The sequence below is a fragment of the Mixta mediterraneensis genome (assembly GCF_030283135.1).
GTDB lineage: Bacteria > Pseudomonadota > Gammaproteobacteria > Enterobacterales > Enterobacteriaceae > Pantoea > Pantoea mediterraneensis.
In genome coordinates, this window is record NZ_JASUAZ010000028.1 from 1 (window position 1) to 44412 (window position 44412).

Consider the following 44412-nt stretch of genomic DNA (forward strand, 5'->3'; position numbering starts at 1 on the left):
GCTATCGACTGAAACAGAAACGAAAGGCAGGGATTATCGCGGAAGCTAATCCTGAGTAAAACGGTGGATCAATATTAAACCGTTGGTGGTGATGGTAAGCGGATCACTTTTTACCCGTTGTTGACAGCAATGCCCGAGCAGTGCATCCTGGTGGACGAATCGCTGACGACTGGACGCGAGTCAATCGGATTGACTGTCGGGGCACGACCGCATGACCTTATAAACAATCTGGGAGGGTCCATTGGCTACGCTACGCCCCTGGCGACAGGGGCCGCATTAGCCTGCCCGGATCGCCGCGTATTCTGCATGGTGGGTGATGGCAGTGCGATGTACACCATTCAGTCGTTGTGGACACAAGCTCGGGAGAGCCTGAACGTCACCACGATTATTTTCGCAAACAATAGCTACGCCATTCTTAAAGCTGAGTACGCCAATATGGGAGCCGGCACGCCTGGTGAGCGCGCGCTGTCGATGATCAATATTGGCGACCCCAAAATTGACTGGCTGGCCATGGCTAAAAGCATGGGTGTGCCTGGTGTCGCGGTAGATACTGCGGAAGGTTTCTACCAGGCCATGGTCAACTCGACCCGCGAGCCTGGACCTTGCCTGATTGAAGTCAGACTCTAAACGATTCACATACGAAAGGAGACGCTTATGGCGCTGACCCTGCGTACAAATCTGGCCGATTATCCGGTCACAAAAGCCATGAAAGACGGGCGAGTCACATCCGATCTGGTCGCACTCGACTATTGCGGCCCCAGGCCGGCACATAATGGCTTCAAAGCGATGGTACGAGAGAACCAGTTCGATGCGGGCGAGCTTGCCATTGTGACCTTCTTGCAGGCCAAAGCTTATGGCAAGCCCTACGTGCTGCTACCTGCACCGATTTCAGGTCGCTTCCAGCACCATTGTGCCGGATTCAATAGTGAATTCGGGCACCTCGACCCTAAGGATATTGAAGGCAAAAAGGTGGGCGTACGCACCTATTCCCAGACTACCGCGCTGTGGATTCGCGGCGTGTTGCGCCACGAGTACGGTGTCGATCTTGATAAAGTAACATGGATGACGCTCGGTGATGGTCATCTCGCTGAGTACCATGATCCGGTTAACTGTGTTCGTCTGCCTGCCGGGTCGAATATTCCGCAGATGATGCTTGATGGTCAGTTGGATGCGGCCCTGTTGGGTGAGGACATGCCTAAAGATCCACGCGTACGCACGCTTGTGCCCGATGCGCATAACGCCGCCAAATCCTGGTATAAACGTGAAGGGTTCGTCCCCATCAATCATATGTTTGTCGTGCATCAGAATATTTCGAAGCAACATCCTGAGGCTGTGCGGGAGATCTACCGCATGATTGCTGAAAGTCGTGCGCTTACTGAAGGCGGAGCACCTGAAGTCTTTCCGCCAATGGGCCTGGAGGCCAACCGTCAGTGTCTGCAGACGGCGATTGACTGGGCACTGGATCAGAAAATCATTCCCCGCGCGCTGTCGATTGACGAACTGTTCGACGATGTAACGGGCAGCCTGGGATGAATGCCGCCATCTGGCATATTTTCATCACTATCCAGGCCCCGGACGGAGACTTCCTGCGGAGGTCCCGTCCGGGTTAATGTCATGTCCCAGCACTTAAAAACACTTAACCTTCGTCATTTGCGAATGGTGCAGGCTGTGGGCAGAATGGGCGGAGTGAGCAGCGCTTCACGCGAACTTTTTGCCTCACAGCCCTCTGTCACCCAGGCGCTGGCTAAATTTGAGGCACAGCTTGGTATCCGGATTTTTCAGCGCTGCGCCACGGGATGCTACCCAACGAAAAAAGGTCAGCATTACCTGCTGCGAATTGACTGTTTTCTTAAGATACTGGACGACGCGATAACACATATCCTGCAACCAACCGGGAGGAAAGATCGTAATGTGCAGCAGATTAGTCGACTGCTGACAGGTACACAACTGCGCGCACTCATTGCCATTAGTGACCAGGCTCAGGTGCATGAAAATGCCCGCCTGGGCTTGTCGCTGGCGACGCTCCTGCGTTCCGTTCGCACGCTCGAACGTACTCTTGCTACGCCATTGCTTACACGTTGTGAGGAGGGATTAGTCACAACCCGCTCCGGCAGTTACCTCGCGGATGAATTCAGGCGCGCGGTACGGCAAATTGAGCTCGCGCATGAAGCTATGATCGTCACGCAAGATGCCAGCCCTGAAATCACAGTGGGAATCTTGCCCATGGCAGGATCACAGATACTGGCTGAGACGCTGCAAAAATTCAGGGCTTCTCACCCTTCCGTCAGGGTAAGGCTTATATCAGGCGAATATCACAAACTATTCTCAGACTTATTCAGCAACCGAATCGATATGATATTCGGAACGTTGCGTATGGATGATGAGACGGGGTATGTCAGCCGGGAAATTCTGTTTCGCGACAGCTACTGTTTAGTGACGAGGCCAGACCATCCCTTAACCCGCTATAAGAAAATTGTGCCTGCTGAACTGGCCCATTTTCCATGGGTGGGATCGCCTTCGGGTACGCCAGAGCGCACCCGAATCGATGCGCTCTTCAATGGCTCACAGACGCGCCCGGACTTTTACCTCGAAACCACATCGCAGACGTTAAGTCGGGAATTACTGCTGAGTTCTGACATGATGACTTTAATGTCACGATCCGCAGCCCAGGATGATATTAACCACGGTATTCTGAGTGCCCTTCACTGTTCTTTCCTGGACGATGTTCAGCTCAAAGGCGTGCTGACCCGCTGTGACTGGCTGCCGCCGCCTGTACATCGTGCTTTCCTTCAGGAATTGCGCACAGTGACTGCACGGCGACATCCCGTGCAGCCTATGGGAATAAGGGTGCGGCCCAAAGATCCTCTCCTCACGTAACCAGTCGTTTTGCTGCCGCTCTGGCCACCGACATGTCTGCCACTGCTGAAAAAGGTAGCTTTTGCCTGATGCTGCCTAAGTCAATGTAGATTTGCTGCTGATAATCAATATCGCTCTCAGTCAGCGACAGGTCACTGGAATAGGGGCGTTGCTCCTGGATGAAGTTCCAGACTGCCTGAGCCGACGCTTCGTTGAACTTTTTCGCGGCGCGCCGGCGTGCTTCAAAGAAGGCGTCATGCGCGGCTGGCGACATCAGATAGTTGTAGAGCGCGCCATACGCAGCCATCACGGCAACCATTCCCTCGTGTTTGTCTCTCAGAGCTGCATCGGAGGCATAGGCAGTCTGAAACGTGTATTTTGGCAGCGACTGCCACATATTACCTTCGCTGATTACTGTGAGGCCGTCCCTGTTATTCAGATGAGAAATACTTGCACAGCAGGCATCGGCCTCGCCTTTTACTACCGCCTGATAACATGCATTATTGCTCCCCTTATTGACGAAGTTCACCTGTGAGGCGTCAATACCCTTTTCTTTCAAGAGCTCCAGCATCAGCACATGTAACAGCCCCATCGGCGGGCCGACCGCGACTGTTTTGCCGTTAAGGTGGTGAAGCGTAGTGATGTTGTTATTTTTCGTATAAACCGTCAGCGCACTTTTTTTCATACCTGCACCAACAATGCTGACCCTGGCTCCCTGCGCGATCTGCGTCAGCAGCCCGTTATAACCCGATGTCATGCAGAGATCCGCAGCGCCTTGGGTAATGGCTTCGAAGGGACCGGCTGTGCCATGTGCTTCAACGATCTGCACATCAGCATCGAATTGCTTAAAATATTCCTGCTGATTCATCAAGGCGGTTAGCGTGGCATTCTCCAGCCCTGGATTTACTGCAATCCTGATCCGGGTAGCCGCAGCGCGTGCGATGAAAGGTGGTACAGTTCCAGCTAAAGTAAAACCGAGCCCGAGAAGCGCAGAGTTACGCAGAAACTGGCGGCGCTGGCGGTTAATCGTTTGAGCCATCGGCAATCTTCCCCTTTAGTTATCGCTGCGTTATTAACTTGCTGAGATATAACGTCAATTTTTAAGGCTATTACCCAGCGACCAAAGAAGCCAATTCAAAAACGCCCCATAGAGATTGAATTTCTTACCAGCGGATGATTGCCAAACCAGTACCCGGATGCAAAACGAAAAAAGGACTCCGTTTGAGTAACGGAGTCCGGCAATATCACATTTGCGGCTTGCGTTAAAAATTTCGCTACACTAAACCCGTCGCGTAATAAAGACCGATAATGAAAAATGCGCCGAGGATTTTAAACAATGTAATGCCGAGGATGGGCTTATAGGCCTGACGGTGCGTCAGTCCGGTTACGGCGAGCAGGGTGATTATCGCCCCGTTGTGCGGCAGCGTATCCATTCCCCCCGCCGCCATAGACGCGACGCGGTGCATCACTTCCAGCGGGATCCCCGCCGCATGGGCAGACTCAATAAAACGATCGGCCATTGCCGCCAGCGCAATACTCATTCCGCCCGAAGAAGAACCCGTGATCCCGGAGAGAATATTGATAGTGAGGGCCTGATTAATGAGCGGATTCGGAATAGCTTTTAGCGCATCAGCGACCTGTACGAACTCCGGCAGCGCGGCGATAACGCCACCAAAACAATATTCAGATGCGGTATTTAACGAGGCAAGCATTGCCCCACCGACCGCCACCTTGCTGCCATCCGCCAGCTTGCCTTTCAAACTGCGCCAGGCGAACAAAAAGATCGTGACAATGCCGCACAACAGCGCCGCCATCACGGCCCAGATAGCGACCATCTTTTTCACATCGCTCTCCAGCGGTGCTTTCAGTCCCGGAAGGTCAATCAGGAAATGTCCACCGTAGCTTTGCGGAATCAGCCAGGTAAAAATCAGGTTGGCAACGCCCACCACAATCAGCGGTAGCAGCGCGATAAAGGGATGCGGCAAATTCAGGTCTGTCGGGGTTTCCGGCTCATTCACCAGGTTAGCACCGTAGCCCTCCCCGTTACGCTGCGCTTTACGCCGCATAATTTCGAGGTAGAGCCAGCCACCTATCGCCACAAAGGCAGAACCGAGAACGCCCAGCCAGGGCGCTGCCCAAGACGTCGTACCGTAAAACGTCGTTGGAATGATGTTCTGGATCTGCGGCGATCCCGGCAGTGCATCCATAGTAAAGGTAAACGCCCCCAGCGCGATGGTCGCGGGCATCAGACGCTTTGGTATCTGACTCTGGCGGAACATTTCAGCGGCAAAAGGATAGACCGCAAAGACCACCACAAACAGCGACACACCGCCGTAGGTCAACAAGGCGCAAACCAGGATAATTACCGGCATCGCTTTATTCTGACCCATTAAACGGGTCACGGCGCTGACAATTGAGCGCGAGAAGCCGGAGAATTCAATCAGCTTACCGAAAACAGCGCCGAGTAAGAACACTGGAAAATAGAGCTTCACAAACCCTACCAGTTTATCCATAAAAATATCGCTGAAAACGGGTGCGACCGCCGCAGGCTGCGTCAACAGAACGGCGCCGAGCGCGACCAGGGGGGCAAAGAGGATGACGCTGTAGCCACGATAAGCGGCTAACATCAGCAATCCTAACGCCAGTAAGGCAATCAGTACATCCATAGGACTATCCATCAGCATGGCTGTCATCTTTCTCCCTGTTATATGACAGCCAGTGTTATATAGAGGTGCTTCTCCTGCCCCCCGATTCAGTCTTTAGTGATTACTCAGGAATACCGGCATAAGGCACATCTTTATGGCCATAGCGGCGCACGCGAATGTTGGCCTGTTCGCCGTGTCCGGAAAAACCTTCCAGTGCGCACAGGCGCGAGCAATACTCGCCAACCTGCGCCGAGGCGGCGTCAGTAAGGACCTTCTGGTAAGTACAGGTTTTGATAAACTTACCGACCCACAAACCACCGGTATAGCGGGCGGCTTTGCGCGTCGGCAGGGTGTGGTTTGTGCCAATAACTTTGTCGCCATACGCCACGTTGGTACGCGGGCCAAGAAATAGCGCGCCGAAGTTCTGCATATGCGTCAGGAACCAGTCCGGATCTTCAGTCATCACCTGCACATGCTCAAACGCCAACTCATTGGCAATTTTCAGCATCTCTTCTTTATCTTGCGCGACAATCACTTCGCCGAAATTTGCCCATGACTTGCGGGCAATCTCTGCGGTGGGCAGCTTCTCCAGCAAACGCTCAATTTCTGCCAGGGTTTCCCGCGCCAGCGTCTCAGAAGTGGTCAGCAGGATAGCGGGAGAATCCGGGCCGTGTTCCGCCTGACCCAGCAGGTCGGTCGCACAGATTTCGCCATCTATGCTCTCATCAGCGATCACCAGGGTTTCGGTAGGACCAGCAAACAGGTCGATACCGACGCGACCAAATAGCTGGCGCTTAGCCTCAGCGACAAAGGCATTCCCCGGCCCCACCAGCATATCGACCGGAGCGATACTTTCCGTTCCTACCGCCATCGCAGCAACGGCCTGGATGCCGCCCAGACAATAAATTTCATCCGCACCGGCCATATGCTGCGCCACTACAATAGCTGGAGCGGGTTTACCGTTAAACGGCGGCGCGCAGGTGACAACACGCGGTACTCCGGCGACCTTCGCCGTAATGATCGACATATGCGCCGAGGCTAAGAGCGGATATTTCCCACCAGGGACGTAGCAACCCGCTGCGCTCACCGGAATATTTTTATGACCCAGGATAACGCCCGGTAAGGTCTCAACTTCAATATCTTTCAGGCTGTCACGCTGATGCTGAGCGAAATTACGCACCTGTTCCTGTGCAAAGCGAATATCAGCAATATCGCGCTCTGAAAGTTGCGCATAGCAGTCATCAATCTCTTGCTGCGACAGACGAAAATCCTCTCTGTCGAGCTTGTCGAACTTAATCGATAGCTCGCGTACCGCCGCATCACCACGCGCTTCAATATCCGCCAGAATTTTTTCCACCGTTTCACGAACAGAACGATCGTGGGATTTAACCGCTTCAGATTCCGCACCGTGTTTGAGCCAGATAGCCATAACTTGCCTCACTATGGTTTTAATAAAATGTTAATGCATTCGAATTCACTTCTATCCTGACGTGAATAAAATGTGATGAAAAGTGATAATGCATTCGAATGCAACAGAGATCGCAAAATTAGTGACACCCGGTCAGATACACGCATAATGACGGGATATTTGTCAGGGGGAGACAAGCATGGCAGGTTTACACAAACGGGCGATTACCAGTTACGACGTGGCTAAAGCGGCGGGCGTTTCACAGTCTGCGGTTTCCAGAGCGTTTACCGAGGGGGCGAAAATATCACCGGTCACGAAAGAGAAAGTGCGTAAGATCGCTGCAGAATTGGGCTATCGTCCCAGTTTTATTGCCCGGTCGCTGATTACCCGCCACTCAAATCTGATTGGTTTGGTGGTGCCGGGGCTGGTAAATCCTTTTTATTCCGCCGTCCTTGATGAGCTATCGCATAAGCTCAACCTGATGGGATATCGGGTACTGCTGTTTTCGATGTATCGCGACGACGATACCACGCCAATCATGGAAGAAATCCTGCGTCATCGCGTTGAAGCTCTTATATTGGTTTCCAGCAGCCTCTCTTCACACTTCGCGCAGGAGTGCCAGCAGCTTGGGCTACCGGTATTGCTGCTCAACCGCAAAAATGACAGTCAGTCCGTCTCCAGCGTTACCAGCGACAACTTTGCCGGAGGGGCGGCCATTGCCGATTTCCTGCTGGATGCAGGCCACCAGCAGCTGGCGTTTATCGCCGGAAGAGACACCTCATCAACCAGCCGCGACCGGGAAACCGGCTTTCGTCAACGACTGGAGGAGCGAGGCGCCAGAACGCCGTTGCGCGATAGCGGAATATGGTCAATAGAGGAGGCGATGAATGCAACCCGTCGATTGATGGCACTGCCGAATCCGCCAGATGCGCTGTTTTGCGCCAACGATATGATGGCCATCGCGGCGTTAAACGTGGTGGCGGGCGAACTGGGCATGCAGCCGGGCCGTGATATTTCCGTTGTCGGTTTTGACAATATCGCAATGGCTGGCTGGCCGCTCATTAATCTTACAACCTGGGTGCAACCGCTGTCGGAAATGGTTGAAACTGCGATTGTGGTGTTAAAAAACCAGCTGGAGGCTGCAGAAGCCCTGCCCGTGCAGCACGTGTTGAAAGGTGAACTCATTATCCGAGGGAGCACCTGTTCACCATGACAACACAAGCAAAAAAGCTGGCGGATCTGGTAAGCGCATTGATAAATTCATTTCAGGAAGAATATTCAAATATATGTCAGACGATTTACATTGATGAATCTGGAAATGCAAAACAGGATGTTAAGCAACGCGTTACTGACAGTAAGCAGACAATCAATATGCAGTGATTAAACACAATCTCTCCATTGACTGGATTACAACACTGAATAGTGACAGCGTTACGATAAAGGATATGAAACTACCCTTTGTCTATTTTATCGATGCAATGACAAGAGAATTAACGCTAAATACATTTTGGAATGTGGCTGAAGATTTTCAGTTTTTTTAATGGAGGAAAGTGTCTAAATCGGATGGTTATGGTGATTATTTTTTAATCAGTATCGATAAAAAACTTAAAATTCATTAAATTAAGTTGATTTTCTTAAGGAGGGGTAATTTAAAGAATATTTTTAATTAATATTACGTTGCTTATTTACTATTGAGGATTAGTGGGAAGTTGCCAGTCTACTTTGGTATTTTTATAAGAAGGTTGTTAAATGAAAAACTGTCATATAAATAAAAACCCCTGATGTATTAAATATAATTTCCTGAAGATAAAAGTTAACCTAATGATTAACTTTATCCCGCCCTTGCATTACAAATTAAATAACTGTCACCTTGAATTAATTTACCCTCCAGCTGTTTCCAGCCAGGCACTTGATTATTCCCTTAAGTTAAACAAGATCCCTCCGGTTCGTTACCAAAATTAACTTAGCGAGGTTACCGTTTAAGATGTTTTAACATTATCAATAGGGATTAAAGAGCTAATATTTACGTAATAAGGATTATACGATGCTCTCTATTGATCCCAGCAACAGCCACTCCCCTCCCTCTTCTTAACATCTCTCGACCATAATAACTTTATATAATTGCACTTATATAAAGTCATAATCACTCACTAAAGCCGCTATCGCAGGGATTTGCATACGCTCCTACCCCTCAACAGGGTCAAATTAGTGAACAAGCCATAAGAAAGTTATTCGCCGCAACGAAATGCGGTTATTTCTTCAACATTATAAATGGCGCTGCTACGTGAATTCTGACGGGTTTCACCCTGCTCTTTTCTCAGAATTCACGTAGCGTTGCCTAAACCAACTGGGCACGTTCTGGATGCGCTGCGCCGCCGCGTAACCTGTCAGAATCAGACTATCTTATTGACCAACAAAGAATTTATGTTGTTACAGCTCTTGATGCGCCGCGAAGGCGAAGTGCTGTCGCGCATAATGATTGCGTCGCAGATCTGGGACATGAACTTTGACAGTGATACTAACGTTGTGGATGTCGCTATTAAGCGACTGCGAGCCAAAGTGGATCGCGCCTTTGAGGTGAAACTGATTCATACCGTACGTGGCATTGGCTACGTTTGTGAAGTACGCAATGATTAATGTGAAAAAGCGCCAGCCCGTAGCAAAAGGGACGATCTCCCTGACGTTGCGGGCGACATTACTGTTTGCGTTTATTGCCTCCCTGGTGATCAGCAGCGTCGGGTTTTATCTCTATTATTCGATGGGTAAAAAGCTGATGCGTCGTGCTGATTACCAGGTCAGCGGACGCGTTCAGTATTTCCGCCATCTGCTGGCGAATGAATTCCCTTTATCTCAACTGAGTCACAACCCCGGTCTGTTTGAAAATATGCTCGGCAATGAGCGAGATATTCTGACCTTCCGTCTGGCAGGCCAGCCGCCATTGATTAACGTAAAGCCTGCACAGTTGATATTACCGTCAGTGGCGCCTGTGCCTGACGGTCAGCCGCTGACCCTGGAAACGGTACATCATCTGATAGCACCTAATGGTACGCCAGTGCGTTTTGCTCGCACAGAAGTGCAGATTAAGGATGGGAGAAAGGACGAAATTACCGGCGAGCATTTCATGACCGAAGAGTCTCGCCTGCTGGAAACGTTCCGCTGGAAAATTACTGGCGCCGTGCTTTTTGCTTATTTACTGATCGCCACGCTCGGCTATCTGGTGCTCCGCCGGGGATTAAGACCGCTGCGCAAGATGGCGCAGGAGGCGACAAAAATCCATCCATCCAGCCTTTCCACCCGACTCAGCACGGAAAATGCGCCCAGAGAACTCAAGCAACTTATTATCTCTTTCAACGATATGCTGGAAAGGCTGGCGGAAGGCTATCAGCGTCTGACGCAATTTTCAGCTGACCTGGCGCATGAAATCCGTACCCCGATGGGGGCGCTGATGGGGGCGCTGTATCAGCCACGTTCGGTAGAAGAGTATAAAACCTTACTGGCAAATAATAGGGAAGTGCTGGAACGTATTTCGCGCCTGGTGGAAAACATCCTGTTCCTGGCCAGAGCGTCCGATGCCCGCTCAGTTTTAACCATCGCCAGAATTGATGTCTCCTCTGAAATTACCCGCGTTCAGGAATATTTCGAAGGCCTGGCCGAAGAGCGGCAAATGATTCTGGACTGTGAAGTTAAAGGAATTGTGTATGCTGATGCCATGCTGTTCCAGCGTGCTATCAGCAATTTAGTCGCCAATGCGGTGCGCTACGGGCGCGAAGGCAGCACTATTACGATTAGCGCGCAGCCGCAGGCGAAAGGCATAGATATTCATGTGACCAGCCAGGGCAACCCCGTGCCGCCAGAAATGCTGGATAAACTGTTCGATCGCTTCTACCGAGCCGACCTATCGCGCAGTGAAGGGAACAGTTCCAGCGGCCTCGGATTATCCATCGTTCAGGCTATTATGGTGTTACACCAAGGCAGTGTTCAGGTAACGAGTTCGGACCAGGGAGAGACCCGGTTCACGTTGTCATTTCCCCGAACGAGATCTGATCCTGATTACCGGTTTTCTTAATGAATGCGGAATATCCATAAAAAATCATAAATATCAAGTGGATAATATGTTGATGGTGTTCAGAGTCTCACAGACACCAGCCAGGCTGGCCTGGACCCAGAGGGGTCTGATCGATGGCATATCCCGGTGCCATGAAGAAAACTAATCGAGTGGCGGTAATGACAGGTTCACGGACTGGACAGACGGTTCCCTTCCGCCTCACCGATTTATTTTGTCTGAATGCTAAATGCTTAAATTACAACGAAGTGTGATATTGCGCTTCGATAAGTAACTTATGCCGTGCTGGTGAATGTGCTCACGTGCACGGCGAAATACACGCTGTATTTACGTACCGGATATCACATGAACCGGTGTACACACAGAATGGATTTAAGTTCCTGATGTCAACAACGGGTAAAAAGTGATCCGCTTACCATCACCACCAACGGTTTAATATTGATCCACCGTTTTACTCAGGATTAGCTTCCGCGATAATCCCTGCCTTTCGTTTCTGTTTCAGTCGATAGCTCTCTCCTTTTATTTGAACAACGTGTGAGTGGTGTAAGATCCGGTCCAGCATCGCGGATGTCAGCGCTGCATCCCCGGCGAACGTCTGATCCCACTGCCCGAACGGCAGGTTGGATGTCAGGATCATCGCGCTCTTTTCGTAACGTTTGGCGATGACCTGGAAGAACAGCTTTGCCTCTTCCTGACTGAACGGCAGATAGCCTATTTCATCAATGATGAGTAGCTTCGGCGCCATTACGCCACGGTGAAGCGTTGTTTTATAGCGGCCCTGACGTTGCGCTGTTGACAACTGAAGCAACAGATCCGCCGCCGTTGTGAAGCGAACCTTGATACCTGCCCGTACCGCTTCATAGCCCATTGCTATTGCCAGATGCGTTTTTCCCACACCGGATGGCCCCAGCAACACGATGTTTTCGTTGCGCTCTATGAAGCTCAGCGAACGCAGCGACTGGATTTGCTTCTGCGGGGCGCCGGTGGCGAAGGTGAAGTCATACTCCTCGAACGTTTTCACCGCCGGGAAGGCCGCCATCCGGGTATACATCGCCTGTTTACGCTGATGGCGGGCCAGTTTTTCCTCATGAAGCAGATGCTCCAGGAAGTCCATATAGCTCCATTCCTGAGCCACAGCCTGTTGCGACAGCGCCGGCGCAGCGCTGATAAGACTGTCCAGTTGCAGTTGTTCGGCGAGGACCATCAGCCGTTGATGTTGAAGCTCGACCATTATGCGGCTCCTCTGCAGAACGTGTCATAGATGGACAGCGGGTGATGCAGTGGCTGCCTGTCGAAGGTCACCAGGCTTTCGTCTACCTGTACGTCATATTGTTTTTTCTCCGGTGGCAGGGCCAGCATGGACTGCTGTTCCTCGATCCAGCGATCGCAGGGGCGGGTCTGGATAGTTTCATGTTTCCGCTGGTTAGCGACATCATGCAGCCAGCGCAGGCCGTAGCGGTTGGCTGTTTCAACATCGACGGTGATCCCCAACGGACGCAGGCGCGTCATTAGCGGGATGTAGAAGCTGTTGCGGGTGTACTGCACCATCCGCTCCACTTTGCCTTTAGTCTGTGCCCTGAAGGGGCGGCACAGCCGCGGAGAGAAGCCCATCTCTTTGCCGAACTGCCACAAGGATGGATGGAACCGGTGCTGACCGGTCTGGTAAGCATCACGCTGCAGCACGACTGTTTTCATATTGTCGTACAGCACTTCCTGCGGCACACCGCCGAAGAAGCTGAACGCATTACGGTGACAGGTTTCCAGCGTGTCATAGCGCATGTTATCAGTGAACTCGATGTACAACATTCTGCTGTACCCCAGAACGGCAACGAACACGTGAAGCGGTGATTTGCCGTTACGCATGGTGCCCCAGTCAACCTGCATCTGCCGTCCGGGCTCAGTTTCGAAGCGAACAACGGGCTCTTGCTCCTGAGGGATGAAGAGTGAACGTATGAACTCTCTCAGGATGGTCATGCCACCACGGTAGCCTTGCTCTGTGATCTCACGGGCGATAACTGTCGCCGGGATTTTATAAGGGTGGGCATTGGTGATGCGCTGACGAATATAGTCCCGGTATTCATCCAGAAGTGAAGACGATGTGGTACGCGGTGAATACCGGGGCTTATCTGATTTGGCGTTCAGGTGCCGCCGGACAGTGTTGCGTGAAAGGCCGAGTTCCTTTGCAATGGCCCGGATGCTCATTCCCCGCTTGTGCAGGACTTTAATTTCCATACGAATCTCAAAAGTGATCATAAGCTCCCCTGTATTCAGAGGAACAGATTAACCCCTGGATCAGTTTTCAACCGTTGGGGTGGATCAGTTTTGCACCGTTGGTAACAATTGCCGCAGCCAGCGCATGGGCGATGCTTGTGGGATTGAGTGTGCCAGACGGGGTAGGTGTCTCGATACGCGTCTGGGTCTTCGCGGTAATGCCACTAGCCCCGAGTTCCTGTAACAGCATGTCAAAGGCCAGCTCGCTGTCCTCGTCAGCTTCGACGAGCTCATGCACCTGCGTTCCTTCGGCCTTTAGCAGACTCGGTTTGTCTGGATAAGCAAAGAACGCCACCGGCTCCCGGGTTTCAACCGTGATGATGTGCCTGAATTCCTTCAGAAAATCTATCGCCTGCGGAACGGCGTAGGGAATGCGCGCAATGGGAACGAAGCCAGCGCCGCGTTCGATACGAGCGGTAAAGAACTGCGAACCTAACTGAGCGCCAGTGGCTGCGGCAATACGCCCAGCCTTTTCCAGCGCCGCACCGCGTGTCGCCTTGTTGGCGAGAATAATAAGAGTGGGTTCCCCTGAGCGAAGCACCCGTGCGACATGCTCAATACGTTCGCTACGCGGCGCTTTGCGGCTGACGGGGGAAGAGGGCGGTAGCACCAGAGACGTTCTCGCTTGCTGCCACGACGTATCCCCCGGCAAAATCAGTGTGGCGATTTGTCCCGGCTGCCCCCCTGCTTTTGATACGGCCTGCGCCGTATCCCAGGCAATAGAATCTGCCGATTCAGCGCGTCGCACCCAGTGACTCAGAGGACGTGCCAGACCCTCAATGTCAGACGTCAGCGGCGGATCATATTTAAGGTGTGATGCTGAATGCTCACCGATGATGTTGACCATGCCCGATGAGGCGCGCCTGGCATTATGAATATTGGCAAGACCATTAGCCAGACCCGGCCCCAGATGCAGAAGTGTCGAGGCGGGTTTGTCCTTCATGCGATACCAGCCGTCAGCCGCACCGGTAGCAACGCCTTCAAACAGACACAGCACGCTGCGCATCTTCGGATTGTTACCCAGTGCCGCAAGAAAATGCATCTCTGACGTTCCGGGGTTGGCGAAGCAAATATCCACTTCGCGATCAACCAGCGTTGCAACAAGACTTTCTGCTCCGTTCATCGCCTCAGTACCCCGCCATTTCACGAGACTGACCCACCACACCATAAGAGCGTTTTGGTGCTGAGAGCAGTAAGCGGTAGCCTTCGTCCAGCAGACGGCGATGGTTATTCGTCGTCACATGCGGATTGCCGACGACAACGTTGTGCTTCTGGCAGGTTTCGACGATGCGGCGCATCGCGTCCTGGACTTCCGGGTGCTCATACTGACGCGGGAAGCCCAGTTCCTGGCTCAGATCACCTTCGCCGATAAGGATGAAGCCGATACCGGGAACATTGGCAAGTATATCGTCCAGGTTCTCGATAGCCTGAGTGTTCTCACACATCAGGCCAACCAGAATCTCGCCTTGTGGCGCCAGCGGCCAGACATCTGCCTTCTGGTAATATTCGGCCATCGACAGCCCCCAGTAACGCGCGGCATTGGCAGGGCCGTCGCCGCGTACGCCTTTCGGCTCGTAAAGCGGTGCATTTTTCGGACGAGCATAGCGGCAGGCGGCGACTGCGTTGTAAGCCTGTTCCACCGTGGCTACATGGGGCCAGACCACGCCATAGCAGCCGCGATCCAGAACCTGCTTGGCAAAACTTTGATTCAGCTCAACGCCATTGGCCGGGATGCGGGCGATCGGTGTCACCTGTGGCGCAACCGAGCCAGACTCAACGATTTGCTTACGGCTCAGCATGTATTGCAGCGCATCGCCGAGCGCACTGACATCGTATGGGTTGTGCTCCATCTCATAGACGATGCCGTCATACGGGGAGTCGCTCATCTCGATGGCAGTCTGCTTGTCCAGTTTGGCAAAGGCCATATAGGCAGGCTTACCTGATTCAAAGGCACGAATAATGCTGTTGAGACGTGTAGCGGTCATATTTACTTCCTCATAAAATGGGTTCTGCCTCAGCGCAATGCCGGGTACAAATTTTGCGCGGTCTTGCCGAAAACCCAGACGCGCTCCTCTTCACTCAGGCAGGCCAGGCCTTGTTGCGCTGTCGTCAGAATGTCCTTAAGCGTGCCTGGCGAAGTAGGGAAATTTGACCCCCATGCCATGCGCTGCGCGCCAAACGCCTCGGCTACGCGGGGAAAGAAAGTATCAGCGCTTGCTCTGTTCTTCTCTACGTCGCCAAAGATGCGCGGCGTTAGCTTCAGGTAGATGTTCGGCAGGTCAGCCAGCGCGAACAAGCTGGCGGCATTTTTATACGGGGGACCATCAAGAACGTCTGGGCGTCCGAGGTGGTCAAGGATGATTTTCACATCGGGAAAGGTTTCAGCCAGCATGCGCACCTGCGGCAGGCCGATTGGGCCTGTCTGAATACATATGGGCAGCCCTAATTCAGCCAGCACCTCCCAGGCTTTAAAGGCCCTGGGGTTCTCAAGTTCGCTGGGGTCAAAATCCTTTGTCGATCCCCCGGTGAAGATGCGCAGACCGGCCAGCCCTTTACCGACCCAGCTTTTGATTACTGCGGGCACATCGTCGGCCAGCATATCCACTGAACCCACAGCCACCAGTCGATCCTTGTACTGGTTACAGCCGTCGGTAACATAGCTGTTGTCGAACCCGTATGTCGTTGAAGAGTGCACCACGGCGGCTTTGGCGACGCCAGCCTCGTTCATGGCGGCGATCAGAGCCTCGACGGTGTTTGGCCGTTCCTGTGACCAGTCCGAACGCTTACCGAACAGCGGCGCTGGCGGGTAGCGTTTCTCGTCGTCCGCGATGATATGCGGATGAATATCGATGATGTCCATGTTTTGCTCCTGCCTTATTTGCCCTGGGCTTTCAGATAGTTATCGAGACGCGGATAAACGCGCCGTACGTTGCCTTCGAAAATGGCGTGGCGATCTTCATCAGACAGTGCCGTACATGCATCGAGATAGCGTTTGGTGTCGTCAAAGTAGTGGCCGGTGTCTGGATCTTTACCGCGTACTGCACCGATCATTTCCGAGCCAAATAACACGTTGCTGGTTGGCACGACTTTGGTCAGCAGCTCTACCCCTGGGTGGTGGTAAACACAGGTATCAAAGAAGATATTGTCCAGTAGTCCTTCCAGCGGACGTTTAGCCATCTCTAACGACATGCCGCGATAACGCCCCCAGTGATAGGGAACCGCACCGCCACCATGCGGGATCACGAGGCGTAACGTCGGGAAGTCTTTGAACAGATCACCCTGCAACAGCTGCATAAAAACGGAGGTATCGGCGTTCAGGTAATGGGCTCCCGTACCGTGATGGCAGGGGTTGCATGACGCGGCAACATGAATCATGGCGGGTACATCGAGATCGCACAGCGCCTCGAACAGTGGATACCACTCGCGGTCAGTCATCGGCTTACCGGTCCAGTAACCGCCACTTGGGTCAGGGTTCAGGTTACAGCCAACGAAGCCCATCTCCTCGATGCAGCGTCGTAGTTCCGGCACGGCATTTTTGGGCGGTGCCAGCGGCGACTGCGGAAGCTGACAGACTGGAACGAAATTGTCGGGATAAAGATCGCAGACACGACGCACAAGATTATTGGACACTTCAGCCCATTCCAGGCTGGTGCGTTCATTACCTAAGTGATGGCTCATCAAACCAGCAATCGGTGAAAACAGGGTAAGGTCGCCGCCGCGTTCTTGCTGTAGCCGCAGCTGGCCATTACCGATCCCCTCGCGAATCTGGTCGTCAGTCACGTGAGCACCAGCAAGTGGTGGTGCGTTAACCGGATCATCCGCGAATTCAATCTGTTTCGCGCGCCAGTCCCGGAAGGAAGCAGGGACGGTGGTAAAATGACCATGGCAATCAATAATCATAATCTGCTCCAGTAAATTCAGGCCTGGGGATCCACGAACAGTTCGCTCATAGACATACGGCGCGGTGTCAGCCCCTGCTTGTATGCAGTGGTTTCCAGCGCTTCGATAGTTTTACGGTTCGCTTCGATGCCATAGGGCAGCGGGTCGTGGCCGACGATTTTGCGCAGTTCAAGGTATTTTTGGTCGGTTTTGCTGTTGGCTTCGCCAGCGTCAAGTTGGGCGAGATACGCTTTTTTAGCCTTGTCGAAGGCGTCATAGATAGATTTGGCAACCCAGGGATGTTCGGCAAGTACGGAGTCTTTGACGACGATGGTGCCGTGCATCGGGTAAACACCCGTACGTGCGTAATACTCAGCCTCCACTTCGGCCGCATTCGGAAAGAGGTCTGGATAGCTGGCTTCCACTTCCTTCCAGCCATCTGTTGGATTACCTGTACGGCCAATGCCTGCGTTTGCACCGAAACCCGCAGCCAGTTCGCCGTCAGCCATCATCTCGGCTAAGGGACGGGAGGCATGAATGACGTTTGGCGGCAGTTTGAGCTGCGTAACATGTTCCTCGTCGTCAACAACCCAGGTCACCTTACTGGAATCAAGCCCATATTCGTCAATCAGTACCTGGCGGGTCCATACGCCGGTGGTCACAGAGTAAGCGCGTACACCGACTTTTTTGCCTTCCAGATCTTTCGGATGCTGGATATTGGCGTCTGGCCGAACCAGCAGACCAGCGTGATGGAAGCGGCGTACGACAAAGATGGGCAGGGCGACGAAGGGCGCGCCATAGGCTCGGGCGATAATGTAAGTGGTTGGGGCGATTTCGCAGACGTCGAATTCAACATCACGCACCATACGTCTAAACGCAGCGATTTGTGGCTTAACGGTAATGAATTCGGCATCCACGCCTTCAATGGGAATGGCACCGCTACGAATCGCGGCAGTATGCGGATGATCGGCGATAGCAATCTTAAGATGAACTGACATGTATCTTTCCTTAGTGGGGATGTTGTCAAACTACGCATTGCAGATTTGCGAAACGGCCCTCTTACTTTATTTGGCCGCCACTTATTGATTCTGGATCGCATTTTTATGCTGCCCGCTGGATAGCCAACAGTCGATTGAGTAAAAAAGAGTTAGGCTTAACGAAATGGTAAAAATGCTGAGGACATAACATGGCAGAATTTGACTGGTATCTGCAGGTCAATCTGAAGGCGCGGCACTTGCGCCTGCTTGTGGCAATCGACACGTACCGCAATCTGACCCAGGTAGCCGAGATCACGCATGTGACCGTACCTGCCGTGTCAAAATCACTGGCCGAACTTGAGCGCGGGCTTGGCCTCACACTGTTTTCACGCACCATGCAGGGCGTAATGCCGACCCCCTACGGCGAGTGCCTGATTCGTCACGCACGAGCTATGCTGGCTATCCTGCATCAAGCCCGTGACGAGCTAAAAACCCTGAGTTCGGGGGCCGAGGGGAAGGTTCGTATTGGTATGTTGCCTGCTTCAGCCTCAGCATTGCTGCCACAGGCACTGAGTATTCTGAAACAGAAGTCGCCGGGTACCAACGTAACAGTGCTTGAAGGCACAACGGAGTCGCTGCTGCCTCAACTCTGGCAGGGACAGCTTGATTTGATCGTAGGCCGCCTGCCCGCCCCAGACACGCTCAGCAGTTTTGATGAGCAGGAACTTCTCGAAGAACCGGTAGTGTTAATGACGGGCCGCCACCATCCGCTGGCCCGCAGTAAAAGCCTGAAATGGTCAGACCTTGCGGCTTATCCCTGGATATTACCGCCGCCCGGCTCTATTTTGCGCGATCCTCTGGAGCGGGTACTTGAAGCGAATAACGTGCCTCTGTCCAATAATTATATCGAAACCCTCTCAATTCATGTTGTGCGCGCTCATTTGCAGATTTCTGATTTTATTGCAGTAATGGCAGGTTCCATCGCCAAAGATTTCGCTCAGCCGCTTCATACACTTCCCCTTAGTTTGCCAAGACTGGTTCGTCCGGCCGGTATGCTATGGAATCGCAACCGTGGCCTGACGCCAAGTGCAAAGCTCATGGTGTCGTGTCTGGAAGACGCTGCCCGACAACTGACGGCAGAACTCAGCACCGCATCGCACCAGACGTTCGCTGCGACCGAGTCTGTTCTCGCCTCTACGGACATGCGTTAAAGCGCGACGCTGCCCGTTCTCACGTCAACAAACTGCTTTCTTGCTGGGGTGTGATTAACCCCGGCCGCCTCCCTTTACACAGCGATATTCCTCCTCCCGCCATGCTATCACTTCAGGGTTAACCATTTACTCAAAGCAACAGTCGCTTTTCTCAATGGACACTTGGTTAACGCAAAGACAACATCTGGACAACGGAGAAAAAACATTTCAGTGACCTGTTCAACCGGAAAGTTTGCTGGGTTACGCAGGAAATTGCGGCTTAGCAACGCGGACAGATCGGCCAGACTTCAGGAAGTTGGTGGCCTATTCCTGACCAATAAAATGATGATTAGGAGACAGAGGCTATGGGTATTTCACGCCAGGGAGCATTGCTCAGTTTTGCGCTCACAGCGGCGACATGTGCTACCGCACCCGCTTTTGGCCAGTCAGTTGAAGAGTTCTACCACGGTAAAGTGCTCACTCTGCTCGTCAGTGCCGACGCCGGGACGCCGACGGATACGTTTGCGCGCCAGTTTGCGCGTTTTTATTCAACACATATTCCCGGTCATCCTATACCGGTGGTGCAGAACGTTGTCGGCGCAGGAGGGATGGTCGCAGCCGCCTCGCTTCAGTCTTCGCAACCTAAAGACGGCACCGTGGTCGGCTTCCTGCAACGCAATAACCTCTACACGCCATTGCTGGAACCGCATCAGAGCAACTTTGATCCCAGGCAGCTTACATGGCTGGGTAGCCTCGACAAAGTCAGTTATTCCCTGGTCGCGATGTCCCGTACCGGGGTAACCACGGCAGATGATCTCTTCAGGAAGACGCTGTTCATTGGTGCGACCGGTTTCTCAAGCGAGAATCGGGTGCTGCCAGCGGTGCTCAATGAGTATGCCAACACCAAACTGAAGATCGTTTCGGGCTATACGGGGCGTAGCGAGGTCTATCTGGCGATGCAGCGCGGTGAGGTTGATGGCTGGACCTCGACGCTTGATGGGCTTGAAGCGGGGGAACCGGCGCGAATGCTCGCGGATGGCCGGATGAAAGTCATTTTACAGCTGGGCTGGAAAAGCGATCCTGCTTTCCCTGATGTGCCAAATCTAAGCGCCTATATCACTAATCCGGATGCCAAAGCGTTGCTCAATTTTTTCCTTGCTCCGTTTGAAGCGGGTCGGCCCATTGCGGTACCGAAAGGGGTACCACAGGATCGCCTGGATGCCTTGCGCAAGGCTTTTGCTGAGACGATGAAGGATCCCGAATTCACCCGCGCGATGACAGCGGCAGGCTTTCCGATTGAAGCCATTGACGGTAAGGAGGTGGAGAACATTATCAGTACGCTTTATGCCACACCTGATGCTGTGCTTAAGAAAGCACGTCAGTTTCATAGTCGTTAATTCTTACCCTACATAGAGTCTGTAAAGCTCCGCTGATGGCCCTGTCGCCTTCACGCAGGCTTTTATGCGGTCAGCTCTGCTACCCAAACAAAATGTCATGCCCTTAAAAGGATAAATGACAAAAAATTATTAAAAGGTCCGATCAAAATGACACCGGAAATCATTGATATTCATCCTCACATCATTTCGACAGATACTGACCAGTATCCTATTGCACCCCAGCATGGGCATCGTTCGAAATGGTCAGCCACCCGTCCGGCCAGCTTCGAAAAGTTAATCCAGGAGATGGACGAGGCCGGGATCGCGAAGGCGGCAATCGTTCACTCTTCGACGACATATGGTCACAACAATGCTTATGTGGCTGATTCGGTAGCGAAGTATCCACAGCGATTTACCGGTGTTTATTCTTTCGATCTGCTCGCCCCTGATGCATTGCAGACTTTTGACTACTGGCTAGCCCGCGGCATGGGAGGGATTCGACTTTTTACTGGTGGGGCGACACATCAGACCGATGGCAGCTGGTTAGTTAACCCGGCGACTTTTCCTGTCTGGCAGCGCTGCGCCGAAATCGGCATGACGATGGTTATTCAGACGACGCCGGAAGGGCTGAGTATGGTGGCCGAGCTGGCGAGACGCTTCCCTGACGTCAGGATCGCACTCGATCACTGTGGACGTCCCAGTCTTGCAGGCGGCCCGCCCTATACCGCCTGTAGCGAGCTGTTCGCGCTGGCGAAATATCACAACATCTATCTCAAAATCACGCCTAAAACCTTTGAACTGGCCCAGGCGGCACCCGGTGGGAGCGAGGCATTTTTCTCACATCTGGTACAGGTATTCGGCGCTGACCATCTGGCCTTTGGCTCGAACTATCCGGCATCGGAAGGCCCATTGAAGAAGCTGATTGAGCAGGGGCAGGCGTGCTTCGCTTCACTGAGCGAAGAGGAACGTGCCTGGATCTGGGGGCGTACGGCGAAAATCCTTTATCCAGCGCTTGCTTAACAGGATAAAGGGGGTGCCTGAAAAGCACCTGCTGGTGGGGTACAGCGCCGGTCGGGTTATACCGTCTGGTAAGCGATGTTGTGCCTGTTTTCAAACCTCGCCGACTCACAGAGTGAGCTTGCCTACTAATCAGGGTGAATCATGGGTTTTTTTCTCGATTCTTCAATACTGTCGGCAGCCAGTCATGCGCTGTCACTCATTTTATCTGTAGACCGTTTGGTATTCGTCGTCGCGGGTGTCCTGGTTGGGATCGCCATAGGGCTGGTACCGGGGGTGGGTGGTCTGACCGGCTTTGCATTACTGGTGCCTTTTACTTACACCATGGATCCTATCGCCGCCTTAGGCATGCTGCTGGGAATGCATTCGGTGACAGCAACGTCAGATGTGCTTGGCGCCGTGCTTTTGGGCGTACCTGGCAGTGCGGCCTCACAGGCAACGGTGCTCGACGGTTTGCCTATGACCAAACGTGGCGAAGCCTCGCGCGCGTTGAGCGCCTGCTATACGTCATCGCTGATGGGCGGATTAATCGGCGCGGCCATTCTTGCCATCTCTCTGCCATTGATACGCCCGCTGGTTCTGGCTATCACCACACCCGAGATGCTGGCATTGACCATTTTTGGCATCACAATGGTTTCGGTGCTGTCAGGTAAGGCACCGCTCAGAGGCGTGATCGCGGCCTGTTTCGGGATTCTGATTGGCATGATCGGCCCCAATGTCGAGACCGGGCAATTGCGCTGGACCGGACACTTACTCTATCTGGAGGAAAGTATTCCCATCCTGCCGGTCTTACTGGGCGTTTTTGCGCTACCAGAGCTGTGCGATTTAGCAATTAAGCGCACAAAAATAAGCAACCATACGGCCGTTGGCACATTCAAAGGAATGGGCCAGGGTGTCAGAGATACGTTACGTAGCTGGTTCTTGGTGCTGCGTTGTGCCGTCATCGGGGCGTTTTGCGGTACGGTTCCTGGGATTACCGGGTCGGTGACGGACTGGATTGCCTATGGTCATGCGCTACAAACCGAGAAGGGGGCCAGTAAATCGTTTGGTAAGGGAGACGTGCGTGGCGTCATCGCTCCCGAGGCGGCCAATAACTCGCGGGAAGGTGGAATGCTGGTGCCAATGCTGGCGTTTGGACTGCCCGGCGGGGCGGCGCAGGCCATTCTGCTTGGGGCGCTGATGGTGCACGGGTTTAACCCAGGGCCAGACATGCTGACCAAACATCTGGATTTGACTTATTCCATGGTCTGGTCGATTGCCATTGCCAATATCTTTGGAGCAGGGCTTTGCTTTCTGTTCAGCGGTCAGTTTGCCAAGATTGCGGCGCTGCGCTACTCGCTCATTCTGCCCGTTATCATTCCGGTGGTCATGGTCGGGGCTTTCCAGGGTTCGCGTAGCTGGGGGGATTTATTTGTGGTGCTGATTGCCGGGCTGATTGGCTGGATTATGAAGCGTCAGAAGTGGCCACGTCCACCGTTGATCCTGGGCCTGGTGCTTGGCTTACTTATTGAACGTTATATGTCAATTTCGTTTCTGCGTTATGACACGGATTGGCTGTTGCGACCGGGTGTTCTCGTCTTGCTCACTCTGTCGGCAATCGTCCTGCTCAGCCCGCTGTTCAGGCTGATGAAAAAAGGTGAGCTTGCACAAATGCTGTGGCGACCAGAGGGAGGAAAAATTGCATTCCGGCCTGACGATCTCACCTATGTGTTCTTTATTGGGGTTGCAGTTTACATGCTGGTCACGGCTCAGAAATGGAATTTTCTGGCTTCAATCGGTCCGACGGTTGTCTCCAGCATTCTTATCATTGCTGGCACGATCAGCCTCGCCTACAAAATTTTCTTCACATCGACACGGGTGGGCGCAAGCGGTAATACCCGCAGCGATGCGTCAGGCGAACTCAACTCACTGCCAGACAAAATCATTTTGCTGCGTGCAGCGCGCTTCTTTGGCTGGTTTCTCGCTTTTCTCGCTTCCACAGCGCTGATTGGCATGTTGCCTACGATACCGCTGGTCATCATTGCCTTTATGCGTATTGAGAGCCGCGAACCCTGGCGACTCTGCCTGATGCTCGCGATATGCGTAACGGTATTTCTGTATTTCATTTTTGACCGGATGCTGCATATCGCCTGGCCGAGTCATCTCCTCTTTTACTGAACGTTATGGAGCCTGCGCACACGGATGTGCCTGACAACCTGATTTATTTCTGACATGAGCGGCGCATTAGAGTGTGCTCCCGTCACACATATCATTTTTGTAGCAGGAGAAAAAGATGAACACCCGATTACAGAAAATTGAGCCTGGCAAGGCTTCCGACAAACAGAAGACGGTCATCGCACGGTTAAGTGAAGGCCGAGGACGCATTCCCACCCCGTTCAACATCTGGCTACACAATCCGGCACCGGCTGAAGGAATGGAGATCATTGGCACGCATATCGACAGCTCACCGGTGCTGAACGAGGTGGAAAGCGAAGTAGCGATTCTTTCTACAGCCGTATTCTGGAACGCGCCCTATGTCATTGCCAACCATCACCGCCACGCAATAAAGGCTGGTGTTCCAGAATCTGTGGTCAACGCCATTCTCGCAAAACAGCGCCCCGAGGCCGGAGAAGGGCGACTTGGCGTGGTTTGCGATGCGGTCTGCGACATTCTCGCGGGCGGGAATATCACTGACGAGCGTTTTGCCCATTACGCTGCGGTTCTGGGTCGCGCGGCGATCGCCGAATTACTTATCGTAATAGGGTATTTCACATCGGTGTCGCTCGCCATGACCTTCCATGCACTAAAACCGAAGGCCACAGGCTAAACGTCTTATTGCTGCACGACCACGCAGGCTTTGATTCCACCTTTGTGCCGTGTGGCTCGTGCCTCACTCACCTACATTTCTGACAGGAGGCCCTATGAGCGGCGAATCCACTTTCACTCCCCACGGCCAGCATTTTATTGCAGGTGTCCAGGTTGCGACAGACACGACGTTCGATTCAACGCCCGTCCACGGTCCGACACACGCCTTCTCAATGGGTACGCCCGATCTTATTGACAAGGCTTGTCAGGCTGCCGAAGAGGCCTTTTGGTCGTATGGTTACAGTACGCGAGAGGAACGCGCTTTCTTTCTGGAAGCGATTGCGGATGAAATCGAAGCGCGGGCTGACGCGATAACCGAAATCGGTACCCAGGAAACCGGTTTACCTGTCGCCCGGCTGGTCGGCGAGCGCGGCCGCACGGTAATGCAACTACAGCTTTTCGCGGCGCATATTCGTGCTGGTGACTATCTTGATCGCCGCTACGACACCAGCGTGACGTTTCCCCAGCCAGGAGCGAAGCCCAGGTTACGGTTGATGAATCGACCCATTGGTCCCGTTGCGGTATTCGGAGCATCCAACTTTCCGCTCGCATTTTCTGTGGCAGGCGGAGATACCGCCTCAGCCCTGGCGGCGGGCTGCCCGGTAGTCGTGAAGGGACATCCCGCGCATCCTGGCACCTCAGAGATCGTCGCCCAGGCCGTGCTCGCAGCCATTACCCGCTGTGGCATACATCCGGGCGTATTCTCGCTGGTTCAGGCAGGAGGACGGGCTACAGGCGAAGCGCTCGTCCAGCATCCTTTGATCCGTGCCGTGGGATTCACTGGCTCACTTGCAGGTGGCCGCGCGTTATTCGACCTCTGCGCGACGCGCCCCGAGCCGATACCCTTTTTCGGCGAGCTCGGCTCGGTAAATCCTATGTTCCTTCTGCCTGCTGCGCTGGCAGCCCGCAGCGAGGAAATCGGTATCGGCTGGGCCAACTCGCTTACCATGGGGGCGGGGCAGTTCTGCACCAACCCTGGCATCGCCGTGGTTATGCGTGGCAAGGAGGGAGATAACTTTGCCGCAGCGGCCCGTTCCGCATTGGGGCAGGCTCAAACGCAGGCCATGCTTACCGAAGACATTGCGGCAGCCTATCGCGAAAGGCGCGACCGTATGGCCGCTGAAGCCGGGGTAAGCTCGCTGCTGGTCTCATCCTGCAATTTGCGATCTGCCACATCCGATCTCTTCAGCGTTACCGCCGCAGAGTGGCTGGGCAATCACGTGCTGGCCGAAGAGGTCTTTGGTCCGCTCGGTCTGATTGTTATCGTGGAAAATTTTGCCGAGATGTGCGAAGTCGCCAGCGCTCTCACCGGTCAGTTAACGGCAACCGTTCACATGGATGAGTCCGATGCCGAGGCCGCGCTCAGCCTGCTAACGATCCTTGAGCGTAAAGCGGGGCGCGTCCTGATCAATGGCTTCCCCACTGGCGTAGAAGTCTGTGACGCGATGGTTCACGGGGGGCCTTATCCCGCTTCCACCAACTTCGGGGCCACTTCAGTAGGCACGCTCTCTATTCGCCGTTGGTTACGTCCCGTCTGCTATCAGGACTTTCCACACAGCTTATTACCGGAGGACTTGCGGTGAGATAAATAAGTTTTCCCTGTCTACATGAACGTCCCACAAAGCGAATTACCGAAGAATTTGTAATGACATCGGTATGGCAGTCCATGTCTATTTCCTGGCGCCTGACGGCGCCACTTCGTGTGCTTTTCGGTCAGTTTACTTAACAAATCTAATAACAAAAAAATAGAGTTAATAATATGACGAAATACAGGAATATTTTTCTGGCCTGCTCTGCATTGACCTCTATAAATGTTTCACCTGCGTGGGCTCAGCAAAATACAGATCAAAGCAAACAACTTCAGGCGCTCACTGCACAGGTTGCAGCACTGAGTAAACGACTCGATCAAATGGGTACGGAACTGCAGGCTCAGAAAGCGCAAAATCAGCAACTTCAGTCAGCCGTGAACCTGCACAAACAGGAAGTGGAGAAGCCGCAAGTTGAGAAAGTCGCGGACCGTCCTCTAAAACACGCGCCCGAAAAAACTGCGGCTAATAAAAATACGCTGAAGGCCCTTGCAAAAGAACATGATATTTCCGTGTACGGCCAAATAGATCTTGGTGTCGAGCATATTAATAATGTAAGCGGGAGTGGCGATATTACGCGTTTAAGTTCAGGGATAGGAACATCCTATTTAGGCATTCACGGTAAGGAATATATTAGTGAGAATCTACGGGCTATATGGAACCTGGAAACGGGCTTTTCACCCGATAATGGTACTTCGCTCCAGGGAGGACGCATTTTTGGACGGCAGGCATATTTAGGTCTTGAGGGGAAATACGGCAGCCTGACACTGGGCCGCCAATATAACGTACGGTTTTTAGCATGGAAGGAACTCAATCCCTTCGGCGCGGGATCGCACGGTATCACCACGCTGGACGAAGGGTATACCGGCACTGCTCGCTCGGATAACTCGATTCGCTATATTCTTCCCATTGGTGGGTTCACCGTCGGCGGAAATTACAGCTTTGGCCGTGATGCAGTAAAAGGCACCAGCGTGGTTGCCAGCAACTGTGCCGGGGAAGCTGACGATGACAATGAATGTCGGGAATGGGCCGTCATGGCCAAATATGACGCAAAAAACTGGGGATTATCCAGTGCCTACGAGCGTATTTATGGCGGGACCGCTGCGACCTATGGCGGGTTGACATCGCCAGACATCACGGACAGCCGGTTCCTGCTAGGCGCTTACTATATGATAGATAAAGCTAAAATTGCGGTAGGCTGGGTGAAACGCGACAATCAGGGTATCGATACGCCGCAAAGTAATCTGGTTTGGGTGTCTGCTAAGGTGCCAGTAACCAAAAACATTTCCGTTGACGGTATGCTGGGACAAATCAGGTACGACAATTCGCCTGACAAGGCGCAAGCCATCGTATTACGCGGCGTTTACTCGCTCTCCAAACGAACTGAACTGTATATGTCAGCAGAACATATGAGCAACAGCGGCGACCTCGATTTCGCTGCGACAAACTCCTCGCCCAAGGTTGCTCCACCAGCAGGCGGGTCACAATTCTCTGTCATCACCGGGATAAAATTCCGCTGGGGAGAGAATTTCGCTTTTGAAGAATAGTGTTCCCACTTCGCCCGGCATCTTATGTATGCCGGGCAAACCTGCCCGAATCAGGAAAAGAGACAGGGGGCAAAGACAAACGATTCGTATCAGCTGCGGTACGGCGTAAGATTGACGCTCGTTAATAATTGAGCAGCGTCTTCTAAGCATGAAACCATAAGCTGGGCACTGGGTGTCAGGCCACGATTGCGATTCCATAGTACCCCAGCCGGACGGAGCAATTTAGGCAGGTTCAATGGAAGTTTATAGAAGTGTTCATCGGCCCCGTTGGCAAGCGATTCCGCCATTACCGCAATGAAATCAGAATACTGCAGGTGGGCGCGGACGACATGGATCGAGAGCGTCTCGATATAGTTATTGGTCAGAGGCACATTATTCACCTCCAGAACCCGCTCCAGGGGATCGCGTAATATTGAGCCTGGCGGCGGCAGTATCCAGGGATAGGCAGCAAGATCTGACCATGTTAGCTCCTTGCTGTGTGCCAGCGGATGGTGGCATCCCGTCATCAGTACTACCGGCTCATCAAGCAGCTCCTTTTCCTCAAAACTGCCATGTGTATCCAAAATTGGTAAGCGGCCAACAACCAAATCAAGATGGCCCTGCCAGAGTTCAGGCAACAAGGATTCCGTTGTGCCTTCAATTACCGTCACATTCGTGCCAGGCGATTTTTGCTTAAGGAAGTTCAGCGCCTGCGGCAGAAGTACCGAAGCAGAGGCGGCCAACATACCGATACGGACCTTGCCTTCGGCTCCAGAACTCAGGGCCTTCAGCTCATCGCGAGCCTGATAGAGAATTGCCAGCATGGCGCGTGCATGTCGAATAAGACACTCGCCACATTGCGTAGGCATCAGCCCATAGGTTGTGCGAGAGAACAGAGTGAGCCCCAGCCCCCGCTCAAGCTCGGCCAGTGATTTCGATACGGCTGGCACAGTCACATGCGTGATCTCAGCCACCTGAGTCAGGTTACGATAAGTATCGATCGCCACGAGCAGGCGCAGGTGACGGGCCTTCAGGTTGATTTGCAAATACCAGTCGAGATTATTCATAGAGTGTACCTTTGGCGCTTTTTATCCACTTGCTCTCTTTAACCGCACCGTTTAGTCCAACGGATGTATATGATGAAACTCATCACAGGTACAGGAAAGTGTTGAGGGTTGGGTGTATCAGAGGCGTTGTTTGACTGGCTTACTTATATTTTATGACTTGTTATTTTCATGATCCCATTTCAGTGGCAAGTCGAAATACGGGGCGGTGACTCGCGCAATTATCCGTGCTCGTATGGTGATGCTACCGCCTGTATAAAAGCGCTGAGAAGACGCTGTAAAATATTGCCCGTCTATTATCGCGGTATCCATTGAGAAAAACTGCATCGTCCTTGAGTAAATAGTTAACGCCTGGCTAAGCAATATGACGAAACCGGCGCTATTCTGTGTGTCATTACAGCCCCCGGCTGAACCTTCCTGCGTCAAATTTTATCAGGCGATAACCGGCAGGAACTTTTACTACAACGAAGCAATATTCAGAGATGCAGCTTTGCTCTGCTGTCAACGACGGGTAAAAAGTGATCCACTTACCTCTCTACCGACAGTCTAATATTGATCCACCGTTTTACTCAGGATTAGCTTCAGCGATAATTCCGGTCTTTCGTTTCTGTTTCAGTCGATAGCTCTCTCCTTTTATCTGCACAACGGTGATGTAAGTTACGATCCAGCATCGCTGATGTCAGGGCTGCATCTCCTGCGAAGATCTGGTCCCACTGCCCGAAAGGCAGGTTAGATGCCAGGAGCATCGCGCTCTTTTCGTAACGTTTGGCGATGACCTGGAAGAACAGCTTTGCCTCTTCCTGACTGAACGGCAGATAGCCTGTTTCATCGATGATGAGCAGCTCCGGCGTCATTACGCCACGGTAAAGCGTTGTTTTATAGCGGCCTTGGCGTTGCGCTGTGGACAGCTGAAGCAATAGATCCGCCGCCGTTGTGAAACTTTCGACAAGGACATCAGAGTGACCTGAACATTACTCATATGGTATCTGGACAATCTCTTTTGCTTCACACTAAATCAGCCAACAGTCACTGTTCGCCCTCTAGTCCAGCGAACCTCGATCTCATGATGCAGCCTTCTATATGAATAAAATTCGTTGTTTCTATGCTCTTAATCAACCGTTCAGCCCTATCTGCTAAAAGTATTCTCCTTTTTAGGGGGCAGATTTTCGTAGCAAAGAAGTCCTTACAGATAAATAAAAACACCGGAACATACGTTAAAAAACTAAAGGAACAAAGAAAGTGCGTATTTATATTTTAAAATAATGCGTGATACGGAATCAGTCATATTCTGTAAGCCGTGGCACGAACGGTTTTTTATTTTTTCTTATAACTTATATCTGAGAGGTTTTCATGTCTGTAAAACGTGCTGAAATCCATACCTGTTAGGGCTGTCAATCACCTATGCAGGTATTCCAGCAGCTAAGCGAGTCTCGTAAGCATAAAATTTTTATTTTTTGATATTTAAGTTTATTTTGGCAAGTTCATTCTCTCGATGGGTTAAAGTCGGCTGTTTTATTTAGAGACAGCAGCAAAGTCACGATATCATGTGCGGTGTCATAATCAAGATTTCCGGTCGGCTCATCTGTCAGTAACAATACCGGTTCACCAATTAGAGCGCGGGCTATAGCCACACGCTGTCGTTGGCCACCTGACAAGTCAGGAGGACGATGGGAGAGATGTTTAACCAGGCCTACTCGTTCAAGCTGTAACCGGGCCTTGATGGGATACAGCAATGTCTACTCGCAGCCATACTGACAACTTTCCCATTATCATTTGTAAAACTGTAGCAGCCAGTCCGCCAGAAGCTGTAAGTATTCATAATCCAGATCAAGCGAATTGCGAAAGGGGAATCAGATCATGCAATTACGCACCGGTTAAATGCACCACCGGGCATCGATACCCTCCGATAAACCCTCGGCGTGTCACACACGCGAAGCATGAAAATATCCCTGGCTGCACGATGAATTACCGAATATTCAAAGTCTGGCACCTGCTTCTTTACAGAATGTGTCAAAACGCCCCTCACTCCCGCACCGTGATGCCCAATGTCACCAACGCAGCGAATGCCTTCTGACGCTTCTGTTTCTACGTTAAGTTCGTACTTTACGTGAAGCGCTTCACAAATTTCTCTAAATCAATGCGTTAACGCTGATAAAAAATAACCTCAGTTATTCAAAAAGTTGTCCTTGATTTCCCGCAGCGCGTCTTTTTTATTCCGTGATCCTGCCCCACAAAACCCAATAAAAACGTTTTTATTAAAAACGTTTTTATGCAAGTCTGATTATAAGTTAATCACCAGTTAACAAACTGTTGTACCCGGCCGGAACAGCAGGCAAAAAATACGCCTTTAAAACATACGGGAGTCATCATGAGCGCTGAACAAAGCGAACAACAGGGTAAAACCGGAGCGCATATCGTCGCTGCTGCCCTGAAACGTCACGGGGTTGAGGTCATTTTCGGGCAGAGCATTCCAGCCGCCCTTTTTCTGGTCACCCCACAATATGATATTCGCCAGGTGGGGTATCGCGCCGAAAATGCGGGCAGCTATATGGCCGACGCTTATGCCCGTCTTTCTCATAAACCCGGAGTGGTTACTGCGCAAAATGGTCCGGCAGCAACGCTGCTGGTCGCAGGACTGGCGGAGTGTTTCAAAGCCTCGGTGCCAGTAGTCGCCATTGTTCAGGATGTACATCGCAAGATGGCCGATAAAAACGCCTTCCAGGAGCTTGACCATCTGGAGCTCTTTAAGGGCGTTGCTAAATGGACTAAACGCGTCAGTGAAATCGACCGGCTTGAAGATTACGTTGATATGGCCTTTACCGCAGCGACTTCAGGGCGACCAGGGCCAGCGGTGTTAATTATTCCTATCGATCTGTTTAATGAACAGGCCACCGAGACTTCACGCAAACATACTACCTCGACTGGTTACTTTCCGTTGGATCGCAGCGTTGCGGCCCCTGACGCTGTCAACGAAGCGGCAAAACTGTTGGCCGCTGCCCGCGCGCCACTGGTGATCGCTGGCGGCGGTATTCATCTCTCTGATGCTTCTGCCGCGCTGGCAGATTTACAGGAGAGCGCCAGTCTGGCGATTGCAACGACGGCAATGGGTAAAGGCAGCGTTGATGAAACGCATCCGCTTTCAGTCGGGGTGGTTGGCTACTTTATGGGTGAACGCGGTCGCACCCGCCATCTGCGTGAGCTGGTAACAGAAGCGGATGTAATTCTGATGATCGGGAATCGAACCAACCAGAATGGCACCGACAGCTGGACGCTCTATCCGGAGAACGCCCGCTACATCCATCTGGATATTGACGGGCAGGAAGTGGGGCGTAATTACGATGCCTTACGTCTGATCGGCGATGCCCGTCTGACGCTGGAGGCGCTGACTTCAGCCCTGCAAAAACACGATCTCAGCAAACGTATTCAGCAACGTGCTGAACTCAGCAAACGTATCGCGGCCGGTCATGAACGCTGGCAGGCGGAAATCAATAACACATTGAATCTGGATGCATCGCCCCTGCGCCCGGAACGTCTGATGCGCGATCTCGATAGCATACTGACGCCAGAAACTATCGTCGTAGCGGATGCCAGTTACTCCTCCATCTGGGTAGCCAATTTTCTGACCTCACGGGCAGTCGGTAGCCGTTTCGTGACGCCACGCGGTCTGGCAGGGCTTGGCTGGGGCTTCCCCTATGCGCTGGGCGCCAAAGTCGCGTGCCCGGAAGCGCCGGTATTTGCTCTGGTAGGGGACGGGGGTTTTGCTCATGTCTGGTCTGAGCTGGAAACCGCGCGCCGTATGGGGATCAACGTGGTGCTGGTGGTGCTCAACAATCAAATCCTTGGTTATGAAAAACATGCGGAGAAAGCGCTGTTTGGCGGCTACTCCGATGCCTGCGATTTTGCTGCGGTCGATCATGCCGCAGTGGCGCGAGCCTGTGGGTGTGAAGGGGTACGCATAGACAAGGCCGCAGATTTCCTGCCAGCGCTGCAAGCCGCTTTTGCCGCCAACACCACAACCGTTATTGATGTGGTGACCGATGAACGCGCTTATCCGCCGGTCACTCTGTTTGATAACAAAGATGGTCTCAATTACTAAACCGCCGGGAGAGCACGATGAAAAAAATTCTTAACAGCCCGGAAAACTACGCCGATGAAGCGCTGGAAGGAATGTGTCTGGCGTTCCCTCACCTTTATGCGCAGTCGGGTGAAGCGGGTCGGGTCATTACCCGTGCCACGCCAGCGACGAATAAACCCGGAATCGTTTCCGGCGGAGGCAGTGGACATCTGCCAACTTTTGCCGGTTACGTGGGGCCGGGTTTGCTGGATGCCTGTGCTGTTGGCAACGTATTTGCCGGGCCTGCGGTTATGGACTGTATGGACGCGATACGTGCGGCCAATACCGGAAAAGGCGTCCTGCTGCTTTTTGGTAACTACGGCGGCGACAAAATGAATTTCGCCATGGCGAGCGAAATGCTGGCAGCGGAAGGGATTGAAACCCGTACCGTGCTGGCCTGTGATGACGTGGGGTCTGCCGGGCGCGATGAGCGCCAGAAACGGCGTGGCGTAGCGGGGCTGATTTATGCCTACAAAATTGCAGGTGCAAAAGCGGAACAGCCCGATGCCACCCTGGATGAGGTGGCGGAAATTGCACAACGCGTCCTGGATAACACCGTCACTATCGGTGTGGCGCTTTCGCCCTGTACCGTGCCAGAAGCAGGAAAACCTACCTTTACCCTGGCTGATGACGAAATGGAGATCGGCATGGGGATCCACGGCGAGCCAGGCATTCGTCGCGGCCCGTTGCTGGCGGCAGATACGCTTGCCGACGAGATGCTAAAAACGCTGCTGCAAGACAGTGGTATCCAGGCCGGCGATCGCGTCGCGGTGATGCTGAACTCGCTGGGGGCCACGCCGCTGGAGGAGCTGTTTATTCTCTGGCGCCAGGTGCGGGTCGGATTGCACGATCGTGAAATCAGCCTTAGCCCGCCGCAAATTGGCCGTTATGCCACATCAATGGAAATGACGGGCGCCTCGCTGACCCTGCTGAAACTGGATGATGAGCTGGAGGCGTTACTGAACGCTCCTGTGATTTCCCCCTGGTGGAGTAATGTGTCATGAGCCTGAACGCAGAACAATTGTGCGCCGTGCTGCTGCGTTGCTGCAGCCGGGCAAAAGAAGCAGCAGAGGAATTAAACAGGCTGGACGGTCAGCTTGGCGATGGCGATCTTGGCGCTACCCTGGAGAAGTGCGCGCGCCTGACCGAGGCCGCGCTAGCCCCTACGCCGCAGGATATTCCTGCCGTATTTCAGGCTGCCTCCATGGCTTGTGCGCGCGCTTCCGGCTCCAGCTTCGGTACTTTGCTGGGCGTCGCTCTGCTGACAGCAGCAAAGCAGAATTCGGAAATGAAAACCCTCGATCTCCAGACTATTCCATCAATTCTGGAAGCCGTGCTGGCAGCGCTGATGGCGCGGGGAGGGGCCAGCCTGGGCGATAAAACGGTACTTGATGCTATTGATGCCTTAACCCGGACGCTGAAAACGCAGCCGCTGGAAAACTGGCCCAGCGTAGCTCCGCAGGCGGTGGCCGCAGCGCTGGAAACCTGGCGTCAGAAACCCAACAAAATAGGTCGCGCGCGTATGTTCGCTGAACGCTCCGTTGGCCTGGACGATCCCGGCATGGTGGCGTTCGCCCATTTGGTCGATGCCGCTACCGGCCGCACCACGCATTCACAGGAGGTATCCGGATGACAGGATCGCTGGAAGGATTAAAAGTTCTCGACTTATCACGTTTTATTGCCGGGCCAATGTGCGCTATGCAGCTTGCTGATATGGGCGCTGATGTGGTGAAAGTAGAGCGCAAAGGCAAGGGTGAAGATACCCGTCAGAACAAACCACAGTTGAACGATCAAAGCCTCTACTTTCTTTCGTTCAATCGCAACAAGCGTAGCCTTGAGCTGGACTTCCGTTCCGCAGAGGGGCAGGCGCAGTTGCGTCAGCTGATCAGCAAGGCTGATGTGCTGATCGAAAACTTCCGCCCCGGCACGATGGAGAAAATGGGCTGCGGCTGGGAGACGCTTCATCAGCTTAACCCCCGGCTGATTATGGTGCGGATTTCCGGCTTTGGTCAGAATGGTCCACTTGCGCAGCGTCCCTGTTTCGATGCTATTGCTCAGGCGATGAGCGGCATTATGAGTATCTCTGGTCAGCAGGATGGGCCGCCAACCATGGCGGGAACGTTTATGGTTGACTACGCTTCGGCGCTTTACGCCACTATTGGCACGCTGGCGGCGCTGAACGTGCGCCATGCCACCGGGCGTGGTCAGCTGGTGGAAGCATCGCTGCTGGAGAGCGCCGTCAGTATGCTTATCTCCGCCATTCCTGAGCAGGCACAGCTGGGGCGCACCATGAGCCGCGTCGGCAATCTCGACCGTTTTTCGGCGCCAGTTAACAGCTATCAGACGGCCGATCAGCGCTGGGTCTACCTGTCTGCAGGCACTGACGCGCTATTTTCACGCCTGATTGACGCGATGGGACGTCAGGATTTGATGGAAGATGCCCGCTTCAATAATTATCACGCTCGTCTGGCAAACAATGTTGCCATCGACGCGGTGGTGGCTGACTGGGTACGTTCTTTTCCCGCCGATGACGTGGTGATGTTAATGGATCACGCGGGCGTTCCCTGTTCGGCGGTCGCCACCATTGATGAAGTCTTAAAGAACCCGCAACTCAAAGCGCGTAACCAGCTGGTGGATATAGATCATCCCACCGCCGGCACTTATACCACTCATGGCGTGACAGTGTCACTCTCCGATACACCAGGATCCATTCGTCGGGCACCGCCGGTACTGGGTGCGCACACCGATGAAGTCCTGAGCGAATGGGGCATTAAGAGAGGAGAACAGCATGGCTCGTATTAATCCTGAACTGCGCGAACCCACTTATGAAAATGTACGGGTCGATGAGTTAATCGGTCCGCTGCGAATTGATGCGGATGAAGCGTACCGCCGCCGCGCCTGTTTTGCGCTTGATGATTACAGCCCGGAATATACCGGCGCGGATGCACGCTGGGTGCCTGCACCGATGCTGGGACGTGATCTGGTGGCGCTGTTCTGTAGCGTTTACGATCCCAGCCGCACCGTCGGGCTGCATCAGAAGGAGGAGATCTGGTTTCTTAATCCTGTACCACTTAATGCCCGGCTCAGCTATACCGGCAGGTACACCGATAAATATATGAAACGTGGCAAAGGTTATACGGTTTTTGATACCGAAGCGCGCGACGCCGACAGCGATACACCCTATGTACGCCAGATCAGCACTGAGATCATGCGTATTCCTGACAATATTCAGCTTGGCACCGGCAATGCGGCGAAAACGTTACAGGCGGACCACATCGACCCAGTGTGGCCTGAAAATATCACGCCGCTAACGCATGCCCGGCGGAATATGGCGCCCGGTACGCCTGTGCAGCCGCTACAGAAGCGGCCCGAGCAGGGGCAGATGACGGTGTTTTCGGGCGGTAATACGCAGTGGTACAACATCCACACCGACATTGAAGTGGCGTTAAAAGCGGGATTCCGTGACACCCTGGCGCAGGGAATGATGGAAACCTGTTGGATTGCCGAAATGCTGGCACGTTTTGCGGGCCCCGCCTGGCACACGTCCGGCTGGATAAAAATGGCCTATATCAGACCGGTTTACCGTGGCGACACCATCACCTGTAAAGCGGTAGTCGATGAGATGCAGGACGATGTGGTGAAGTTGCATGTCTGGGCGGAGAACCAACACGGTGAACGTACCGCTGTCGGCTGGGCCAGCAGCAGAATACAACGTTAAGATGCACCTCTTTTTTACCCAGGCCTGCTTCCGGCTGTAACAGGTCTTTTTACCTCGATACAAAACAACGCACCCAAGGGCGTGCGGGCTTTCGCTCACCCCAAAGGTACCTAAACCCTACAAGCCAACTGCCAGGGGAAATGATATGAACAGAGTTAACAACCAGGCGGCCAGTGACAACGTCGATAAGAAAAAATTGAGCCGGGTGGCTTTCGCCAGCCTGATAGGAACATTCATTGAGTTTTATGATTACTTTATCTATGGTGCGGCGGCGGCGCTGGTCTTCCCGCATCTGTTTTTTACCGAACTGTCGCCGACTGTCGCTACCATTGTCTCTTTTGCCACCCTCGGCGTAGCCTTTATTACGCGTCCCATCGGCGCGGTGATCTTTGGACACTATGGCGATACCGTAGGGCGTAAAGCAATGCTGATCGCCTCCGTCAGTATTATGGGGATCGCCACTGTCATTATCGGTCTGCTACCCACTTATGAAACCATTGGCCTTGCGGCACCTGTTCTGCTGGTGATCGTTCGTCTGATTCAGGGGCTGGCCGTCGGCGGGGAGTGGGGCGGCGCCACGACAATGATGATTGAGTATGCTCCGAAGCAAAAGCGCGGTTTCTATGGCACCTTTGTGCAGCTGGGTAACGTGCTGGGTGTGCTCTGCGCCACGGGTTCCTTTGCGCTGGCATCTATGCTGCCGAAAGAGACTTTCCTTGACTGGGGCTGGCGCGTGCCTTTCCTTGCCAGCATTATCCTGATGCTGATCGGTATCTTTATTCGTATGAAGATCGAAGAGCCGCCGATGTTTAAAAAAATGCTGAAGGAGCGCGAAAAAAGTAGCCTGCCGATTGTTCAGGTATTCAAAAAATTCCCCCGCCAGATTTTCCTTGCGGCTGGCCTGCGTATCAGCGAAAGCGTGGTGGGTTACCTGATAATCAGTTATGTGCTGCAATACACGACCTCGAAGTTCAATATGCCGAGCAGCACTGTGCTGACCGGCGTGATGATAGCCGCCGCTACCGGGTTAATTGCCTTCCCGCTGTGGGGCATATTGTCTGACAAAATTGGCCGCCGTGCGGTGTTTCTAATCGGCTCGTTTGGCTCCTGTCTGCTGGCCTATCCGTTTTACTGGCTGGTGGATAGCGGCACCGTCTGGGGCGTGTATCTGGCGCTGTTTCTCGGCTACAGCTTTGTTATCGGCTCAATGTACAGTATCGAACCCTGCTATCTGTCGGAGATGTTCACAACTGAGGTGCGCTACACCGGGGTTTCGGTGGGTTCGCAACTGGCGGGAGTATTTGGTGGCTTTACACCGATGGTTGCCACGGCTCTGGTTGCCTGGGCAGGCGGCGGTTTCTGGCCAATTGCCTGGATGGTTATTGTTTCTGGCGTTATCACGGGCTTCTGCGCACTGGGAACGGGCGAGACCATGCACCGCGATCTGCACGACGAGAAAGATTTTGAAGCAACAGAAAAAACGCGCAGCGACAGCTTACTGATAAAAAGCCGTTAATACCGAGCCAGAGAGGCTTCGTGCCTCTCTGGTCTGAGGTAGGCCACTCGCGCGGTAAAAACGTTTTTTTCACTTTTGACGTTTATGTAATAATCGCCTCATTCTTTTATGTTTTTACGAAAGTCAGGAAGTTGCCGAATGACCAGAAAACCTCTGCAAAGCAAAACCCATTCTGCCAGTGGCAAAGTTTCTATCTTTGACGTGGCACGTGAAGCGGGCGTGGCGGTTTCAACGGTCTCCAATGCGCTGAGTAACAAAACTATCGTGAGGGAAACCACTCGCGAGCGGGTACAGGCAGCGGCGGACAAGCTCGGCTACCGCGTTTCCGTGGTGGCCCGTTCCTTGCGAATGCAACGCACCTTTACGTTAGGCGTGCTGCTGGCAGATATTGCCAATCCCTCGTCGCCCGATTTTCTGCGCGGCATCGAAGATGTTGCCGATCGGGAGCAATGCAGCCTGCTGGTATGCAATACCGACGGGCAGCTGGAAAAGCAGCTGGCGCAGATGCGGGTGTTACTGGATCGCCGCGTTGACGGCCTGGTGATGCTCTCCCAGCACTGCGAGCAGCCGGAGATACGAGCGCTGCTGGAAAATGGTGATACGCCCTATGTCATGATCCAGCGCCGTTCGCTGCATCATGACGATAATTATGTCGGTGCCAATAATGAGGAAGGTATTGGCGCAGCGGTGAAACATCTGGTTGGGCTGGGACATCAGCGTATTGCGTTAATCCGTGGGCCGCGCGACTCATCTACTGCTGATGAACGCTATGAAGCGTATCTGAATAGGTTGCATGCTTATCAGTTGCCGTTGCAGGCAGATTATGTGGCGCAGGGCGATTACCATGTCAGCGGCGGTTATACCGCAGCGAAGCAGTTTTTTGCTCTGGATCCGCGCCCAACGGCTATCCTGGCCGCAAACGATATGAGCGCCATCGGTGTGATGAACGCAGCGCATGAAGCGGGTTTGCGCATCCCCCAGGATCTCTCGCTGATTGGGCTGGATGACATCGAAATGGCATCTTTTTCGCCGATCAATCTCACGACCATTGCCCTGCCGCGTCGCGAGATGGGCGCGGCTGCTACCTCGCTGGTAATGAAAATTATCCGTCAGAAAAGCCTGCCTAAGCCAAAACAGAAAATCTTTCCGATGAAGCTGATTGTACGGGGTTCTACCGGACGCCCTGGCAAGGAGTAAGGCGTTTCCGGCAGCGCGGCTTGCCACTGCATATCACAACGGGCGCACCAAAAAAACCTGACGCGCCCGTGCACTCAGAAAGTTTTTAACTGATAAAGCGTGCCGAAAGGATCGATCTTCTCGCGAATCAACTGTAGTTCTTGCGCACCAGGCTCAACGGTCTGCGGTGGAACGCCTTCGACGATCGGTTCAAAACTCATTGCACCGATCACGCTTTCCAGCGTTTCACCTGGATGCACTGAACGCAGCCGCATACGTTTTGATTCAGGATGGAAATCGAAAATCGCCTTATCCGTTACGCACAGTGCCGGTCCGGGGCCTGGTAGACCCAGTTTTGCGCGGCTATCGCCGCCGTCGAGATAACCCACGCTGGTAATAAAATCCACTTTCGGCACAAAAGCGCGTGGTGTGAGATCGGTGACAATAATCGGTCGCTTAATAAAGGCCAGATGTTCGGTCTGCGCCAGACAACCCACCAGCCGGGTTTTGGGCGGCTGGCTGCCGCCAATTTCTGTAATGTTCAGATTGCCGTACTGGTCTACCTGCGGTGCGGATTCAAAAGAGACATCGAAACGGCCACGCGTTACCATATCGATCTTATAGCCTACATCCTGTGGCGATGCCGCAGCCGGCCAGTGCGTATAGGCATCCTGCAACAGCGCTTCCGGGATACGGTCTAACGCTGGCGTAAGCAAGTTGCCCCAGTAAATAGAAAAGCCAGGCGCGTGAAGCAGCTGTGCCAGACGGGCCGCCGCGATAGGAATGCCTACGGCGAGAGTAAACGCGCGGGCGGCAGTGCCAAGCCCCACAAAGCCCAATTCATCATCCTGCAATTCGTGCGCGATGGCGCAAATCATCAACTCTTCGGTGGTATAATTCTTCTGCGTCATACTTAAAACTCCCGCGCAACGTCAAAGGCTTTCAGGGCGCTAAACGACCCAACTTTTTCCACATACTGGCTGCGTTCCGGGCAGCTAAATACGTACTCCTCCAGCCATTTTCTCGCCCCTTCTGGCGTAGCTGAAGCGGCCAGCCAGCCTTTTAACGCCGCTTCATCTTCATTGTAAAAGCCGTCGGTGGCGGTGGGATGAGCGCCATAAGGGACTTCAATCAGGGCCTCTACCAGCGTGTGCGGGATATAGGTAAGCGCCGGTCGCTGGCATACCTGCTGATGTGGAATAATCTTCTCAACAGTGACAATCAGCCGTTTCGACGCCGATGCCATCATCTGATCAATATCATCGCTATCGCGAACCACCGGCCACTGAACATTGCCATATTCATCGGCTGCATAGCCGTGCAGCAAAGTGAAATCGGTGTCAGCTGCTTTCAGTGCCAGCATCGGTTGACCACTGAACGGGCAGTTCAGCGGTTTAATCTCTTCAGGGCTTTTATCTACCATACCGGTGCCGAGCAGCGCTTTGGACGGCAAAAACGGCAACCCCATTGCCGCGGCGCGAAAACGGGCGACGAAAGCAGATTCTGAATAATCATGGGTAGCAATTTGCCCGCTTTGCACTGCACGGCGGAAGTTTGGTGCCAGGCCGTGGCGGAAGAAACCCGCATAAATCCCCTCCCAGCGCTGGATCGCCTCACTGGCCGCCAGCATATCTGTCGCCAGGGTAGTGGCCCAGGTCAGCAGGGTAAGATCGCGCTTACGCTGGCGTACCAGCTCATGTACCAGCGCCATCGGCTGGCGGCGCAGCAGCGAACCGCCCAGCGTAATGCTGGCACCATCGGGAATACGTGCCACAGCCTCACGAAGAGTAGTGAGTTTACTTTTCATCATTGTGCCTCATTAGGATGGGGGATCAGGGCGCCATGCGGGTTCACCACCTGGCGTAACAGAGAGAGTTCTTCGGCGGTAGGCCAGGGCGTGGTCGGCACATCGGCGGTGTGTATGCTGAAACCGGTACTGACGCGCACCTCATCAGGCGATACACCGGGATGAATACTGTGCAGCTGTGCCCGGCCATGCTGACGATCAAAATGAAGTATCGCCTTCGGGGTGATAATCCACTGCGGGCCGCCGTGGTGCAGCCCAAGCGCATCACGCCCTGACTGGCCGCCAGGCCAGCCGACACCAGAAACATAATCAACCTTTTCGACAAAGGTGCGAGTCTCATGGCTGGGCATCATCAGATATTCGCGACCAAAACAGGTCATATGTTCGGGCAATAAAATTGACCCGACCAGACGTACGCGTGGCCGCTGGTAATCACCGATACAGGTACTGTTAATATTGCCTTCAGCATCTACCTGTACGCCGGAACCAAAACCAAAATCGACATCTCCGCGCCGTACCGCATAGTGGCCGGGATAGGCCTGCATCTGCGCCTCGCAGGGCAAGTTTTGTAATGCATTATCAAATTCTGCTGAGGGCAGCGCCTGTAGCTGGCTGAGATCGGGATTAATACACCATCCCGCCAGCAAAATAGTGAGATCGGGCGCATGAGTCTGCTGCGCAAATGCCATCGCCGCCAGCGGGATACCGGTGATATAAAGCGCGGCGGCACGGCCAGTGGCAAGACCCGTAAAACCGACCTCACCATTACGCATCTGTTTTGCCAGGAGGATGGCGATAAGTTCTTCGCGAGTACAGGCAGGATGGCTCATTGCGGGATCGCCATATTACGTAACGCCAGAAGACGGCGATTGCCAGACTGGTCGAGATAAGCCTGATGATCGGCAACGCCAGTAATATGCTGTTGCAGCCATTGTGCAAAACGCTGCGGCGTAGCACTGGCGGTGACGTAATCCCAAAAAGCCCTTTCGTCACAGTCGTAGATCCCAGGCACTGAGGTAGGATGCGCGCCAAAAGGGGCTTCTACGATATGCGTGGTGCGGAAAGCGGGGATCTCTACCAGATGCGGCTGGCGGCTAAGCTGTTGCGGGCTGACAATTTTCTCAACGCTGACAATGACCCTGTCACAGCAGCGCGATAGCGTAATATCAGCGCTCTGCGGCAGCATCTTGCGGCTATGAAAGGCGACATTGCCATATTCGTCACCCAGCGGCGCATGCAACAGCACTACATCCGGGTTGGCGGGCGGCACAGCCCACATCTGTCTGGCGGTAACCGGGCAGGCGAAAGGGACAATGTCCGGATTGTTTGCAGCGACTCCGCTGCCGCCAAGAAAGGTGCAAGGCCAGAAGGGAAGGCCCTCCTGCGACGCACGAAACCGATCCCATGCGATCAATTCCGGATAATCTACCGTTTTCAGGACGCCACTTTCAGCGGCGCGACGAAAATTACGTGCCAGACCAAAGCGCTCCAGCCCCACATAGGATGTTTCAATACAGTGCAGGACGCCGGCGCCAGTCAGTAGATCGGCCTCAATACCATTTAAGATACCGATCAGCGTCAACTGTCGCTTCTTCTGACGTACCAGCTCAGCCGTCAGAGCCATGGGCCGCTGGTAGATAGCAAAGCCACCCAGCGCAATGCGTTCGCCATCTCTGACGGTGCTGACCGCTTCCTTAAGGCTGGTTAATTTTACCGTTCTTTTCATGTTACCTTCTGATTTTAAATGAATTTAATATGGTAACGATCCCACACGAGGAGCAAAAGAAACGCTGGTGTATCCAGCGCAAAACCGATTATCAAACGCCTGTCTGCTTTTTAAACTAACAAACTTTAAAAACGCTGAATGTGAGATCGATCCCAGTTTAATTTTTCAACGCAATCATGTATAACCACAGGGTCTGTTAAAAGGGGATGACATGAAAAAAAGAGTGATGCAATCCACTGGCAGCCGCGCAACGCTGGCAGATATTGTCCGTGAATCGGGCATGTCCCGCTCAACCGTTAGTCGTGCGCTAGCGGGGAAAGGCTACGTCAGCCCGGATAAAAAACAGCTCATCCTCGATACCGCTGAGAAACTGGGGTATCGCGTTTCTACTCTCGCCCGAGCGCTACGTACTCAGCGCTCCATGACGCTTGGCGTACTGGTGGCAGATATTACTAACCCCCTGTTTCCGGCCATAGTGAAAGGGATCGATGAAGTCGTAAGTGCAGCTGGCTATACGCTGTTTCTCTGCAATACCGATGAGAACAGCCAGCGCCAGCAGACGTTAATTCGTTCGCTGCTGGATCGCCATATAGATGGGTTGATCTTAGTGTCGCAGACTCTGAATGAAGCTTCGCGCAATTTACTGAAAAATGGGCCACCATGCGTTTTTGTTAATCGCATGCCATCCACTGTAAAAGGTGACTATATTGGTCCCGATAACGTCCAGGCGATCAACCTGCTGCTGGAGCATCTGCAGAGTCTGGGGCATCGCCACATCGCCTGTATTACCGGCCCGGCGCAATCATCCACAGCGCGGGAGCGCAAAGAAGCATATCTGGCAGGGATGCAGCGCCTGAACTTTCCTGTCCAGCCCGGTTATGTGATCGAAGGGGATTACCATGGCAGCAGCGGCAAAAAGGCGGTAGCACAGCTATTGCAGTGCCAGCCGCAGCCCACAGCCGTACTGGCAGCGAATGATTTCGTAGCCCTCAACGTTATCAACGGTCTGATAGAACAGGGTATGGCGGTGCCAGACGATATTTCAGTCTGTGGCTTTGATGATGCTTTTGGCATGCATTTCAGTGCGCTGGCGCGGCTGCAGGAGAAAGGTCTCACCACTATTGCTCAACCTAAGCGTGAACTCGGCCAGGCGGCAGCACGAGCGCTATTAACCCGCATTAATAATCCGCATGAGGCGATTAGCCGAACCATCCTGCCCGTGACGTTGCAGGTAAGAGATACGAGCGGGAAAGCTTGATGTGAGAAAACATAGCGCCAGGCGGTTTTTTACTACTGCATTTTGCACAACGGGTTCTTGAGGCAAGAGTCCCTGATAGCTGTTAAAACATAGCTGAACGAAACCCGGAAACCCTCAAGCCCTGCATTTATATCGCAGGGCGCTTGTTTTCGCTCGCAGGCCAGGCACGGATCCAGGCAGCTTCATCTTGACGGTAAAAGTATGGCAGGCGGGGGGCAGAGATATGAGTGTCGGATAAGCGGTGGAGCGTTAATTTAACATAATCTTGATTATGCGCACCAGTGCGCAGATAAGCCCGTTCGGAAAGAATTTGTTGCCGGATACCCAGGAAAAAACAAACCGCACCCCGGGTTGATGTGAAAGCCTGTCACCGACGATAGCCATTCTGTCACACA

General features: G+C 53.2%; 35 protein-coding genes and 4 pseudogenes. 22 read left to right on the forward strand and 17 right to left on the reverse strand.

What is annotated here, in order from left to right; all coding sequences use genetic code 11:
• Positions 1-150: 150 nt before the first annotated feature.
• From QRY16_RS15200 to QRY16_RS15210, 3 genes are all read left to right on the forward strand, one after another.
• Positions 151-627 carry a thiamine pyrophosphate-dependent enzyme gene (locus QRY16_RS15200; protein ID WP_289777195.1) on the forward strand — a complete coding sequence of 159 codons (477 nt, stop codon included), beginning with the start codon at positions 151-153 and terminating at the stop codon, positions 625-627.
• 78 nt (positions 628-705) lie between these two features.
• A complete protein-coding gene (locus tag QRY16_RS15205; RefSeq protein WP_289777196.1) occupies positions 706-1533 on the forward strand; it encodes a substrate-binding domain-containing protein in 828 nt (275 codons plus the stop codon).
• 81 nt (positions 1534-1614) lie between these two features.
• Entirely contained in the window at positions 1615-2877 is a 1263-nt protein-coding gene (locus QRY16_RS15210; RefSeq protein WP_289777197.1) for a LysR substrate-binding domain-containing protein, read from the forward strand.
• On the opposite strand, the gene QRY16_RS15215 is transcribed toward QRY16_RS15210, so the two are convergent.
• The 3 genes and pseudogenes from QRY16_RS15215 to hisD all read right to left on the reverse strand — a co-directional run bounded on the left by QRY16_RS15215 (position 2870) and on the right by hisD (position 6930).
• Positions 2870-3895, reverse strand: coding sequence for an ABC transporter substrate-binding protein (locus QRY16_RS15215; protein WP_289777198.1), 1026 nt, complete (start codon positions 3893-3895; stop codon positions 2870-2872). The genes QRY16_RS15210 and QRY16_RS15215 overlap by 8 nt on opposite strands.
• A gap of 1261 nt (positions 3896-5156) precedes the next feature.
• Positions 5157-5522, reverse strand: a pseudogene (locus tag QRY16_RS22325) (GntP family permease); the annotation flags it as partial.
• Positions 5523-5622: 100 nt separating this feature from the next.
• Complete coding sequence (gene hisD / locus QRY16_RS15225) at positions 5623-6930, reverse strand: histidinol dehydrogenase (protein WP_289777199.1); 1308 nt, start codon at positions 6928-6930, stop codon at positions 5623-5625.
• A gap of 178 nt (positions 6931-7108) precedes the next feature.
• Here hisD and QRY16_RS15230 point away from each other — a divergent pair, with 178 nt between their 5' ends.
• The 4 genes and pseudogenes from QRY16_RS15230 (at position 7109) to QRY16_RS15245 (ending at position 10975) form a co-directional block, all read left to right on the forward strand.
• The gene (locus QRY16_RS15230) at positions 7109-8122 is read left to right on the forward strand and encodes a LacI family DNA-binding transcriptional regulator (protein ID WP_289777200.1); all 1014 of its coding nucleotides are present in this window, start codon (positions 7109-7111) and stop codon (positions 8120-8122) included.
• Complete coding sequence (locus tag QRY16_RS15235) at positions 8119-8289, forward strand: hypothetical protein (protein ID WP_289777201.1); 171 nt, start codon at positions 8119-8121, stop codon at positions 8287-8289. Before QRY16_RS15230 ends, QRY16_RS15235 begins: the two co-directional genes overlap by 4 nt.
• A 978-nt stretch (positions 8290-9267) precedes the next feature.
• Positions 9268-9546: pseudogene (locus QRY16_RS15240) on the forward strand (winged helix-turn-helix domain-containing protein); the annotation flags it as partial.
• Positions 9539-10975 (forward strand): heavy metal sensor histidine kinase, encoded by a 1437-nt coding sequence (locus QRY16_RS15245; protein WP_289777202.1) that lies wholly within the window; start codon positions 9539-9541, stop codon positions 10973-10975. The pseudogene QRY16_RS15240 and the gene QRY16_RS15245, both read left to right, overlap by 8 nt.
• A gap of 448 nt (positions 10976-11423) precedes the next feature.
• Here the strand turns inward: QRY16_RS15245 and istB are convergent, their stop codons facing one another.
• The 7 genes from istB to QRY16_RS15280 are packed head-to-tail and all read right to left on the reverse strand — an operon-like array spanning position 11424 to position 18120.
• Positions 11424-12203, reverse strand: a complete 780-nt coding sequence (istB, locus tag QRY16_RS15250; RefSeq protein WP_289777203.1) for an IS21-like element ISSen3 family helper ATPase IstB — start codon at positions 12201-12203, stop codon at positions 11424-11426.
• Positions 12203-13225 (reverse strand): IS21 family transposase, encoded by a 1023-nt coding sequence (istA, locus tag QRY16_RS15255; protein WP_289777204.1) that lies wholly within the window; start codon positions 13223-13225, stop codon positions 12203-12205. Before istA ends, istB begins: the two co-directional genes overlap by 1 nt.
• A gap of 46 nt (positions 13226-13271) precedes the next feature.
• The gene (locus tag QRY16_RS15260; RefSeq protein WP_289777205.1) at positions 13272-14366 is read right to left on the reverse strand and encodes an acetolactate synthase large subunit; all 1095 of its coding nucleotides are present in this window, start codon (positions 14364-14366) and stop codon (positions 13272-13274) included.
• A 4-nt stretch (positions 14367-14370) separates the two neighbouring features.
• Positions 14371-15228, reverse strand: coding sequence for an HpcH/HpaI aldolase family protein (locus QRY16_RS15265; protein WP_289777206.1), 858 nt, complete (start codon positions 15226-15228; stop codon positions 14371-14373).
• A 29-nt stretch (positions 15229-15257) separates the two neighbouring features.
• Complete coding sequence (locus tag QRY16_RS15270; RefSeq protein ID WP_289777207.1) at positions 15258-16103, reverse strand: amidohydrolase family protein; 846 nt, start codon at positions 16101-16103, stop codon at positions 15258-15260.
• 14 nt (positions 16104-16117) lie between these two features.
• The gene (locus QRY16_RS15275) at positions 16118-17143 is read right to left on the reverse strand and encodes an amidohydrolase family protein (RefSeq protein ID WP_289777208.1); all 1026 of its coding nucleotides are present in this window, start codon (positions 17141-17143) and stop codon (positions 16118-16120) included.
• A 17-nt stretch (positions 17144-17160) separates the two neighbouring features.
• Positions 17161-18120: an ABC transporter substrate-binding protein gene (locus QRY16_RS15280; protein WP_289777209.1), complete on the reverse strand. Its 960-nt coding sequence runs from the start codon at positions 18118-18120 to the stop codon at positions 17161-17163.
• 188 nt (positions 18121-18308) lie between these two features.
• On the opposite strand from QRY16_RS15280, the gene QRY16_RS15285 reads away from it, so the two are divergent.
• The 7 genes from QRY16_RS15285 (at position 18309) to QRY16_RS15315 (ending at position 27659) form a co-directional block, all read left to right on the forward strand.
• Positions 18309-19310, forward strand: a complete 1002-nt coding sequence (locus tag QRY16_RS15285) for a LysR substrate-binding domain-containing protein (RefSeq protein ID WP_289777210.1) — start codon at positions 18309-18311, stop codon at positions 19308-19310.
• Positions 19311-19654: 344 nt separating this feature from the next.
• Complete coding sequence (locus tag QRY16_RS15290; protein WP_289777211.1) at positions 19655-20686, forward strand: Bug family tripartite tricarboxylate transporter substrate binding protein; 1032 nt, start codon at positions 19655-19657, stop codon at positions 20684-20686.
• A 147-nt stretch (positions 20687-20833) separates the two neighbouring features.
• Entirely contained in the window at positions 20834-21685 is an 852-nt protein-coding gene (locus QRY16_RS15295; RefSeq protein ID WP_289777212.1) for an amidohydrolase family protein, read from the forward strand.
• A gap of 141 nt (positions 21686-21826) precedes the next feature.
• Positions 21827-23839, forward strand: a complete 2013-nt coding sequence (locus QRY16_RS15300; protein ID WP_289777213.1) for a tripartite tricarboxylate transporter permease — start codon at positions 21827-21829, stop codon at positions 23837-23839.
• A 115-nt stretch (positions 23840-23954) separates the two neighbouring features.
• Positions 23955-24488, forward strand: coding sequence for a carboxymuconolactone decarboxylase family protein (locus QRY16_RS15305; RefSeq protein ID WP_289777214.1), 534 nt, complete (start codon positions 23955-23957; stop codon positions 24486-24488).
• Positions 24489-24582: 94 nt separating this feature from the next.
• Positions 24583-26109: an aldehyde dehydrogenase (NADP(+)) gene (locus QRY16_RS15310; protein WP_289777215.1), complete on the forward strand. Its 1527-nt coding sequence runs from the start codon at positions 24583-24585 to the stop codon at positions 26107-26109.
• Between the two features lie 326 nt (positions 26110-26435).
• A complete protein-coding gene (locus QRY16_RS15315; RefSeq protein WP_289777216.1) occupies positions 26436-27659 on the forward strand; it encodes a porin in 1224 nt (407 codons plus the stop codon).
• Between the two features lie 89 nt (positions 27660-27748).
• Here the strand turns inward: QRY16_RS15315 and QRY16_RS15320 are convergent, their stop codons facing one another.
• From QRY16_RS15320 to QRY16_RS15330, 3 genes and pseudogenes are all read right to left on the reverse strand, one after another.
• A complete protein-coding gene (locus tag QRY16_RS15320; protein WP_289777217.1) occupies positions 27749-28705 on the reverse strand; it encodes a LysR substrate-binding domain-containing protein in 957 nt (318 codons plus the stop codon).
• A gap of 562 nt (positions 28706-29267) precedes the next feature.
• Positions 29268-29640 (reverse strand): annotated as a pseudogene (locus QRY16_RS15325) (ATP-binding protein); the annotation flags it as partial.
• Between the two features lie 573 nt (positions 29641-30213).
• Positions 30214-30417 (reverse strand): annotated as a pseudogene (locus QRY16_RS15330) (ATP-binding cassette domain-containing protein); the annotation flags it as partial.
• Positions 30418-31070: 653 nt separating this feature from the next.
• Here QRY16_RS15330 and QRY16_RS15335 point away from each other — a divergent pair.
• The 7 genes from QRY16_RS15335 to QRY16_RS15365 all read left to right on the forward strand — a co-directional run bounded on the left by QRY16_RS15335 (position 31071) and on the right by QRY16_RS15365 (position 39247).
• Positions 31071-32798, forward strand: a complete 1728-nt coding sequence (locus QRY16_RS15335; RefSeq protein WP_289777218.1) for an acetolactate synthase catalytic subunit — start codon at positions 31071-31073, stop codon at positions 32796-32798.
• 17 nt (positions 32799-32815) lie between these two features.
• Positions 32816-33820 (forward strand): dihydroxyacetone kinase subunit DhaK, encoded by a 1005-nt coding sequence (locus QRY16_RS15340; protein WP_289777219.1) that lies wholly within the window; start codon positions 32816-32818, stop codon positions 33818-33820.
• Complete coding sequence (locus tag QRY16_RS15345) at positions 33817-34449, forward strand: DAK2 domain-containing protein (RefSeq protein ID WP_289777220.1); 633 nt, start codon at positions 33817-33819, stop codon at positions 34447-34449. Before QRY16_RS15340 ends, QRY16_RS15345 begins: the two co-directional genes overlap by 4 nt.
• The gene (locus QRY16_RS15350) at positions 34446-35618 is read left to right on the forward strand and encodes a CaiB/BaiF CoA transferase family protein (protein ID WP_289777221.1); all 1173 of its coding nucleotides are present in this window, start codon (positions 34446-34448) and stop codon (positions 35616-35618) included. The genes QRY16_RS15345 and QRY16_RS15350 overlap by 4 nt, the downstream gene beginning before the upstream one ends.
• On the forward strand, positions 35605-36534 hold the full coding sequence (locus QRY16_RS15355; protein WP_289777222.1) for a MaoC family dehydratase: 930 nt from the start codon (positions 35605-35607) through the stop codon (positions 36532-36534). The genes QRY16_RS15350 and QRY16_RS15355 overlap by 14 nt, the downstream gene beginning before the upstream one ends.
• Positions 36535-36679: 145 nt before the next feature.
• A complete protein-coding gene (locus QRY16_RS15360; RefSeq protein WP_289777223.1) occupies positions 36680-38050 on the forward strand; it encodes an MFS transporter in 1371 nt (456 codons plus the stop codon).
• A 138-nt stretch (positions 38051-38188) separates the two neighbouring features.
• On the forward strand, positions 38189-39247 hold the full coding sequence (locus tag QRY16_RS15365; RefSeq protein WP_289777224.1) for a LacI family DNA-binding transcriptional regulator: 1059 nt from the start codon (positions 38189-38191) through the stop codon (positions 39245-39247).
• Positions 39248-39321: 74 nt separating this feature from the next.
• Here QRY16_RS15365 and QRY16_RS15370 read toward each other — a convergent pair whose 3' ends face one another.
• The 4 genes from QRY16_RS15370 to QRY16_RS15385 are packed head-to-tail and all read right to left on the reverse strand — an operon-like array spanning position 39322 to position 42759.
• Positions 39322-40137: a CoA-transferase subunit beta gene (locus QRY16_RS15370; RefSeq protein WP_289777225.1), complete on the reverse strand. Its 816-nt coding sequence runs from the start codon at positions 40135-40137 to the stop codon at positions 39322-39324.
• A gap of 2 nt (positions 40138-40139) precedes the next feature.
• Positions 40140-41036: a CoA transferase subunit A gene (locus tag QRY16_RS15375; RefSeq protein ID WP_289777226.1), complete on the reverse strand. Its 897-nt coding sequence runs from the start codon at positions 41034-41036 to the stop codon at positions 40140-40142.
• The gene (locus QRY16_RS15380) at positions 41033-41863 is read right to left on the reverse strand and encodes a CoA-transferase subunit beta (RefSeq protein ID WP_289777227.1); all 831 of its coding nucleotides are present in this window, start codon (positions 41861-41863) and stop codon (positions 41033-41035) included. The genes QRY16_RS15375 and QRY16_RS15380 overlap by 4 nt, the downstream gene beginning before the upstream one ends.
• Positions 41860-42759 (reverse strand): CoA transferase subunit A, encoded by a 900-nt coding sequence (locus QRY16_RS15385; protein ID WP_289777228.1) that lies wholly within the window; start codon positions 42757-42759, stop codon positions 41860-41862. Before QRY16_RS15385 ends, QRY16_RS15380 begins: the two co-directional genes overlap by 4 nt.
• Positions 42760-42970: 211 nt before the next feature.
• Here QRY16_RS15385 and QRY16_RS15390 point away from each other — a divergent pair, with 211 nt between their 5' ends.
• Complete coding sequence (locus QRY16_RS15390; protein WP_289777229.1) at positions 42971-44017, forward strand: LacI family DNA-binding transcriptional regulator; 1047 nt, start codon at positions 42971-42973, stop codon at positions 44015-44017.
• Positions 44018-44412: the final 395 nt, after the last annotated feature.

Bases quoted from the DNA above. Each gene is read 5' to 3' on its own strand.
- QRY16_RS15205 (WP_289777196.1), top strand. From the start codon at position 706: ATGAAAGACGGGCGAGTCACATCCGATCTGGTCGCACTCGACTATTGC.
- QRY16_RS15280 (WP_289777209.1), bottom strand. From the start codon at position 18,120: ATGTCAGTTCATCTTAAGATTGCTATCGCCGATCATCCGCATACTGCC.
- QRY16_RS15260 (WP_289777205.1), bottom strand. From the start codon at position 14,366: ATGAACGGAGCAGAAAGTCTTGTTGCAACGCTGGTTGATCGCGAAGTG.
- QRY16_RS15215 (WP_289777198.1), bottom strand. From the start codon at position 3,895: ATGGCTCAAACGATTAACCGCCAGCGCCGCCAGTTTCTGCGTAACTCT.
- QRY16_RS15270 (WP_289777207.1), bottom strand. From the start codon at position 16,103: ATGGACATCATCGATATTCATCCGCATATCATCGCGGACGACGAGAAA.
- QRY16_RS15310 (WP_289777215.1), top strand. From the start codon at position 24,583: ATGAGCGGCGAATCCACTTTCACTCCCCACGGCCAGCATTTTATTGCA.
- QRY16_RS15335 (WP_289777218.1), top strand. From the start codon at position 31,071: ATGAGCGCTGAACAAAGCGAACAACAGGGTAAAACCGGAGCGCATATC.
- QRY16_RS15340 (WP_289777219.1), top strand. From the start codon at position 32,816: ATGAAAAAAATTCTTAACAGCCCGGAAAACTACGCCGATGAAGCGCTG.
- QRY16_RS15275 (WP_289777208.1), bottom strand. From the start codon at position 17,143: ATGATTATTGATTGCCATGGTCATTTTACCACCGTCCCTGCTTCCTTC.
- QRY16_RS15345 (WP_289777220.1), top strand. From the start codon at position 33,817: ATGAGCCTGAACGCAGAACAATTGTGCGCCGTGCTGCTGCGTTGCTGC.
- QRY16_RS15370 (WP_289777225.1), bottom strand. From the start codon at position 40,137: ATGACGCAGAAGAATTATACCACCGAAGAGTTGATGATTTGCGCCATC.
- QRY16_RS15305 (WP_289777214.1), top strand. From the start codon at position 23,955: ATGAACACCCGATTACAGAAAATTGAGCCTGGCAAGGCTTCCGACAAA.
- QRY16_RS15265 (WP_289777206.1), bottom strand. From the start codon at position 15,228: ATGACCGCTACACGTCTCAACAGCATTATTCGTGCCTTTGAATCAGGT.
- QRY16_RS15350 (WP_289777221.1), top strand. From the start codon at position 34,446: ATGACAGGATCGCTGGAAGGATTAAAAGTTCTCGACTTATCACGTTTT.
- QRY16_RS15230 (WP_289777200.1), top strand. From the start codon at position 7,109: ATGGCAGGTTTACACAAACGGGCGATTACCAGTTACGACGTGGCTAAA.
- QRY16_RS15355 (WP_289777222.1), top strand. From the start codon at position 35,605: ATGGCTCGTATTAATCCTGAACTGCGCGAACCCACTTATGAAAATGTA.
- istB (WP_289777203.1), bottom strand. From the start codon at position 12,203: ATGGTCGAGCTTCAACATCAACGGCTGATGGTCCTCGCCGAACAACTG.
- QRY16_RS15235 (WP_289777201.1), top strand. From the start codon at position 8,119: ATGACAACACAAGCAAAAAAGCTGGCGGATCTGGTAAGCGCATTGATA.
- QRY16_RS15320 (WP_289777217.1), bottom strand. From the start codon at position 28,705: ATGAATAATCTCGACTGGTATTTGCAAATCAACCTGAAGGCCCGTCAC.
- QRY16_RS15285 (WP_289777210.1), top strand. From the start codon at position 18,309: ATGGCAGAATTTGACTGGTATCTGCAGGTCAATCTGAAGGCGCGGCAC.
- QRY16_RS15375 (WP_289777226.1), bottom strand. From the start codon at position 41,036: ATGATGAAAAGTAAACTCACTACTCTTCGTGAGGCTGTGGCACGTATT.
- QRY16_RS15300 (WP_289777213.1), top strand. From the start codon at position 21,827: ATGGGTTTTTTTCTCGATTCTTCAATACTGTCGGCAGCCAGTCATGCG.
- QRY16_RS15360 (WP_289777223.1), top strand. From the start codon at position 36,680: ATGAACAGAGTTAACAACCAGGCGGCCAGTGACAACGTCGATAAGAAA.
- QRY16_RS15210 (WP_289777197.1), top strand. From the start codon at position 1,615: ATGTCCCAGCACTTAAAAACACTTAACCTTCGTCATTTGCGAATGGTG.
- QRY16_RS15315 (WP_289777216.1), top strand. From the start codon at position 26,436: ATGGGTACGGAACTGCAGGCTCAGAAAGCGCAAAATCAGCAACTTCAG.
- QRY16_RS15380 (WP_289777227.1), bottom strand. From the start codon at position 41,863: ATGAGCCATCCTGCCTGTACTCGCGAAGAACTTATCGCCATCCTCCTG.
- QRY16_RS15290 (WP_289777211.1), top strand. From the start codon at position 19,655: ATGGGTATTTCACGCCAGGGAGCATTGCTCAGTTTTGCGCTCACAGCG.
- hisD (WP_289777199.1), bottom strand. From the start codon at position 6,930: ATGGCTATCTGGCTCAAACACGGTGCGGAATCTGAAGCGGTTAAATCC.
- QRY16_RS15245 (WP_289777202.1), top strand. From the start codon at position 9,539: ATGATTAATGTGAAAAAGCGCCAGCCCGTAGCAAAAGGGACGATCTCC.
- QRY16_RS15385 (WP_289777228.1), bottom strand. From the start codon at position 42,759: ATGAAAAGAACGGTAAAATTAACCAGCCTTAAGGAAGCGGTCAGCACC.
- QRY16_RS15390 (WP_289777229.1), top strand. From the start codon at position 42,971: ATGAAAAAAAGAGTGATGCAATCCACTGGCAGCCGCGCAACGCTGGCA.
- QRY16_RS15295 (WP_289777212.1), top strand. From the start codon at position 20,834: ATGACACCGGAAATCATTGATATTCATCCTCACATCATTTCGACAGAT.
- istA (WP_289777204.1), bottom strand. From the start codon at position 13,225: ATGATCACTTTTGAGATTCGTATGGAAATTAAAGTCCTGCACAAGCGG.
- QRY16_RS15365 (WP_289777224.1), top strand. From the start codon at position 38,189: ATGACCAGAAAACCTCTGCAAAGCAAAACCCATTCTGCCAGTGGCAAA.